General features: G+C 63.3%; 53 protein-coding genes and 1 tRNA gene. 19 read left to right on the forward strand and 35 right to left on the reverse strand.

Going from position 1 to position 51,989, the window contains the following annotated elements; all coding sequences use genetic code 11:
• Positions 1 to 90: 90 nt before the first annotated feature.
• The 6 genes from ACW5W4_RS15780 to ACW5W4_RS15805 all read right to left on the reverse strand — a co-directional run bounded on the left by ACW5W4_RS15780 (position 91) and on the right by ACW5W4_RS15805 (position 5,194).
• On the reverse strand, positions 91 to 1,380 hold the full coding sequence (locus ACW5W4_RS15780) for an MATE family efflux transporter (RefSeq protein ID WP_456690046.1): 1,290 nt from the start codon (positions 1,378 to 1,380) through the stop codon (positions 91 to 93).
• 73 nt (positions 1,381 to 1,453) lie between these two features.
• Entirely contained in the window at positions 1,454 to 2,080 is a 627-nt protein-coding gene (locus ACW5W4_RS15785; RefSeq protein ID WP_456690014.1) for an SCO family protein, read from the reverse strand.
• Positions 2,073 to 2,969, reverse strand: a complete 897-nt coding sequence (gene cyoE / locus ACW5W4_RS15790; protein ID WP_456690015.1) for a heme o synthase — start codon at positions 2,967 to 2,969, stop codon at positions 2,073 to 2,075. The genes ACW5W4_RS15785 and cyoE overlap by 8 nt, the downstream gene beginning before the upstream one ends.
• 1 nt (position 2,970) lies before the next feature.
• A complete protein-coding gene (locus ACW5W4_RS15795; protein ID WP_456690016.1) occupies positions 2,971 to 3,954 on the reverse strand; it encodes a COX15/CtaA family protein in 984 nt (327 codons plus the stop codon).
• A 41-nt stretch (positions 3,955 to 3,995) separates the two neighbouring features.
• Positions 3,996 to 4,466 carry a hypothetical protein gene (locus tag ACW5W4_RS15800; protein ID WP_456690017.1) on the reverse strand — a complete coding sequence of 157 codons (471 nt, stop codon included), beginning with the start codon at positions 4,464 to 4,466 and terminating at the stop codon, positions 3,996 to 3,998.
• The gene (locus ACW5W4_RS15805) at positions 4,463 to 5,194 is read right to left on the reverse strand and encodes an SURF1 family protein (protein WP_456690018.1); all 732 of its coding nucleotides are present in this window, start codon (positions 5,192 to 5,194) and stop codon (positions 4,463 to 4,465) included. Before ACW5W4_RS15805 ends, ACW5W4_RS15800 begins: the two co-directional genes overlap by 4 nt.
• 24 nt (positions 5,195 to 5,218) lie before the next feature.
• Here ACW5W4_RS15805 and ACW5W4_RS15810 point away from each other — a divergent pair, with 24 nt between their 5' ends.
• A complete protein-coding gene (locus ACW5W4_RS15810) occupies positions 5,219 to 5,425 on the forward strand; it encodes a DUF2909 family protein (protein ID WP_456690019.1) in 207 nt (68 codons plus the stop codon).
• A gap of 7 nt (positions 5,426 to 5,432) precedes the next feature.
• Here ACW5W4_RS15810 and ACW5W4_RS15815 read toward each other — a convergent pair whose 3' ends face one another.
• From ACW5W4_RS15815 to lexA, 5 genes are all read right to left on the reverse strand, one after another.
• Positions 5,433 to 6,350 carry a cytochrome c oxidase subunit 3 gene (locus tag ACW5W4_RS15815; RefSeq protein ID WP_456690020.1) on the reverse strand — a complete coding sequence of 306 codons (918 nt, stop codon included), beginning with the start codon at positions 6,348 to 6,350 and terminating at the stop codon, positions 5,433 to 5,435.
• On the reverse strand, positions 6,343 to 6,879 hold the full coding sequence (locus tag ACW5W4_RS15820) for a cytochrome c oxidase assembly protein (RefSeq protein WP_427262851.1): 537 nt from the start codon (positions 6,877 to 6,879) through the stop codon (positions 6,343 to 6,345). Before ACW5W4_RS15820 ends, ACW5W4_RS15815 begins: the two co-directional genes overlap by 8 nt.
• A gap of 1 nt (position 6,880) precedes the next feature.
• The gene (gene ctaD, locus ACW5W4_RS15825; protein WP_408798098.1) at positions 6,881 to 8,464 is read right to left on the reverse strand and encodes a cytochrome c oxidase subunit I; all 1,584 of its coding nucleotides are present in this window, start codon (positions 8,462 to 8,464) and stop codon (positions 6,881 to 6,883) included.
• Positions 8,465 to 8,475: 11 nt separating this feature from the next.
• A complete protein-coding gene (gene coxB / locus ACW5W4_RS15830) occupies positions 8,476 to 9,615 on the reverse strand; it encodes a cytochrome c oxidase subunit II (RefSeq protein ID WP_427262853.1) in 1,140 nt (379 codons plus the stop codon).
• Positions 9,616 to 9,784: 169 nt separating this feature from the next.
• Entirely contained in the window at positions 9,785 to 10,414 is a 630-nt protein-coding gene (lexA, locus tag ACW5W4_RS15835; protein ID WP_408797481.1) for a transcriptional repressor LexA, read from the reverse strand.
• A 203-nt stretch (positions 10,415 to 10,617) separates the two neighbouring features.
• Here lexA and plsB point away from each other — a divergent pair, with 203 nt between their 5' ends.
• The gene (gene plsB / locus ACW5W4_RS15840) at positions 10,618 to 13,047 is read left to right on the forward strand and encodes a glycerol-3-phosphate 1-O-acyltransferase PlsB (protein WP_456690021.1); all 2,430 of its coding nucleotides are present in this window, start codon (positions 10,618 to 10,620) and stop codon (positions 13,045 to 13,047) included.
• Between the two features lie 162 nt (positions 13,048 to 13,209).
• On the opposite strand, the gene ubiA is transcribed toward plsB, so the two are convergent.
• Together ubiA and ACW5W4_RS15850 are read right to left on the reverse strand one after the other, a co-directional pair.
• Positions 13,210 to 14,073 carry a 4-hydroxybenzoate octaprenyltransferase gene (gene ubiA, locus ACW5W4_RS15845; RefSeq protein ID WP_427262855.1) on the reverse strand — a complete coding sequence of 288 codons (864 nt, stop codon included), beginning with the start codon at positions 14,071 to 14,073 and terminating at the stop codon, positions 13,210 to 13,212.
• Positions 14,074 to 14,154: 81 nt separating this feature from the next.
• A complete protein-coding gene (locus ACW5W4_RS15850; RefSeq protein ID WP_456690022.1) occupies positions 14,155 to 14,697 on the reverse strand; it encodes a chorismate--pyruvate lyase family protein in 543 nt (180 codons plus the stop codon).
• 145 nt (positions 14,698 to 14,842) lie between these two features.
• On the opposite strand from ACW5W4_RS15850, the gene ACW5W4_RS15855 reads away from it, so the two are divergent.
• Both ACW5W4_RS15855 and ACW5W4_RS15860 read left to right on the forward strand, forming a co-directional pair.
• Positions 14,843 to 15,274: a flagellar basal body-associated FliL family protein gene (locus ACW5W4_RS15855; protein ID WP_427262857.1), complete on the forward strand. Its 432-nt coding sequence runs from the start codon at positions 14,843 to 14,845 to the stop codon at positions 15,272 to 15,274.
• A gap of 72 nt (positions 15,275 to 15,346) precedes the next feature.
• Complete coding sequence (locus ACW5W4_RS15860; RefSeq protein ID WP_408797490.1) at positions 15,347 to 15,511, forward strand: hypothetical protein; 165 nt, start codon at positions 15,347 to 15,349, stop codon at positions 15,509 to 15,511.
• Between the two features lie 48 nt (positions 15,512 to 15,559).
• On the opposite strand, the gene ACW5W4_RS15865 is transcribed toward ACW5W4_RS15860, so the two are convergent.
• From ACW5W4_RS15865 to ACW5W4_RS15900, 8 genes are all read right to left on the reverse strand, one after another.
• Positions 15,560 to 15,898 (reverse strand): DUF2799 domain-containing protein, encoded by a 339-nt coding sequence (locus tag ACW5W4_RS15865; protein ID WP_456690023.1) that lies wholly within the window; start codon positions 15,896 to 15,898, stop codon positions 15,560 to 15,562.
• Between the two features lie 128 nt (positions 15,899 to 16,026).
• Positions 16,027 to 16,149 carry a hypothetical protein gene (locus ACW5W4_RS15870; protein ID WP_408797494.1) on the reverse strand — a complete coding sequence of 41 codons (123 nt, stop codon included), beginning with the start codon at positions 16,147 to 16,149 and terminating at the stop codon, positions 16,027 to 16,029.
• A 94-nt stretch (positions 16,150 to 16,243) separates the two neighbouring features.
• Positions 16,244 to 17,503 carry a lipid IV(A) 3-deoxy-D-manno-octulosonic acid transferase gene (waaA, locus tag ACW5W4_RS15875; RefSeq protein WP_456690047.1) on the reverse strand — a complete coding sequence of 420 codons (1,260 nt, stop codon included), beginning with the start codon at positions 17,501 to 17,503 and terminating at the stop codon, positions 16,244 to 16,246.
• A complete protein-coding gene (gene waaF, locus ACW5W4_RS15880) occupies positions 17,503 to 18,537 on the reverse strand; it encodes a lipopolysaccharide heptosyltransferase II (RefSeq protein WP_427262859.1) in 1,035 nt (344 codons plus the stop codon). Before waaF ends, waaA begins: the two co-directional genes overlap by 1 nt.
• Entirely contained in the window at positions 18,534 to 19,820 is a 1,287-nt protein-coding gene (locus ACW5W4_RS15885; protein WP_456690024.1) for a PIG-L deacetylase family protein, read from the reverse strand. The genes waaF and ACW5W4_RS15885 overlap by 4 nt, the downstream gene beginning before the upstream one ends.
• A gap of 3 nt (positions 19,821 to 19,823) precedes the next feature.
• Positions 19,824 to 20,969, reverse strand: coding sequence for a glycosyltransferase (locus tag ACW5W4_RS15890; RefSeq protein ID WP_456690025.1), 1,146 nt, complete (start codon positions 20,967 to 20,969; stop codon positions 19,824 to 19,826).
• The gene (locus ACW5W4_RS15895; RefSeq protein ID WP_456690026.1) at positions 20,966 to 22,243 is read right to left on the reverse strand and encodes an O-antigen ligase family protein; all 1,278 of its coding nucleotides are present in this window, start codon (positions 22,241 to 22,243) and stop codon (positions 20,966 to 20,968) included. Before ACW5W4_RS15895 ends, ACW5W4_RS15890 begins: the two co-directional genes overlap by 4 nt.
• 56 nt (positions 22,244 to 22,299) lie before the next feature.
• Positions 22,300 to 23,391 carry a glycosyltransferase gene (locus tag ACW5W4_RS15900; protein ID WP_456690027.1) on the reverse strand — a complete coding sequence of 364 codons (1,092 nt, stop codon included), beginning with the start codon at positions 23,389 to 23,391 and terminating at the stop codon, positions 22,300 to 22,302.
• A gap of 307 nt (positions 23,392 to 23,698) precedes the next feature.
• Between ACW5W4_RS15900 and ACW5W4_RS15905 the strand changes: the two genes are divergently transcribed.
• Positions 23,699 to 24,496: a glycosyltransferase family 2 protein gene (locus tag ACW5W4_RS15905; protein WP_456690028.1), complete on the forward strand. Its 798-nt coding sequence runs from the start codon at positions 23,699 to 23,701 to the stop codon at positions 24,494 to 24,496.
• A gap of 56 nt (positions 24,497 to 24,552) precedes the next feature.
• Here ACW5W4_RS15905 and ACW5W4_RS15910 read toward each other — a convergent pair whose 3' ends face one another.
• Complete coding sequence (locus tag ACW5W4_RS15910; protein ID WP_456690029.1) at positions 24,553 to 25,593, reverse strand: glycosyltransferase family 9 protein; 1,041 nt, start codon at positions 25,591 to 25,593, stop codon at positions 24,553 to 24,555.
• Positions 25,594 to 25,727: 134 nt separating this feature from the next.
• Between ACW5W4_RS15910 and coaD the strand changes: the two genes are divergently transcribed.
• A complete protein-coding gene (gene coaD / locus ACW5W4_RS15915; RefSeq protein ID WP_041997535.1) occupies positions 25,728 to 26,213 on the forward strand; it encodes a pantetheine-phosphate adenylyltransferase in 486 nt (161 codons plus the stop codon).
• Between the two features lie 39 nt (positions 26,214 to 26,252).
• Here the strand turns inward: coaD and ACW5W4_RS15920 are convergent, their stop codons facing one another.
• The 6 genes from ACW5W4_RS15920 to radC form a co-directional block, all read right to left on the reverse strand.
• On the reverse strand, positions 26,253 to 27,128 hold the full coding sequence (locus ACW5W4_RS15920) for a VirK/YbjX family protein (protein WP_456690048.1): 876 nt from the start codon (positions 27,126 to 27,128) through the stop codon (positions 26,253 to 26,255).
• A 172-nt stretch (positions 27,129 to 27,300) separates the two neighbouring features.
• Positions 27,301 to 28,113: a bifunctional DNA-formamidopyrimidine glycosylase/DNA-(apurinic or apyrimidinic site) lyase gene (gene mutM / locus ACW5W4_RS15925; protein ID WP_456690030.1), complete on the reverse strand. Its 813-nt coding sequence runs from the start codon at positions 28,111 to 28,113 to the stop codon at positions 27,301 to 27,303.
• A 16-nt stretch (positions 28,114 to 28,129) separates the two neighbouring features.
• Positions 28,130 to 28,585, reverse strand: coding sequence for a hypothetical protein (locus ACW5W4_RS15930; protein ID WP_456690031.1), 456 nt, complete (start codon positions 28,583 to 28,585; stop codon positions 28,130 to 28,132).
• Positions 28,586 to 28,675: 90 nt separating this feature from the next.
• Positions 28,676 to 28,843: a 50S ribosomal protein L33 gene (gene rpmG, locus ACW5W4_RS15935; RefSeq protein WP_005323752.1), complete on the reverse strand. Its 168-nt coding sequence runs from the start codon at positions 28,841 to 28,843 to the stop codon at positions 28,676 to 28,678.
• Between the two features lie 11 nt (positions 28,844 to 28,854).
• The gene (gene rpmB / locus ACW5W4_RS15940) at positions 28,855 to 29,091 is read right to left on the reverse strand and encodes a 50S ribosomal protein L28 (protein ID WP_005307492.1); all 237 of its coding nucleotides are present in this window, start codon (positions 29,089 to 29,091) and stop codon (positions 28,855 to 28,857) included.
• A 136-nt stretch (positions 29,092 to 29,227) separates the two neighbouring features.
• Complete coding sequence (gene radC / locus ACW5W4_RS15945; protein ID WP_456690032.1) at positions 29,228 to 29,902, reverse strand: RadC family protein; 675 nt, start codon at positions 29,900 to 29,902, stop codon at positions 29,228 to 29,230.
• Positions 29,903 to 30,045: 143 nt separating this feature from the next.
• On the opposite strand from radC, the gene coaBC reads away from it, so the two are divergent.
• From coaBC to mscS, 4 genes are all read left to right on the forward strand, one after another.
• On the forward strand, positions 30,046 to 31,248 hold the full coding sequence (coaBC, locus tag ACW5W4_RS15950) for a bifunctional phosphopantothenoylcysteine decarboxylase/phosphopantothenate--cysteine ligase CoaBC (protein WP_456690033.1): 1,203 nt from the start codon (positions 30,046 to 30,048) through the stop codon (positions 31,246 to 31,248).
• A gap of 173 nt (positions 31,249 to 31,421) precedes the next feature.
• Entirely contained in the window at positions 31,422 to 31,880 is a 459-nt protein-coding gene (dut, locus tag ACW5W4_RS15955; protein WP_408797514.1) for a dUTP diphosphatase, read from the forward strand.
• A 70-nt stretch (positions 31,881 to 31,950) separates the two neighbouring features.
• Entirely contained in the window at positions 31,951 to 32,547 is a 597-nt protein-coding gene (gene slmA / locus ACW5W4_RS15960) for a nucleoid occlusion factor SlmA (RefSeq protein ID WP_041997555.1), read from the forward strand.
• A 142-nt stretch (positions 32,548 to 32,689) separates the two neighbouring features.
• Positions 32,690 to 33,526 (forward strand): small-conductance mechanosensitive channel MscS, encoded by an 837-nt coding sequence (mscS, locus tag ACW5W4_RS15965; protein WP_456690034.1) that lies wholly within the window; start codon positions 32,690 to 32,692, stop codon positions 33,524 to 33,526.
• Between the two features lie 61 nt (positions 33,527 to 33,587).
• On the opposite strand, the gene pyrE is transcribed toward mscS, so the two are convergent.
• Positions 33,588 to 34,253 (reverse strand): orotate phosphoribosyltransferase, encoded by a 666-nt coding sequence (gene pyrE, locus ACW5W4_RS15970; RefSeq protein ID WP_456690035.1) that lies wholly within the window; start codon positions 34,251 to 34,253, stop codon positions 33,588 to 33,590.
• Between the two features lie 83 nt (positions 34,254 to 34,336).
• Positions 34,337 to 35,053 carry a ribonuclease PH gene (gene rph, locus ACW5W4_RS15975; RefSeq protein ID WP_025328763.1) on the reverse strand — a complete coding sequence of 239 codons (717 nt, stop codon included), beginning with the start codon at positions 35,051 to 35,053 and terminating at the stop codon, positions 34,337 to 34,339.
• 147 nt (positions 35,054 to 35,200) lie between these two features.
• Here rph and ACW5W4_RS15980 point away from each other — a divergent pair, with 147 nt between their 5' ends.
• Positions 35,201 to 36,064, forward strand: coding sequence for a YicC/YloC family endoribonuclease (locus tag ACW5W4_RS15980; protein ID WP_111874938.1), 864 nt, complete (start codon positions 35,201 to 35,203; stop codon positions 36,062 to 36,064).
• A gap of 391 nt (positions 36,065 to 36,455) precedes the next feature.
• A complete protein-coding gene (locus ACW5W4_RS15985; protein WP_456690036.1) occupies positions 36,456 to 38,459 on the forward strand; it encodes an LTA synthase family protein in 2,004 nt (667 codons plus the stop codon).
• 65 nt (positions 38,460 to 38,524) lie between these two features.
• Here the strand turns inward: ACW5W4_RS15985 and ACW5W4_RS15990 are convergent, their stop codons facing one another.
• Together ACW5W4_RS15990 and rfaD are read right to left on the reverse strand one after the other, a co-directional pair.
• The gene (locus ACW5W4_RS15990) at positions 38,525 to 39,643 is read right to left on the reverse strand and encodes a glycosyltransferase family 4 protein (RefSeq protein WP_456690037.1); all 1,119 of its coding nucleotides are present in this window, start codon (positions 39,641 to 39,643) and stop codon (positions 38,525 to 38,527) included.
• Between the two features lie 57 nt (positions 39,644 to 39,700).
• A complete protein-coding gene (gene rfaD / locus ACW5W4_RS15995; protein WP_408791907.1) occupies positions 39,701 to 40,657 on the reverse strand; it encodes an ADP-glyceromanno-heptose 6-epimerase in 957 nt (318 codons plus the stop codon).
• A 148-nt stretch (positions 40,658 to 40,805) separates the two neighbouring features.
• On the opposite strand from rfaD, the gene ACW5W4_RS16000 reads away from it, so the two are divergent.
• The 5 genes from ACW5W4_RS16000 (at position 40,806) to ACW5W4_RS16020 (ending at position 47,012) form a co-directional block, all read left to right on the forward strand.
• Entirely contained in the window at positions 40,806 to 41,450 is a 645-nt protein-coding gene (locus ACW5W4_RS16000) for a TetR/AcrR family transcriptional regulator (RefSeq protein WP_456690038.1), read from the forward strand.
• Between the two features lie 256 nt (positions 41,451 to 41,706).
• Positions 41,707 to 42,900: a glycine C-acetyltransferase gene (locus ACW5W4_RS16005; protein WP_456690039.1), complete on the forward strand. Its 1,194-nt coding sequence runs from the start codon at positions 41,707 to 41,709 to the stop codon at positions 42,898 to 42,900.
• A gap of 81 nt (positions 42,901 to 42,981) precedes the next feature.
• Positions 42,982 to 44,007, forward strand: coding sequence for an L-threonine 3-dehydrogenase (gene tdh, locus ACW5W4_RS16010; RefSeq protein ID WP_456690040.1), 1,026 nt, complete (start codon positions 42,982 to 42,984; stop codon positions 44,005 to 44,007).
• Between the two features lie 181 nt (positions 44,008 to 44,188).
• Positions 44,189 to 44,641 (forward strand): c-type cytochrome, encoded by a 453-nt coding sequence (locus tag ACW5W4_RS16015; protein WP_408797541.1) that lies wholly within the window; start codon positions 44,189 to 44,191, stop codon positions 44,639 to 44,641.
• 85 nt (positions 44,642 to 44,726) lie between these two features.
• Positions 44,727 to 47,012 (forward strand): putative bifunctional diguanylate cyclase/phosphodiesterase, encoded by a 2,286-nt coding sequence (locus tag ACW5W4_RS16020; RefSeq protein WP_456690041.1) that lies wholly within the window; start codon positions 44,727 to 44,729, stop codon positions 47,010 to 47,012.
• Between the two features lie 41 nt (positions 47,013 to 47,053).
• Here the strand turns inward: ACW5W4_RS16020 and rep are convergent, their stop codons facing one another.
• On the reverse strand, positions 47,054 to 49,066 hold the full coding sequence (gene rep, locus ACW5W4_RS16025) for a DNA helicase Rep (protein WP_456690042.1): 2,013 nt from the start codon (positions 49,064 to 49,066) through the stop codon (positions 47,054 to 47,056).
• Between the two features lie 152 nt (positions 49,067 to 49,218).
• Here rep and ACW5W4_RS16030 point away from each other — a divergent pair, with 152 nt between their 5' ends.
• On the forward strand, positions 49,219 to 50,439 hold the full coding sequence (locus ACW5W4_RS16030; protein ID WP_456690043.1) for a cysteine desulfurase: 1,221 nt from the start codon (positions 49,219 to 49,221) through the stop codon (positions 50,437 to 50,439).
• A gap of 13 nt (positions 50,440 to 50,452) precedes the next feature.
• Positions 50,453 to 50,887 carry a SufE family protein gene (locus ACW5W4_RS16035; protein ID WP_456690044.1) on the forward strand — a complete coding sequence of 145 codons (435 nt, stop codon included), beginning with the start codon at positions 50,453 to 50,455 and terminating at the stop codon, positions 50,885 to 50,887.
• A 21-nt stretch (positions 50,888 to 50,908) separates the two neighbouring features.
• Here ACW5W4_RS16035 and tcdA read toward each other — a convergent pair whose 3' ends face one another.
• Together tcdA and ACW5W4_RS16045 are read right to left on the reverse strand one after the other, a co-directional pair.
• Positions 50,909 to 51,745: a tRNA cyclic N6-threonylcarbamoyladenosine(37) synthase TcdA gene (tcdA, locus tag ACW5W4_RS16040; RefSeq protein ID WP_456690045.1), complete on the reverse strand. Its 837-nt coding sequence runs from the start codon at positions 51,743 to 51,745 to the stop codon at positions 50,909 to 50,911.
• Positions 51,746 to 51,901: 156 nt separating this feature from the next.
• Positions 51,902 to 51,978: transfer RNA gene (locus ACW5W4_RS16045), tRNA-Asp, on the reverse strand.
• Positions 51,979 to 51,989 lie beyond the last annotated feature (11 nt).

The following is a 51,989-nucleotide window of genomic DNA, read 5'->3' on the forward strand; positions in this document are numbered from 1 at the left end:
GGCTTGCGCGCCCCCCAGACCCCCCCCCCCCCCCCGGGGCCCGGCTGGCTCCCCCGGGGCCCCTCTCGATATCGGCGTGGTGAAGCAGGATCAGGAGCGGGATGCGAGCAGCCGACCATCCCGCTCCATGCGCCAGCAGAGCAGACCCAGGCTCAGGCCCCGGCCGACCATGAGCGCCGCCATCGCCGCCCAGAGCGCACCACTGCCCAGGGATTGCGCCAGCCACCAGACCGGGAAGAAGCCGCCAAATACCGCCACCAGCATGCTGTTGCGCATCTCACGGGCCCGGGTCGCCCCGATGAAGACCCCATCGAACAGGAAACACCAAACCGCCAGCAGCGGCATGGCCACCAGCCAGGGCAGGTTGTGTTGTGCCTCCCGGATCACCTCGGGCAGATCCGTCATGCTGGCGACAAGGCCTGGTCCCCCCAGGGCGAACGCCAGGGTAAAACCGGCGGCAATCAGCAGGGCCCAGCCCAGGTTGAGCACTATCACCTCCCGCAGCCCCTGACGGTCACGGCGCCCTATGGCGCGCCCGACCATGGCCTCGGCCCCATAGGCAAACCCATCCAGCCCGTACGAGATCAGCATCAGCAGATTGAGCAGGACCGCATTGGCGGCCACCGTCACGTCACCGAGCCGGGCTCCCTGCAGCGTCATGAAGGCGAAGCAGAGCTGCAGGCACAGGGAGCGGATGAAGATGTCACGGTTGAGCCCCAGCAGACGCAAGAAGACAGGCCACTGCCGAAAGCGGTGCAGGGCGCCCTGCCAGACCGCCGGATCCAGCGCTCGCAGGCGGCGGCTCACCAGCCAGATGCCGACCCCGAGCGCACAGTGATCGGCGATGAGGGAGGCCGCCGCCACCCCTTTGACCTCCCAACCCCATTCCAGCACGAAGAGAGCATCGAGGGCCATGTTGACGAGATTGGTCAGGATCAGCAGCGCCATGGGCGTACGGGCATCCTGCAAGCCCAGCAGCCAGCCCATGATCACCAGGTTGCACAGGGCCGCCGGGGCACTCCAGATCCGCACCGCCACATACTGGCCCGCATAGTGCTGCACCTCGGCCGAGCCTCCGCTCAACCCAATGATCTGGGGCAGGAGGGGGAACACCAGCAGCATGATGCCCACCCCCAGCAACAGTGCCAGCGCCATGGCCCGCATCAGGGTATCGAGCATCTCCCGCCCGCAGGCCGCGCCATGGGCCTGGGCGGTCAACCCTGTGGTCGACATGCGCAGGAAGCCAAGCAGCCAGAAGATGAGATTGATCAGGGTCGCCCCGACCGAGACTCCACCGAGAAACCAGGCCTGACTCAGGTGGCCGATGACCCAGGTATCGACCAGCCCGAGCAGGGGGGTGGTGATGTTGGAAAACACCATGGGCAATGCCAGGGCGAACACGGCGCCGTGGCGGGCAGGGTCCCGCAGCCAGTCGGGGAAACGCGCCACGGGCTCAGCTGCCGGACAGGGTCAGGATACGGTCAAAATCCGAGACCAGTGCCTTCATCGCCACATGAGGCACCTGACCCGGGGCGGACTCGGGTCGAAAGATGGCTTGCAGCTGACCTTCTGGATTGACCAGCACGATGGAGGCCGAGTGATCGATGAGGTAATCCTTCTCCCCCTGCTCGGCGATTGAGTAGATGAGTCCCAGGTTGCGGACGAAGGGGAACAGGGCGCCATGGGGCGCGGTCGCCGCCTTGAAGTCGGGCTGGAAGAAGGCGACGTAACTCTTCAGGCGCGCCGGCGTGTCCCGCTGGGGATCCGCCGAGATGAAGACCACCTGGCTGCGCGCATCCAGCTTCTGCAACTCGGGATAGACGGACCTCAGATCGGCCAGGGTGGTAGGACAGACGTCGGGACAGAAAGTGTAGCCGACGAACAGGAAACTCCAGTGCCCTTTCAGGTTTGCCGGCGTGAAGGGCTGGCCATCGGCATCGGTCAGCGAGAAGGGGCCAAGGTCTCGCCCAGCGGCATAATAGGTGGCCTGTTCAGGCTCTTCGGGTTTGTGGATAAACCAGGCGCTGGAAACACCCGCGATAAATACCAGCAATAACAGGGGGAAACGCCACTTAGCCATAGTCAATCCAGTGATCCGCCAACAAGACGATGAAGAGTACCATCAGATGGGTGATGGAAAATTTGAAGCATTGTATCGCAGTCTGCTCGTCCGGGGAGAACTTGAGACGCCAGGCCCACTGTACAAACCTCAGATTGAGGCAGAGGCTGCCGATCAGATAACCCGGGCCTGCCATGCCAACCAGCCAGGGCAGCAGGCACACCAGGGTGAGCAACAGGGTGTAGAGCAGCACGCAGGTTTTGGTGAACTCGATGCCATGGGTCACCGGCAACATGGGAATATTGACCCTGGCATAGTCATCTCGTCTGTGGATGGCCAGCGCCCAGAAGTGGGGCGGGGTCCAGGTGAAGATGATGGCCACCAGCAGCAGGGCGTGGGGATCCAGCGTCCCGGTGACCGCGGTCCAACCAAGCAGGGGAGGCATGGCCCCCGCCAACCCGCCAATCACTATGTTCTGCGGGGTCGCCCGCTTGAGCCAGACAGTGTAGACGACGGCATAACCTATCAGGGAGCCTGCGGTCAGCCAGGCGGTCAGGCCGTTGACGCCCAGCCAGAGGATGGCGATGCCGCCGGCACAGAGCGCCAAGGCAAACGTCATCGCCTGACGAGTCTCGATACGCCCCCTGGCGACCGGCCTGTGGTGGGTACGCGCCATGCGCAGGTCTATGTGCCTGTCGAGCACATGATTGATGGCGGCCGCCCCTCCCGCGGCCAGGCCAATTCCCGTCAGGGACAGGAGCACCAATCCCGTGCCCGGCAGCTGACCGGTGAGGTACATGCCGACCAGGGCGGTGAGCAACAGGAGCGCGACCACCTTGGGCTTGGTCAGCATCAGATAGTCTTGCCAACGCCATCTCGCCGTGGCGTGCAGTGCATGCGTTCGCGCCATCTCAACGCTCCTCTGTTTGGGCCGACCGGCGGCCGAGTGCAAACCAGACGGTCACCATGGTGAGCAGCAGCAAGGCGGCCACCCCATGGTGAGCCAGGGCCACGGGCAAGGGCAGCATGAGCCCAATGTTGCTCACCCCCAGCACCACTTGCAGCAACACCAGGGTGGCCAGCACGCCTCCCAGAACCGCCCATCCCTCTCGACCCAGCTGCCAGGCCAGCCACAGCAGCGTCAGTACCGTCACCAGGGCCCAGCTTCTGTGGGTCAGTTGTATGGTCATGCGAGCCCCGTAGGGCAGCACGCCGAACTGATAACTGTCGCTCGGCGGCGGCACGGGATCGAACGCGCGAATGAAGTCGAGCCAATGCCACCAGGGTCCCTCGCACCAGGGCAGCTGATGACAGGTGAGCGCCGCATAGTTGGCCGACGTCCAGCCGCCAAGGGCTATCTGGATCACCAGCACCACCAGGCCTACCCGCAGCAGCTGCAGCGTCCGCCCGGGCGCCTGCACCGATGGCGAGGCGTGTGTCGCTGACCAGTGTCTGAGCGCGGCGAGCCAGAGCAAGGCCAATATGGTCATACCGCCCAGCAGATGGCTCAGCACCACCAATGGAAACAGGTTCATGGTCACCGTCAGCATGCCGAGCAACCCCTGACCCACCACCAGTGCCAGCGTCAGCCAGGCGAGCCGTCGGCCCTGCCGTCGGTAGAGAGAGAATAGGGCCTGAGCGAGGATGACAAGCCCGAGCAGGCCAGCGCAATAGCGGTGGATCATCTCGTTCCAGGCGAGGTGGGGTTGCAGCGGGGTATCCGGGAAGCGGCGCTCTGCCAGCATCAATTCATGGCTCTGGCTCGGCACCAGGTGAAAGCCGTAGCACCCGGGCCAGTCCGGACAGCCGAGTCCGGCCTCCGTCAACCGGGTGTAGGCGCCGAGCACCACCACCACCCCCGCGAGCAACAGGGCACACAGACTGATCCAGCGCATATTCCCCCCATGGGCCCAGTGGGCCAGATGGTCTCTTGTTATTATCCGATCCTTGATAACTTCAATAGCTTGCGAAGGTCTGCCAGCAATGCCTCCCCGGCCGCGAGGCCCCCTCCCGCCTCCAGCACTATGGGGTAGCGCAGTATCAGCCGTCCCTGGGGATCGGCGATATAGATGAACCCCTGGGCCAGGCCGCTCTGATTCTCCGCCACCTGGATCAACGGATCGCCGCTCTCGCCGCCCAGGCGCATGGGCACCACCCGCTCCCGCTCCTGGCCAAGCGCCAACCAGCTCTGATGCAGCAGGAAGAGCCCGGCCTCACAACGGGCATCACACACCGCCTGCGTGGGCATGAGCATATGCCAGCGACCCTGTTGGGGAACCTGCCCCTCTACCCACTCCCCTTTCGCCGTCACCCCACCTTCGAACCAGTGCTGGTTCAGCACCAGCCAGGCGATCGCGGGAGAGGCCAGAAAGACCAGCACCAGACCGAGCAACGGCATCATCTTCATTCAACCTCCTTGTCATCGTCATAGGAGGACGCCTTGCGCCACCACCAGAGCGTGAGACCCGCCAGGGTCAGGGTCATGGCAAACCACTGCACGGCATAACCGATGTGGCGCTCGGGGGTCATGGGGCTATCCGGCTTGTGACGCACCAGGTCGGGCCAAGGGCCGCCTTCCTCCAATATCAGGACAAAGGGGAGTACCGGCCGCTGCCACCGTTCGGTCAGCCAGGCGGTGTCTATCGCCTGGACTCGCGTTGGCCACTCTTCCTCTGGGCCGCCGAGACGCAGAGGGGGATGATAGGGGCGCGCCACCCGTCCTCGAATTCGGTACTCTCCTGCCGGTTGCGAAACAGCTGGTATAACCTGACGATCTTCTCCTTGGGGCACCCAACCCAGATCGACCAGCAATAACCCCTGTGCCGTAACCAGAGGGCGTAAAACCTGGTAACCCGGCTGCCCTTGATAAACCTGGTTATCGAGGAAGAGGGTGAGCCCTGGGGCGAATCCCCCTTCCAGTGAGAGCTGATAGCCATACCTGTCCTCCTTGACCAACAGGTCCTGCAGACTCAGTTCAAGCTGGCCACGCTGCTGACCTTGGTCAAGCAGCTGGCGCTTTTGCGCTGCACGAGTCAACTGCCAGCTGCCCAGCCAGACCATGAGCAACCCCATGGTCAAGGCCAGCACCAGCAGGCCAACCCTGCCTTTTGCCCCTGCAAAACCGCCTATAATCATGGCATTACCCTTAGAGTGACGCCCATGATCATCAAATTCCTTATCGTATTGCTGCTCGCCATGGTACTGATTTCCCTGTTCAGGGCCCTGTATCAACTCGTCAGGGGCCAGACTCACCTGCCGGCGAGCCACTACCTGGGGCGCAGAGTGATCTTCTCCGTGCTGCTGGTCATATTGCTCTTGCTGGCCATGATGAGCGGCCTGCTGACCCTCAATCCCTCACCTTTCTGATCACTCTCTAAAGGATATAGACGAAAACAAACAGGCAGAGCCAAACCACGTCAACAAAATGCCAGTACCAGGCGCTCGCTAGGAAGGCAAAGTGGTGATGCGCATTGAAGTGTCCCTTCATGACCCTGAGCCACATGATGGCCAGCATCAGGGTACCCAGGAAGACATGCATGCCGTGGAAGCCGGTCAGCATGAAGAAGGTGTTGCCATAAATGCCGGATTTGAGGGTCAACCCCATCTCGGTATAAGCGTGGTAATACTCAAGCACCTGCAATGACAGAAAGAGGAGGCCGAGCAGTACGGTGCTGCCAAGCAACAGCTTGACCCTGTTGCGATGGCCCCGTTCCAGGGCCTGGTGAGCGAGCTGCAAGGTCACCGACGAGCTGAGCAGCAGCAGGGTATTGATAAGGGGCAGGCCTTGCCAGGGCATGGCCTCGGTCTGGGTCCCCCCCGGAGTGGTCACCAGTGGCCAGATGGCCTTGAAGTCGGGCCAGAGCACTTGGTGAGTGCTCAGATGGTGCAGATGTTCTCCCCCCAGCCAGGGTACTGACAGCACGCGTGCATAGAAGAGTGCCCCGAAGAAGGCACCGAAGAACATGACCTCGGAGAAGATGAACCAGCTCATCCCCTGGCGAAAGGATCTGTCCATCTGTGGGCTGTACAGCCCGCTCATCGACTCGTGGATGACATGGCCGAACCAGCCAAACAGCATGCCCGTGAGAGTCAGGGCTCCCGCCAGCAGGAGCCAGCCCCCGGGGTTGCCATGGCTGATCAGCATGCCGGCTCCCGATGCCATCAGGAACAAGCCAACCGCCCCCATGATGGGCCAGGGACTCTGCGCTGGCACATAGTATCTCGAATCGTTCGCCATTCTCGCCTCCGATACCGGACTCTCGATCCCCTTGCCCGGGGTAAGTTCAACCATTTTGGCCGCCCTGGCCCGCCGCCTTGGTCACGTCATACAGGGTGTAGGATAGGGTCAGGGTATGCAGCTCGGCCGGCAGCGCCTGATCGACATAGAAGTACAAGGGCAACTGGGCCTGCTCCCCGATCGCCAGATGTTGCTGCTGGAAGCAGAAACACTCCGTCTTGTGCAGATAGCGGGCGCCGATCCCCGGCGTGACGGAGGGCACCGCCTGCAACACACGTGCACTGTCGGCCGCGTTTTCAACGTTGAAGTGCGTGCGGCTCAGCTCGCCCGGGTGCACCTTGATGCGCTGCACCACGGGGGCAAACTTGCCCTCGAACCCAGGGAAGGGATAGGCCACCAGCTCCAGCGTCACGGTGCGGCTGCTGTCTATCTCGCCCGTCGCGGCCGTGGCGGCCACGGACGCCGTCTTGCCATTGATCCCCGTGATCCGGCACAGGACGTCATACAGGGGCACCAGGGCATACCCGAAACCGAACATCAGCAGGGTGGCCAGTACCAGTTTGAGAGTGAGCCGGGCGTGCATGTCACTTCACCTCTGGCGGGGTGGTGAAGGTGTGATAGGGGGCTGGCGAGGGAACCTCCCACTCCAGGCCATGGGCCCCATCCCAGGGTTTGGCCGCGGCCGCCTTGCCACCGCGGATGCACTTGATGACCAGGTAAAGAAAGATGAGCTGGGACAGACCAAACGCGAAACCGCCCAGGCTGACGATGCCGTTCACATCGGCGAACTGGATGGAATAGTCGGGGATCCGCCGCGGCATGCCCGCCAAGCCGAGAAAATGCATCGGGAAGAACAAGACGTTGACCGAGATGACGGAGCACCAGAAGTGCCACTGGCCGAGTCGTTCGTCATACATATGGCCAGTCCACTTCGGCAGCCAGTAGTAGGCCGCTGCCATGATGGAGAAGACGGCTCCCGTCACCAGGACGTAATGAAAGTGGGCCACCACGAAGTAGGTGTCGTGATACTGGAAATCCGCCGGTGTGATGGCCAGCATGAGGCCGGAGAAGCCACCCATGGTGAACAACACGATGAAGGCGATGGCAAACAGCATGGGCAGCTCGAAGCTGAGGGAGCCTCGCCACATGGTGGCTACCCAGTTGAACACCTTCACGCCGGTGGGCACCGAGATCAGCATGGTGCAATACATGACAAACAGCTCGGCAAACACCGGCATCCCCGTGGTGAACATGTGGTGGGCCCATACCAGAAAGCTCAAGCCGGCGATCGAGGCGGTGGCGTAGACCATGGAGCTGTAACCGAACAGCGGCTTGCGGGAGAAGGTGGGGACAATGGCCGAGATGATGCCAAAGCTCGGCAGGATCATGATGTAGACCTCGGGGTGACCAAAGAACCAGAAAATATGCTGGAACATGACGGGATCCCCACCCCCTGCGGCATCAAAGAAGCTGGTGCCAAAATACTTGTCGGTCAGCACCATGGTCACCACCCCCGCCAGCACCGGCATGACGGCGATCAACAGGAAGGCGGTCACCAGCCAGGTCCAGACAAACAGGGGCAGCTTCATCCAGGTCATGCCGGGTGCCCTCAGGTTGCAGATGGTGACGATGACGTTGATGGCCCCCATGATGGAGCTGATCCCCATGATATGGATGGAGAAGACAAACAGCGCCGTGCTGTCCGGGGAGTAGTGGGTGGAGAGAGGGGCGTAGAAGGTCCAGCCAAAATTGGGGCCGCCCCCTTCGGTGAACAGGGTGCCGAGCAGGATCAGGAAGGCGAACGGCAAGATCCAGAAACTCCAGTTGTTCATGCGCGGCAATGCCATGTCTGGCGCCCCTATCATCATGGGGATCATCCAGTTCGCCAGCCCGGTAAAGGCGGGCATGACGGCGCCAAACACCATGATCAGGCCGTGCACCGTGGTCATTTGGTTGAAGAAGCCGGGGTCGACCAGCTGCAAGCCGGGTTGAAACAGCTCGGCACGGATCACCATGGCCATGGCGCCGCCGGTCAGAAACATGATGAAGCTGAACCAGAGATAGAGGGTGCCGATGTCCTTGTGGTTGGTGGTCAGCAACCAGCGCAACAAGCCTCTGGGCTGATGGCCATGCTCTGCCTGATGATCGAGATCCGTGACGACACTCATCTTGCTCTCTCCTACATGGATTTGCCCTTGAGGAAGGCGTCGACATCCTTGGCCTGAACCTCGTCACCCTTGTCATTGCCCCAGGCGTTGCGTTCATAGGTGATGACCGCCGCCAGCTCCTGCAAACTGAGCTGCTTGGCGAAGGCCTGCATGGCCGTGCCCGCCTTGCCGTTGAGCACAATATCCAGGTGTCCCGCCTTGGGACCCAGCGCGATCTGGCTGCCCTTGAGGGCGGGGAAAGCGCCCGGAACCCCTTGCCCGTTGGCCATGTGACAGGCGGAGCAGTGGCCAAGATAGACCTTCTCGCCGAGCGCCATCAGCTCATCCCGGCTCATGGTCATCGAGAGCAGCTTCTGCTCTTGCTCCTTGGCCGCCAGCTGCTCGGCCCGCGTCTTGCTCAGCCACTGGTTGAATTCGGCCTCCGGCTTGGCGATCACGACGATGGGCATGAAGCCGTGCCCCTTGCCGCACAGCTCGGCACACTGACCCCGGTAGAGGCCGGGGTGATCGATGCGGGTCCAGGCCTCATTGATGAACCCAGGGTTGGCATCCTTCTTCACCGCAAAGGCCGGCACCCACCAGGAGTGGATCACATCCTGGGAGGTGATGAGAAAGCGCACCTTCTTGCCGGTGGGCAGCACCAGAGGGCGATCCACCTCGAGCAGATAGTTCTCCCCCTTGCGGCGCTTGTTGTCTATCTGCGCCTGAGGCGTGGCCATCAGGCTGTAATACTCGACACCGTCGTCGAAATAGCGGTAATGCCATTTCCATTGGGAGCCCGTTATCTGCACCGTCAGGTCGGCATCGCTGGTATCTTCCATGGCGATCAGGGTGCGGGTAGCGGGTACGGCCATGCCGATGAGGATGAGGAAAGGGATCAGGGTCCAGAGGATCTCGACCCGGGTGCTCTCGTGGAAGTGGGCAGCCTGCGCGCCCTTGTCCTGCCGATGATGCCAGATGGCCCAGAACATGACCCCAAACACCAGCAAGCCTATCAGGGCACAGATGATGAGTATGGTCATGTGCAGGTCGTACACGTTGCGACTGACGGCGCTGACCCCCTCCGTCATGTTGAAGCGCATGCTGTTGCCGAGCGATGACTCGCTCCAGACACACAGAAAGATTGAGAGAGTAATCAGGACTCTTTTCACTCTGCCCCCCATTGTTAGCGCTGCCCTGCCGGGCGTCTCTTCCCCGAGATTGGTCTTGCGTGCCAATCAACAGGCTAAGTAAAGCAGCAAATGAGAATGTGTGAAAAAAGTGTTAAGAAATAAATTGAAAAAACAGCAGGGAATAAAAAGGCCCCGCGAGGGGCCTCAATCACATCCAGTCGGCGTTGCGGATCACGCCGACGGCCAGTCCTTCTATGGTGAGATGCTGGCTCGCCAGGTCGACGGCGATAGGCTGCAACTCTTCGTTTTCCGGCAACAGCCAGACCTGGCTGCCCTTGCGCTGGAAACGCTTGACGGTGACATCCTCATCGAGCCGTGCCACCACCACCTGACCGTTGCGCACCTCCTGGGTCTTGTGCACCGCCAGCAGATCCCCGTCCATGATGCCGATGTTCTTCATGCTCATGCCCTGCACCCGCAGCAGGAAATCCGCTCGCGGATGAAACAACGCAGGATCCACCTGATAGTGGCTCTCGATATGTTCCTGGGCCAGGATGGGCTCGCCGGCCGCCACCTTGCCGATGAGGGGCAGCCCCTGATCTTCGTTGGCCGCCTCCTCTACCTCGTCGAGCAACAGACGGATGCCCCGCGAGGTGCCCGGCAGGATCTCGATGGCCCCCTTCTTGGCCAGCGCCTTCAAGTGCTCTTCGGCCGCATTCGCGGATTTGAACCCAAGCTTCTGGGCGATCTCGGCACGGGTCGGCGGCATACCGGTCTCGCTCATGTTGACCTTGATGAGATCAAGAACCTGAGCCTGGCGGGGAGTGAGGGGTTTCATAAGATTGGCACCTGTCTTTTTATACAGCACACTGGCAGTATATACAGTGTGCTGACCAAGGCAAGGCTCGACTGACAATTGTCGCAGGCAAGGCCAAAATAACCCTGCTCCGGCCCTCATCGGCGGACTCATCGTACCTCTCGGCGACAAGCCCTGCGTGATTTGCTATGCTCACGCCGCATTTTTTTGGAGAGCAGACGCACATGTCCCTCGGGCAGAGTATTTCCAGAGCCATACTGCAGTGGCCGGTCAGCGGCTTGGTCAATCACAAGAGCCTGCCGGAAAATCCCATCACGGAACTCAAGCTGGATCCGGCCAGACCCATCGTCTATGCCCTGAAGACCAGCTCGATCACCGACCTGATGACACTGCAGCAGTGCTGCGAGGATCTCGGTCTGCCGGGTCCCTTCACCCCGCTCGAACTGGGGGGCAGAACCGTGCCACGCTACGTCTGCCTCGATCGGCCGCCCCCCCTGTTCGGCTCACGCAGCAAGCCGCTCCCCTTCCTGCAGGAGTTTCAGCAGCTGCTGGACTTGCACAAGCTGGATGCCGATCTGGATGTGCAGATGGTCCCCGTCACCCTGTTCTGGGGCCGCGCCCCGGGCCGGGAAGGGGAGGAAGCCTCCGGCTGGAACATCATCAGCAGCCTGGCGCCGAACCGTCTCAAGAAGGCGCTCATCGTCATCCTCAAGGGGCGCGAGAACCTGGTGCGCTTCTCCCCGTCGCTCTCCCTACGCCACATGGCGGACAAGCACGGCACGGATCAGGCTATCGCCCACAAGCTGGCGCGGGTGGCCCGCATTCACTTCAGCCGCCAGCAGCTGGCTGCCACCGGCCCCAAGCTGCCCAATCGCACCCTGCTGTTCAGGCAGTTGCTCGATTCCGGCGTGATCCAGCAAGCCATAGAGGAAGAGGCCGGGCGCGAGGGCATCAGCCTGGAGAAGGCCAAGAAGCGTGCCCATGACTACATGGACGAGATCGCCTCCGACTTCTCCTACCGGCTGATCCGCCTCGGTGAGAGCTTCCTCGGCTGGCTGTGGAACAAGCTCTATCGCGGCCTTTCGGTCAACGGCGCCGAACAGGTGCGCCAGCTGGCGCAGGAGGGACACGAGATAGTCTACGTCCCCTGCCATCGCAGCCACATGGACTACCTGCTGCTCTCCTATGTCATCTATCACCAGGGCATGGTGCCGCCCCACATAGCGGCAGGCATCAACCTCAACTTCTGGCCGGCGGGCCCCATCTTCCGCCGCGGCGGCGCCTTCTTCATTCGCCGCACCTTCAAGGGCAATCCGCTCTACAGCACCGTCTTTCGCGAATACCTCAACCTGCTGTTTGCCAAGGGCTATTCGGTGGAGTTCTTCACCGAAGGGGGCCGCTCGCGCACCGGCCGCCTGCTGCCCCCCAAGACCGGCATGCTGGCGATGACCCTGCAGGCCATGATGCGCGGACTGGACAGGCCGGTGACCCTGGTCCCCGTCTATCTGGGCTACGAGCACGTGATGGAGGTGAACACCTACCACAACGAGCTCAAGGGCAGCCGCAAGGAGAAAGAGAGCTTCCTGCAGGTGCTCGGCATACTGCGCAAGCTGCGCAACTATGGCCGCGGCTTCGTCAACTTCGGCGAGCCGCTGACTCTCAACGGCTATCTCAACGAACACGTGCCGACCTGGAAGGAGCATATCGGCGAGGAGGAACGCCCCGAGTGGATGGCGGGCACCGTCAACCAGCTGGCCGAACTGCTGATGACCCGGATCAACGATGCCGCCGCCGTCAACGGCCTGACCCTGAGCGCCCTGGCACTGCTGGCCGCCGAGCGCCATGCCCTGACCCGGGACGAGCTGCAGACCCAGATCAACACCTATCTGGATTTGCTCAAGCAGGTGCCCTACAGCGAGCGGAGCACGCTGCCCCAGGACAACGCCAAGGATCTGCTGGATCAGGCGATGGAGCTCAACAAGTTCGAGGTGAGCGAGGACAAGCTGGGCCAGATCGTCAGCCTGGACCGCTATCAGGCGATCCTGTTGACCTATTACCGCAACAACATACTGCACCTGTTCGCCCTGCCCTCCCTGGTGGCGGCATTGATTGAGCGCTGCGAGGGGATCTCCCGCGGCGAGATCGTCGCCCGCTGCGTCGACATCTACCCGCTACTCAAGACAGAGCTGTTCCTTCGCTACCAAGAGGAGGAACTGCCGGAGCTGGTCGATGCCCTGCTGGCCGAGCTGCAACGCCAGCAGCTGATCGAGGCGCGCGATGGCGGCTACTGGGTCAATCCGGGCAACCAGATGCGCCTGCTGCTGCTGGCCGAGAGCATCCAGGAGACACTGCAACGCTACGCCATCGTGCTGACCCGCATGCTGGCCCAGCCCCACATAGAGGCGGAGCAGCTGGAGGCGGACGGCCTGATGATGGCGGAGCGCCTCGGCACCCTGCACGGCATCAATGCTCCCGAGTTCTTCGACCCCAAGCTGTTCAGCACCCTGATCCACACCCTGCGCAGCGAAGGTTACCTGGATCCGGGCTGCAAGCCGGATCTTGGCCGCTTCCAGGCCCTGGCCGACAACATAGTGCCGCTGCTGAGCAACAAGATCCGCCGCACCATACAGGCGGGCAACCGGCAGCCAGGCTGATCATGCCAGCCAATGAAACAGGGCCCCAGCACGGGGCCCTGTTTCATTGATGCTCCTATCACCCGCCTGTCCGCCTCTTGCAACCCATCCACGTGAGCATCCGTCAGAAACGACCAGGGCCGCATCCTGCGGCCCTGGCATCGAGATGGCGCAACCGGCCGGTTACCAGTAATGCAGTACCAGCCCGGCAAACACCAGGGCCCCGACATAGTTGTTGTTCAGGAAGGCCTGGAAGCAGGCCTCCCGCTGCCGCTCCCGGATGAGCCGCTGCTGGTAAACGAACAGGACGGCGGCACCCAGCAGACCCCAGTAATAACTGGCCCCCAGCGTCATCAGCTGGCCTGTTCCCAACAGGATCAGCAGGGTTGCCAGCTGCAGCAGGCCGATGATCAGCTTGTCGAAACGGCCAAACAGGATGGCACTCGACTTGATGCCGAGCGTGAGATCATCATCCCTGTCCACCATGGCGTACTGGGTGTCATAGGCGATGGTCCACAGCACATTGGCCAGGAAGATGAGCCAGGCCGCCGGGGGCAAGGCATTGGCCGCCGCCGCATAGGCCATGGGGATCGACCAGGAGAAGGCCAGACCCAGCACCAATTGGGGGATGGGGATGAAGCGCTTCATGAAGGGGTAGCAGACCGCCAGCACCAGGGCGGCGAACGACAGGGCTATGGTCAGCGCATTCTGGGTCAGCACCAGGGCAAAGGAGAGCAGTGCCAGCACGGCAAACAGTGCCAGCGCCTCCCTCGGGCTCACCTTGCCCATGGGCAGGGGCCGCCCCGCGGTGCGCTTCACATGACCATCGAAATGACGATCCGCGTAGTCGTTGATGACGCACCCCGCCGAACGCATGGAGAAGACCCCTACCACGAACACCAGCAGGGTGCCGAGCGCCGGCACGCCCCCGGCCGCCAGCCAGAGCGCCCACAGGGTGGGCCAGAGCAGCAACAAGGTGCCGATCGGCTTGTCTATCCGTGCCAGCTGGACATAGGCCAGCCCACGCTCCTTGGTCAATACAGTCACAGCAACTCCTTGTTTTAAACTGGAATATCAAGAGAAACGGCGATAGGCGCGCCAGGATCCCACGCTATTGTGGTTCCTGGCTCAATCCAGCCACGACGGTGAGGGGAGATCGGTCAGCACGAGGCCGGGCAAGAGCACCTCGTGCACCAGCAGGGGCCAGCCATTGAGATAGAGGCGCGAGCGCCGCCCCCAGAGCGACAGTGGTTGGTCCTGTGCATCCGTCAACGTGAAACGGGCCAGTTGCAGGCCATCCCGCCGGGCGGGAGCCGCGCCGAAGAGGCGCTCTCCCAGGGGCTGATCCCCCAGCCGATCCAGCCCAGCCCCCGTCAGCGCCGCCTCGGCAAACAGGGTCCATCCCAGTACCGCGGGCCCGTTATCGCCATGCAGCAACACCTCCCGTCGCAGGCCGGCATCGACCCCCAGCAGGCCCTGTTCGTCCGGGGCCAGCCCTTGCAGGTGGTGACCAAGCAGCTCGAGAGAGAAGTGGTGGTTGTGGCGGCGCAGGCGCGCCGTCATGGAGCCCGCGTCGAGCAGCCAGGGCGCGAGTCGCGCCGGTGGCTCGGCCAGCACAGGCAGCAACCAGTCACTGGTCCGCGTGAGGGGAACAGTCAGCTCGGATTTCACCGCATCACCATCCAGAGAGTTCCGTCATCAGGTTAAAATCGGGCTTATTATCGGTAAATCGATCGAAAAATGTAAGGAAATCCGTGCTTGACGCCCCAGCGGCCAACATCAAAAATGGGGCATCTCACCAGTCTGAGTCCCTACCATGCCCAATGTATCGCAACGCGTTCGCCAGCTCGTCCCCTTGCTGCTCGCCCTCCTGGCCAGCCCGGTCTGGGCGGCAGACCCCGCCGCCGATGCCACGACCCAGCAGGATGGGGTCGCCTACCACCCGATGGAGCCCGACATCATCACCAACTATCTGAGCGAGGGTAAGACCCTGGGCTATGTGAGGGTCACGGTCGAGCTGATGGCCGACAATCACGGGGACCTCAAGCTGCTGGAAGTGCACGATCCCCTGATCCGCGACGCCATCATCCGCCTGATGGGCAGCAAGACAGCGGAGCAGATCAAATCCCTCGCCAGTCGTGAAGAGCTGCGCAAGGAGTGCGAGGCCAGAGTCAATGAACTGCTGGTGCGCGAAACCGGCAAGAAGGCGGTCAAGGAACTGATCTTCACCAAGTACCTCTATCAGTGAGGTCGGCGCCTGTATTCGCAATGCAAATTGATTAGAATACGGCGAAGTCATAAGCCAAGGTGATCGACGCGGATGGGCAACAAGACCCTGTGTGAATGGCGCCGCCATGAGATCCCGTTCGATCTCAAGACGCTGCGCAAGATAGTACGCAAGCCCAAGTTCGTCTGTGGCAAATGCGCCCGCAGCGCCAACGACAAGGCTTACCTCTGCCAGCCCTTGCGGCTCAAGGAGAAGTGACTCGCCGCCAGCGAATGCGGATTGCCCTGACCAGCTGACCAGGCCGGGCTACTGATCCGTCCACCCCTGCCTACCCTGGGCAAACAGCTTGCGCGCCTGGGCATCGTTGGGACAGACACCGCGATACTCCTCCCCGGAGCGACCGGCCAGATAGAGGTGCTCGGGACGACAGTACCAGGCGAGCCCCTTCTGGTGGCCCTGTGACCACAAGGCATCATCGACCCTGTCGCCACAGCGGGTCTGGTGAAATGCGACCCGCTGGGCGGTGAATCCCAGCTTGCCATCGGCTTCCCCCACCCCGTCCCAGGGTTGCTCGCACGGGTCGTCCGAGTTGGAGACGCAGCCGCCGAGCAGAGCGGCGACGCAGAGCATGAGTAATGGGCGCATCTTGATCCTTGAGCGTCATTCGGGCTTTCATTCTAGCGAGCCAGTCTCCCGCCACCAAGCCCGGTTTTCACCCACCACCAACAAATCAGGCGGGCCAAGGGCCCGCCTGATTTGTTTACCGTCTGGCCTCACTGGTCGTCGAAGTCGTCGTCAAACTGCCAACTGTCGTCGTCCAGCTCCTCCAGCTGCTCCTCCCAGGATTCCGGCTCCCAGTCATCGTCGAGCTCGTAATCCGGCTTGTGTCCACCCATGCTCATTCTCCTTGGACAGTGCACCCGCTCTCAAAGTCTATCCAGAAAAATGGGGCTCGCCAGTGCGCGATGGGCGGACTCCCGGCCGGGCAATTCAGTCGAGCCCGTCCAGGCAACGGGACAGGGTGCGAGCCAGCGCCCCCTGATTGCGCAGCACCACGGCGCGGGCCTGCTCCCCCCGCTCGCGACGCTCCTGCTCATCGGCCAGCAGGGTGCTCACCTTCTCCCCCAGCTCGTCGCTGCGTGCCACCACGATGGCGCCGCCCTGGGCCACCAGCTGGCGAGTGATGTCGCTGAAATTGAAATAGTGGGGCCCCGTCAGGCAAGGTTTGCCCAGCGCCGCGGGTTCCAGCAGGTTGTGGCCACCCACACCGACCAGGCTGCCTCCCATGAAGGCCACATCGGCCGCCGCCAGCATCGACGGCAACTCGCCCATGGTGTCCCCCAGATAGACGCCGTCCTCCTCGCGGATCGGGTCGCCGCCGCTGCGCCGCACGCAGCCGTAAGGGGCGCACAGCTCGGCCACCCGATCGAAGCGCTCCGGATGGCGGGGCACCAGGATCAGCAAGGCCGAGGGATGGCTAAGCCGCACCCGATCGAAGGCGGCCAGTACCTGCTCATCCTCTCCCTGATGGGTGCTGGCGGCGATCCAGACCGGCCGATCTCGGCCCAGCGCCTGGCGCAGGGCTAGCCCCTTGCTCAGCACCTCGTCGCCGAACTGGATGTCGAACTTGATGGAGCCGGCCACCGCCAGCCGTTCACGGCCGATGCCGAGTCGATGGAAGCGATCCGCGTCATCCTGATGCTGGCAGAGCAGCAGGCCAAGGGGGCGACTCAGGGCATCGAAGGCCCCCTGGAAGCGGCGGTAACGCCCGCAGGAGCGCTCCGAGAGCCGGGCATTGATGATGGTCACCGGCAGGTGGCATGCCTCGCAGGCCGCCAGCCAGTTCGGCCACAGCTCGGTCTCCATCACCCAGAGCGCGCGAGGCTTGAAGGTGGTCAGAAACCTTGAGACGGCCCAGGGATAGTCGAGGGGGGCGTAGCGATGCATCACCAGATCGCCGAGCCTGGCCGCCTGTTCGGCGCCGGTGCGGGTGGTGGTGGTGAGCAGGATCGGCAGATCCGGGCGCTCGGCCTTGAGGGCCCGGATCAGCGGGCTGATGGCGAGGGTCTCCCCCACACTGACCGCGTGGATCCAGAGCGGCGCCTCCTGCCCGGTGGCAGGTGCCCGCCCCAGGTGCTCGCGCCAGCGCGCCCCGAACCCGGGCTTGCCACGCCTGGGCCGGTAGAGCGCCAGCAGCGCCAGGGGCAAGCCCAAATGGATCAAGAAGTTATAGAGCAGTCGATAGCCCATCAATCGCCCAGCTCCAGTCGCTTGCCGGCCTCGATCACCTGCTCGGGCGGCAGATCGTTGAGGCATTTCAGATGGCCGAACTTGCAGGTGCGCTTGAAGCAGGGGCGGCACTCTATGTCGGTGTGCACTATCTCGACCCTGTCCGCCAGAGGCGGCGTATAGAGCGGCGAGGTGGAGCCATAGACGCCGATCAGCGGCCGGTTCAGGGCCGCGGCGATGTGCATCAGGCCCGAGTCGTTGGAGATGACCTGGCGGGCCAGGGCCATCAGGTCGATCGCCTCATGCAGGCTGGTCTTGCCTGCCAGCACATGGCAGTGACTCTGGCTGCGGGGATTGAGGCTGGCCCGGATCTGGTTGGCCACCTCCACATCCTTGCCGGAGCCGAAGATCCACACCTGCCAGCCCTCGTCGAGCCGGATCTGGGCCACGGCCGCGTAGTGGCGCTCCGGCCAGCGCTTGGCGGGGCCGAATTCGGCCCCGGGACAGAGCACCAGCACGGGGCGGGCGTTATCCAGTCCGAGTCGCTCAAGCGCCTTGCTCTGGTTGATGAGATCCACATTCAGGGCCGGGTGGGGAATGGCCGGGATATCGGCCCGGCTCTTCATCTGCGCCTTGGGGTACGCCAGGGCCAGATAGGCCTCCACCATCAGCGGGAAGGCGGATTTGTTGCTGCGCAGGTCGTTGAGCAGGCCGAAACGATGCTCCCCCTTCCAGCCGGTTCGCACCGGTATCCTGGCAAACCAGGGGATGAGCGCCGACTTCAAGGAGTTGGGCTGGATGATGGCCTGATCGTACTGCTCGGCGGCCAGCTGCTTGCCGAGCCGGCGCCGCTCTCCCAGCTTGAAGTCACCGTGGCCGAGGGGCATGGGCACCGCCTTGTCCACCTCCGGCATGCGCGCGAGCAGGGCGCCGCACCAGGCCGGCGCCATCACGTGCAGCTCGCAGCCGGGGTGGTTGGCCTTGATCGCCTTGTAGAGGCTCTGGGACATCACCATGTCGCCGACCCAGGAGGGGCCGATCACCAATATCTTCATGCTTGTTCTGTTCCTGCGTCTTGCAACACGCCTCTCACGAAGTCTTCGCCGGCCACCCAGCTGAACACCTCATGGGCCTTGATATGGGTCTGAAAATAGCTGTGCAGACCATAGTGATGATACCCATCCCGTCTGACGGTGCGCCCCCACCAGCGCTTGAACCGTTTCTCCAGCCTGTCCTTGGCGTGCAGGTCGTGCATCGTCTCCATGGCCACCACCTTCTCCTTCTGGCGTGCCAGCGACAACGGGTGGCTGTAGCAGCGCCAGGGCCCCAGCGGCGAGGTCTCCTGCTGCCAGGGCGGCAGCGTGGTGCCCGCATGCTCGGGTCCATAGGGGAAATCATGGACCCGGCGCAGGTGATTGGCATAGAGCAGCACCCGGGCCGGCACCTGGCCGCTGCGCCGGATCGCCAGGGCCAGGGCACGGGCCGTGGCCACATGATCCCCATGGGGGTCCACTTCGGGATGGGTCACCAGCACGGTACTGGGTCTGATCTGGGTCAGCAGGGCCGCCAGATCGGCCAACAGCAGCGCCCCCTGGTTGTCCGGCTGCTCATCTCCCGGCAACGGCCGGGGATTCCAGCGCCGAAACGGCGCCGGGGTCAGCGCAGGCAGCTGACCATGGGCCACCCTGGCCTCCGGGTCGGCCACCAGCCTTGCCAGGCTGTCGTTGAAATAGCCCAGGCAGAACAAACGGGCGGCACTCACCCCGGCCAGCAGCGGGGTCGTCACGCTGTTCCAGGCCCGGATCACCCCCTTGCGTGCCGAGGCGCTCGGCAGATCCGCGTCCAGACCCGGGATGTATTGGCGATCCAGCCGACCGAGCTTCTCCCCCGCACTCAGGGTCACTATCCAGCTGCGTTCGGCATGGTCGCTGTAGAGCCCGAAGGCGGCCAGCTCCGCATCGTCCGGATGGGGGGAGAGGATGAGCACAGGGCCATCCGCCAGCGCCGGATTGGCGAAGGCCAGCAGCCGGGCCTGCTCCTGCCAGCGGCAGTCGATGCCCCGCAGTCGCACCCGATCCAGCTCGCCCAGACCCGTCAGGTTGAGAAAGCGCCTGCCCCGCTGGTTCGCTTCGAAATATTGCTCACTGCCGACGCTGTCGGCGTCGATGCGCAGGCACCCCTGGCGCCGCTTGTGGGTCGCCTCATAACCAAATTCCAGCAACAGGGTGTGCTGGGTCAGCTCACCGGGAGCGGCCACATCCAGCCTGCCATCCGGCGACAGCTTGACGGGGGAAACCCAGCTCGGGGCCAGGGGATAGCGATGATCCTGTGTCGTCATGATTTAATCCTGAATGAGGGCGAGGAAACGCCTGGCTATCTCGCCATCATCGAATCGCTCGACCCAGTGAGGCTGGAGCCGGACCGGGTCGGCCAGCGCCTCACCCATCTTGGCGGCCAGGGCGACCTCATCGGCTGGCGCCAGCAAGCGGGTCTGCTCCTCGATCAGCACCTCGCGGATGCCGCCGGGCACATCCGTGGCCACCACCTGGGTGCCGCAGGCAAGCGCTTCAATCAGCACCAGTCCCAACCCCTCGGTGCGGGAGCTGAGCACGAAGGCTTCGGCACGGGCGACCCAGGGATAGGGGTTGTCTCTGTGGCCCAGCAGGATCACCCTGCCAGCCAGCCCCAGAGACTGCACCTGCCGCTCCAGGGCGGCACGCTCGCTACCCTCGCCGATGATCACCAGTTTGCACTCCAGCTGCGCCCGCTTGAATGCCCGCAGCAGCAGGCCCTGGTCCTTGACCGGCACCAGCCGCGCCACATGCACCAGGAAGGGGCCTTCGATCACGGGGTCGGGATCATACTGCGCCAGCTGGCGTACTCGTGCCAGGGGGACACCGTTGTGGATCACCGTCTGGCGGGCTGGCCGCACCGAAAAGTGGGACAGGGTCTGCTGCAACACCCTGGCGATGCCGTGGGAGACACAGATCACCTGCTTGTCCTGAAACAGCTTGGCGGTGAGCCAGCCACCGAGGCGATAGCCCCTGAGCTTGGAGGAGGGCCCCTCCACCAGCTGCCAGCAACGGGGGTCGCGCAGATCCCACAACAGTTCGAACGCCCCCTGGCCCCGGATCAGGATCTGGTCGAAGGAGCCGAATCGGGCCTCCATCTCGGCTATCCGCTCTCTGGCCAGGGCGCTGGTCCGCCAGCCAGTCCAGACGAATCCAGATCCCGGCAGCAGATGCCTGAGCAGGCCTCGCCCCAGCAGATCCCAGCCCAGCCCGGCCAGGCCACGCCTGGCGTCACGCTCAATGTCGCCCCCGGCGTGCAGTTGCACGGCGGGATCCGGGCTCAGTCTGGCATCCCCGCGCAACACCCAGATATGCACCTCATGGCCCTGTGCGACCATGGCATTGGCCAGGGTGATGCTGGCCTGCTCTATGCCTCCTTGTTGCAGGCGGCGCAATATGATGAGAATGCGCTTCATCTGGCCGCATCCGCCAGACCGCGGGGATAGCGGCGGCGCCAGCAGAGGGTCACCAGGCCCCCGACTATGATGTTGAACACGAAGGTGCCCGTGCCAAACGACATGTAAGACTCGAAGTTGTTGACGATGACCCAGAACACGAAGAAGCAAAAACCGAACACCAGCACATCGGTCGGCATCAGGCCCGCCCGCCAGGTCAGCCAGCAATCCCGGCCAATGGCCCCAGCCAGGCCCAGCAGCAGCAGGGTTCCGGCCAGGCCGTAACTGAGCTGCACCTCGAGGAAATAGTTGTGCAGATGGCCAAACTGCTGCTTGACCCAGTCAGGCAGGGCATCGGAGTGGGCCAGCACCCGGCTGCGGGCCTGGGAGCCCCAGCCGAACCAGGGCCGTTCCATGATCTTCTCGGCGGCCACCTTCCAGGTGTTGGCCCGGATCCCGACGCTGGTGTAGGGGATGTCGTCCCAGTCGCCACGCAGCAGTTGCTGGATGACCGGAGCCTCTTGCTCGTAGCGCTGCTCCACGTGGGCGATGCCACGCTCCCCCAGGGTCAGGCACAGCAGGGCCGTGGCCGCGAGTAGCAGGCCGAGCAGCCAGCAGCGGGGACGCTTGAGCCAGACCCAGAACACCAGGGCCAGCAGCAGGGCCAGGAAGATGGCGAGGAAGATGGCCCGGGTCTGGGTCACCATGATCCCCAGCGCCGCCACGACCAAGGCGCCCAGCCAGAGCGGCAGTCGCCACCAGAGCCGCGGGCCGGCCGCCAGCCAGCGCTGGCTGAAGCAGAGACAGCCGAGCATCAGGGTGCCGAAGTACATGGCCACATGCTGGGCGTTGCGGATGCCAAAATCGACCCTCACCCCCGCCATGCCCTTTTGCCACGCCTGCCAGTCAGCGGACGAGCTCAGCACGGCGAACAGGAGCCCCAGCGCGGCTATGCCCCACAGCCAGAAGACGTTGCGCAACCTGCCCGCCAGCAGCACGGCGGTGGCGAAGAAGAAGAAGATCTTGGTCAGTCGATCGAGGTGGGGATTCGGGCTGGAGATGACGGTCGGCGCCAGCATCCCCAGGCACCAGGGGATCAGCTGCACCAGCACCGCCAGCAGGACAAACTTGAAGTAGGTATCGAGGGCCATGCGCCTGTGGGAGGTCAGCATCAGCAGCAGGGTCATGGCCAGAAACCCCACCTCCATCGCCTTGCCGACCCCGCCAAACCAGATGCGGCAGAGGGCATAGATCAGCAGGCAGGCGACACCCAGGCCCCTCAGGTAAGGAGACAAGCCAGCCTCCTCTCCCCCGCCCCATTGTCCATCCAGGCGTTTGATGATGTTTGTATTCAAGGTGTGGCTCGCTGCGGCAATGACAAGGCCTCAAATTGAGGCAAAACGCTCTCGGCGAGGAAGGGCTGATAGTAATCCGCCGTGATGATGACGGGGGCGGCATCCATGCGGGCGATGGCATCGGCCAGGGCCGCCTCGTCTTGCAGCGGCACCAGGAAAGCGGCCAGCTCGCCACTCAGTATCTCCTTGGGGCCGGACGGACAATCGACACTCACGATCGGGGTGCCGAGGAAAAGCGACTCAATCAACACCCTTGGCAACCCCTCCCCATCCGAGGTGAGGATCAGCGCCTTGGCGTGCTTGATGTAGGGATAGGGATTGGTCTGGTAGCCGGGCAGCATCACCCTGGATGTCAGGCCGAGCTCGTCGATGAGCCCCCGCACCCTGGCCTCCTCCTCCGGCTTGCCCTTGCCCAGCAGCAGCAGGGGCGTCTGCACCCCGCTGGCCCGATAGGCCCGCAGCAGCCGGTCGTGGCGCTTGCGATGCTCGAAGGTGCCCACATTGATCAGATACTCCCCGGCGGGCAGGTCGGCCGGCTCGGCGGCCATGCGCACGAAGCCTTCCCGCTCGTAGGGGTTGTAGATGGCGAGGATCCGCTCCGGGGTGAGTTCGGCATCCTGCAGCAGGCCCTCGACCACCCCCTGGGAGCAGCCAATCACCTTGCGGCCGTTATAGAAGCGCTGCAGCTTCGCCTTGGCCTTGGCCTTGGCCTTGGGGGTATAGCGGGAGGCGAGCATGTTGCTCTTCACCCAGAACCAGAGGTTGGGGTGATCGAGGTGGCGGGTGATCTTGTCACAGGAGCAGGAGAGCACTACATCCGGCGCGAGGCGACGGATGGCCCTGGCGATACGCCAGGCTTGCCATTTTTCGACCAGAACATTGGAGAGGGCCTTGGTGACCCCATTGACCAGGGCCAGGTTGATCACCTCCAGCTCAGGCGGCAGACGATGTTCGATCAGGTCGCGCAGTATGAAGACCGTCACCCTGTGGCCGCGCTGACGCAGCCCTTCCGCCGTGTTGATGAGAGACTTTTGCGCGCCACCACCATACAAATCTTCAATCACAAATACGAAACGCTTGGAGTTCATGCATCATCTCATCAAGGAATAACGTCGGTCACTCGGTGAGTCACCGATCGGCCCGCCCGGCGCGGCAACCACCCGCCCCCTGGCAGACAGAGGGAGCACGACAGGGGCGAGTAACACCCGTATCGGGATGAAAAATCATCTTGGCTGCCAACAAATCGACTTGAACAGCCATAAAGCGGCACAACCCATGCCAAGCGAGCAAAGGATAGTCGGCGATTTTCCGTGACCCCCAGCGGCAAGTCAAACTTTGCCCACCAAACTTGAATCAGGATAGAATGTGGCTCACCTTCCTTCGCCGGTTATTTCCATGGAACAACAACAACCTGTCACCCTGGCGGTGGCCCTGACCACCTTCAACAGCATGCGCTGCCTGCCCATGGTGCTCGATAGCGTGCAGGGGCTGGCACAACGCATAGTGGTGGTCGACTCCGGCTCCACCGACGGTACCCGGGAATATGCGGCCGGGCGAGGCTGCATCGTCATCGAACGCCCCTGGCCAGGCCCGCTCAAGCAGAAAGTCTTCGCCATGGAACAGTGCGCCCCGGCCAGGTGGATCCTGCTGCTCGACTCCGACGAATCCCTTGAGCCCGAACTCAGGAGCGACATGGAGCGGGTGCTGCACGAGGACGATCCCGCCATCAGCGCCTGGGAATTCCAGCGCAAGATCTGGTTCCTCGGCGGCTGGCTCCACCACATGTATCAGCCGGAGTGGCGTCTGCGTCTGGTGCGCAGCGATCAGTGGCGGATGGAGGGCAAGATGGACCTCTATCACGACAAGCTGGTCACGGACGGCAAGGTAGGCAAACTCAAGGGCATCTGTCGGCACGACTCCTATGCCGACATCAAGGATGCGGTGCTGCGGGCCCAGCGCTACGCCGAGCGCGCCGTGGGTCGCGAGATGAAGGGGGGTCGCTGGTACGACTTCATCTGGTGCATCATCGACGTGCTCTGGCGCCACGGCATTCGTCAGCGCGCCTTCCTCGATGGCAAGCGCGGCCTCATCATGCTGGGCATCACCATGGCCTCCAAGCTGATCCGTCAGGCCTATTTCTGCCAGCAGCGGTTGCAGCCGCCGAAGAAGGACTGGGAAAACCCCGTGGTCTGAACGACCTCAAAAGCAGCATCATTCAGGGCCCGTCATGGGCCCTTCTGCTGCGCCCGTCAGGCAGGTTGCCAGAGCGCCCTGCCCCAGTGCGCGATGGCGCCGGCCATGGTCTTGGGATCGAGCTGACTCATGTCCTCGGGATGATCGCTGTCCTCGGGGGGGCTGAATGCCAGGTGGCGCCCCTCCTGGTTGAGCGGGCGCCAGCGCAGCGGCCGGGCCGAGCGGTGCGCCGGGAAGAAGCCCACGGTCGGGACATCCAGGGCGGCCGCGATGTGCAGCGGCCCCGTGCTGCCCGCCATGAACAGGGCGGCATTGGCCAGCACCTGACAGAACTTGGGCAACCCCTCGTCGGAACGATAAATCCAGCCGTTGCCGCCATGGGCCAACAGCTCGGCCGCCAGCTGCTCGGCCTTGGTCTCTTCCCCGGGCCCGGCGGTCAGCACGCACTGCAACTCGGGGCAGGCCTGGTTGAGCTTGATGATGAGCCGGGCATATTGCGCAATGGAGAGGTTGTTGGCCGAGCCACCGCTGCCCGCATGCACCATCAGCCAGGGGCGCGTCACCTCCAGACCCAGCTTGTCGGCGGTCTCGGCACGCACCCTGGCCAGCAGCTGGGGCTCGAACGCCAGATAGGGCGCCTGCGGCTCGACCACGCTCGCCTGCTGATCGGCCAGGAAATGACGGATCAGATCGAGGTTGTACTCATACTCCGGCTTCTGGGAGCGGGAGCGGCGCTGCACCAGGCGCTGGTTGTAGAGCACCTGGGCCAGCTTGGTGGCCGGGGCGAGCCGGTAGGGAATGTGGGCCTTCCACACCAGCTTGGCGTTGCGGGTGTTGGAGAACAGGCAGATGGAGGCATCGAAGGCGGCCGCCTTGATGCGGGCCAGCAGGGCGCGCTGCTGCTCCTTGTCGGCGTGGGCGCCCGGATCCAGGATCACCTCGTCAATCCAGGGGCAGAGCCGTGCCAGCGGCGCCGTATAGCCCGGAACCAGGGCCGTCACATGACAGTTCATGGAGCGCTTGAGCATGGCAAAGCTCGGCCAGGCCAGCATGAAGTCACCAATCTTGTCATTGCGAACAACCAGAATGCGTTTCATAAAAGATCCCTTTGCTCCCCACACCCAAGGCGGGAAGGCTGAATGCGCGATGGGGTATTCTTGCCTGATGCACTGCTATTCTCAAGCGACGACCTTATAATGCCAGCAATTTTCCGGTTGCAGGACGTCATCACATGAGCACCAGGGTTATCTATCCGGGGACCTTCGACCCCATCACCAATGGCCACACCGATCTGGTGGCGCGGGCCGCCAGTCTGTTCGATGAAGTCGTGGTCGGGGTGGCCAACAGCCCGAGCAAGCGGCCGCTGTTCGATCTGGCCGAGCGGGTCGCCCTGGCCAGCGAAGTCACGGCCCATCTCGGCAACGTCAAGGTGGTGGGCTTCTCCGGTCTGCTGGTCAACTTCGCCCGGGAGCAGAACGCCAACGTGCTGATCCGCGGCCTGCGCGCCGTCTCCGACTTCGAATACGAATTTCAGCTCGCCAACATGAACCGTCGCCTGATGCCGGAGCTCGAGAGCGTCTTCCTCACCCCGGCCGAGGAGAACTCCTTCATCTCGTCTAGCCTGGTGAAGGAGGTGGCCCTGCATGGCGGCGACATCCATCAGTTCGTCGACCCCAGGGTCGCCCGGGCCATCGCCGCCAAGCTGACCAAACCCTGAGTCCCCATAACAGCAGAGCGGGCCCAAGCCCGCTCTGCATCATGCCTCCCGCCGCCACGGCTCCCGACAGGCGAGCGCCAGGGTATCCAGCCACTCGTAGCGACGCCGGTACATGGCCCGCTTCTTGGAGGCGATCTCCGTCAGTGGCTTGCGCACCACGGGGGCCAGGGTCACGAAGTTGGCATCCAGCGCCTGGGCGCCGAACTCCTGCCACAGCTCATCATAATCGGCCTGCAAACTGGCCTTCTGCTTGCTGCTGTAACGTCTGGCCTGGAACACATGGGCCCGCTTGCGCACCGCATTGACCCTGACGGCCCCCATGGCCCCCGCCATCTCCAGCACCAGCATCACCACCAGCGACTTGGGCCGCAGACCATGGCCCTCCTTGGTCAGCTCGCGCACCCGTTCCTGGGCCTGCGGAACAGCGGGCTCCGGCCCCTGCACCGAGCCGATCACCAGGCTCAGGGCATCGGCCTGGCCCGCGAGGGAGAAGGCGCAGCTGTAGAGACGCCGTCCCTGCGGATCCACGATGGAGACGGCCAGCTCGGCCTCCCGCCTGAAAGTGCCATCATGGCGCAGCACGATGCGGCAACCGCTCTGGGGATAGTGCCCCAGGGTCACCCCCTCTCCCAGGTAGAGGGGGGCAATCAACCCCGGATAGCACAGCTGCAACAGCCGGTAGTGCTCGACCAGCATGCTCGCCCGCTGCCGCGCACTGGAGCTGGCGAAGCGATAGGGGCGCAGGGGCTTGTCGAGCAGTTCGGGGTACTGGGCCGGCAGCGCCTTGAGCGGCTCGCTGCGAAACAGCTCGAACACCTGGGCCATGGCGCGGCGATAGATCAGGCTGCGCAGCACGAACTTGCCGCGCTTGAAGCCCAGGCGGCGGCCACCGTCCGGGTAAAGATAACGGGCCATGGCCAGGGCGCCATAGCGGGGTTGGCGGGAGAGTTGCTCCCAGCCGAAGAGGGCCTTGCTCGTCATAACCGGATCTCCTGCCACCTGAATGGGGGGCGATCCTAGGATTGACGGCCGCTCACTGCAATCGGCTGGCAACACTTGCTTACAACTCCTCCAAATAAGTCCCTTGTCAATGCTGGCACTGGCTGCAGAACACAGTGGTGCGCTGACCGATGCGGATCTCGGTCAAGGGCTGCTGGCACTGGTAGCAGGGCTGCCCCCCCCGACCATAGACCTGCAACTGCTGCACGAAGTAACCGGGCTTGCCATCGGCGCTGGTGAAGTCCTTGAGGGTGGTGCCCCCCTGGACAATGGCCGCCGCCAGCACCCGCTTGATCTCGGCCACCAGGGTCGCCAATCGCTCGCCGCTCACCTCTCCCGCCGCCCGCCTGGGGTGAATGCCGGCGGCGAACAGCGCCTCGTTGGCGTAGATGTTGCCCACCCCGACCACCACATGATTGTCCATCAGGAAAGTCTTGATGGCGGTGCTGCGCCCCTTGGCCCGCTCCCGCAGATAGTCGGCGTTGAAGGCGTCGGTCAGTGGCTCGGGCCCCAGCTTGGCCAGCAGGGCGTGGGCCTCGGCCGGTTCACGGGTCCAGAGCAGGGCCCCGAAGCGGCGCGGGTCATTGAGCCGCAGCAACTTGCCGTTGGCGAGCTCTATGTCCACGTGGTCGTGCTTCTCGGCCGGGGTGCCAATGTCCAGCACCCGCAGGCTGCCGGACATGCCAAGGTGCAGGATGGCGGTGCCGAAGTCCGTCTCCAGCAGCAGGTACTTGGCGCGGCGACTGACCCTGTGGATGGTGAGGTTGACCAGCTCCTGGATTTCGCCTGGCACCGGCCAGCGCAAACGACCGTCGCGCACCACCACGCGGGTGACCTGGATGCCGGTGAGCCAGGGGGAGATGCCCTGGCGGCTGACTTCGACTTCGGGTAATTCGGGCATCTCGTCCTCTTTGGGGTCAAGGGGCGGGTTTGAGCAGGTCACGATACTGATCGGCGGAGAGGGCCAGCCAGCGATCAGGCAGCAAACGGACGGCATAGCGGCCATTGTCCTGGTAGAGCGCCAGAGTCACCGGCTCTCCCTGGCCCGCCAGCCAGACAGCCGCCTCGACCGGCGCACCGCGCAGCGGATCACTCGATGACAGCTGCCAGCCTTGCCACTGCGCGACCCGAGCGGCCAGGGCGTCGCTGTCCAGCCCCAGATCCGGCACGCTGCGCCAGCCCTGCCCAATCCGCTCAACGCGCCAGCTCGGTCCCTGCCAGCTGAGTACCACGGCACTGTCAGGCAGCAGGCCATGGCGCCGCTGGGCACTGTTCTCCTGCTGGGCCTGCTCGAGGCGATGCAGCAACACTATCACCGCCAATACCGCCACTATGATGACGTTGTTCCAGCCTTTACGGCTCAGTTTTACCATGACAAGCCTCCGTTCGAGTCGGCAGTGTACTGAATTTGGGCCATAAAAAAACCCGGCACTAGGCCGGGCTTTTGCAACAAAACCAAGTAATTACTTGATTTTGCCTTCTTTGTAGATCACATGCTGACGAATCACGGGATCAAATTTCTTGATCTCCATTTTTTCGGGCATGGTGCGCTTGTTCTTGGTAGTGGTATAGAAGTGACCAGTACCGGCGCTGGAGTTCAGGCGAATCTTATCGCGAATACCTTTAGCCATGATCTAATTCCTTATACCTTAACGCCGCTGGCACGCAGTTCAGCCAGAACCACTTCAACGCCGCGCTTGTCGATGATACGCATGCCTTTTGCGGATACGCGCAGGCTTACGAAGCGTTTTTCACTCTCAACCCAGAAACGGTGAGTGTGCAGGTTCGGCAGGAAACGACGCTTGGTAGCGTTGTTAGCGTGCGAACGGTTGTTACCAACTGCCGGGCGCTTGCCGGTTACTTGGCATACTCTAGACATGTCAGTCTCTCCAAATCTTACTTCATTGCTCGAGCAAATATCTGCCCCGCTGGCCTTCGATTGCGGGGCAAACAGAAGGCGGCATTTTATACAGCATCCGTGATCAAAGATCAACTAATACAGAGCCAGAGCCCGGTTATAACCAACCACGCTCTGCAAAAGAAACCGTGATGCCGTCACCGATCACCAAGTGATCCAGCACTCTGATATCGATCAGGGCCAGGGCGGCCAGGATACGATCTGTGATCTGACGGTCGGCCCGACTGGGCTCGGCCACGCCAGACGGGTGATTATGCGCCAGAATGACGGCCGCTGCATTATGTTTGAGTGCTATCTGCACGATTTCTCTGGGCCAGACACTCGCCGAATCCAGGGTGCCGTAGAAAAGTTCGACAAACTTTATCACCCTGTGCTGGTTGTCGAGCAGCAGCAGGGCAAACACCTCCCGCGGCCTGTCACGCAGCTGGGCCTGCAGATAGTCTCGGGTCAGCTGGGGCGAGGTGAGCGCATCCCCACGTTGCAGTTGCTCGGCCAGATGACGCCGGCCCATCTCGAGCACCGCCTGCAACTGGGCATATTTGGCAGGCCCCAGGCCATGGGCGGCGCAGAACAGCTGTTGATCGGCCCCCAGCAGGGCCCGCAACGAGCCAAATTCCCCCAACAGCTGGCGGGCCAGATCCACGGCACTCAGGCCACTGACCCCGGTGCGCAGGAAGATCGCCAGCAGCTCGGCGTCGGAGAGCCCAGCCGCCCCCCGCAGCAACAGCTTCTCCCGCGGACGCTCCCCTTCTGGCCACTCTTTGATGCTCATATGCCACCCTCCCTGTGCCGCCGAGCGAAGCCGGGCGACGTTTGACGAGAGTCTGACCACAAGTCGTCCATGTCAGCCTCTGTCGTCACCCTCAGGCTGTGTTATCTTAGCCGACCAGTCAGAACGAGCCGGAAGCAAAGCAGATGAGATTGGCCGATAAACGCATCCTGTTGGGGATCAGCGGCGGCATCGCCGCCTACAAGAGTGCCGAACTGGTGCGCCGCCTGAAAGATCAGGGCGCCGAGGTGCGGGTGGTGATGACCCGCTCCGCCAAGGAGTTCATCACCCCGCTGACCCTGCAGGCGGTCTCCGGCCACCCCGTCGCCGACAGCCTGCTCGACCCCGCCGCCGAGGCGGGCATGGGCCACATCGAGCTGGCCAAGTGGGCCGATCTGATCCTGATCGCCCCGGCCAGCGCCAACCTGATGGCCCGCATGGCGGCCGGCATGGCCGACGAGCTGCTGACCACCCTCTGCCTGGCGACGCCGGCCCAGGTGGCGTTGGCCCCCGCCATGAACCAGCAGATGTATCTCAACGCCGCCACCCAGGCCAACCTCAAGACCCTGGCCAGCCGCGGCATCCTGCTGTGGGGGCCGGATTCCGGCAGCCAGGCCTGCGGCGACATAGGGCCGGGCCGGATGCTGGATCCCCTGGAACTGGTGGAGCGCTGCTGCCAGCAACTGGCCGCCGAACCGCTGCTGGCGGGGGTCAGATTGCTGCTCACCGCGGGGCCGACCCGGGAGGCGCTGGATCCGGTGCGTTACATCAGCAACCACAGCTCGGGCAAGATGGGCTATGCCATCGCCCGCGCCGCCCGTGAGGCGGGCGCCGACGTCACCCTGGTGAGCGGCCCGGTCGCCCTGCCAACACCACCTGGGGTCGAGCGGGTCGACGTGGAGAGCGCCTTGCAGATGCACGAGGCGGTGATGAGCCGGGCCGGCGCATGCGATCTCTTCATCGGCTGCGCCGCCGTGGCGGATTATCGCCCGGCGCAGGTGGCCCCTCAGAAGATCAAGAAGACGGACGACAACGATCAGATGACCCTGGCCCTGGTCAAGAATCCCGACATCATCGCCGCCGTGGGTGCCCTGGCCGACAAGCCGTTTACCGTGGGATTTGCCGCCGAAACCGTGGATGTGGAACAATACGCCCTCGATAAATTGCGACGAAAGCGGCTGGACATGATAGCCGCCAACGATGTCTCCCAAGCCGGGCAGGGCTTCAACGCCGATGACAACGCCCTCGCCGTGTTCTGGCAAGGAGGTCAGGCCACCCTGCCCCTGGCCGACAAGCTGACGCTGGCCCGTCATCTTGTCGCCCTGATTGCGCGCCATTATCGGTCCTGAGCCCCGCCTCGGGGCCATGCCAGCTGCGACAGGTTCATGACATCGCCCCCGGGCGATCCCATTGAAAAAATGATTCATGACGACACGGATGACGTCGAAGATCCCGGGTGCTCACGCGGGCGCTCACTGAACCACCCGATCGCCTCCGGGCGATCCCATTGAAAAAATGATTCATGACGACACAAATTGAACTGAAGATCCTGGATGCCCGCATCGGCACCGAATTTCCCCTGCCCGCCTATGCCACACCGGGTTCCGCCGGCATGGATCTGCGTGCCCTGCTCGATCAGGCCATCACGTTGGCACCAGGTGAAACCACTCTCGTCCCCACCGGCCTCGCCATCCATATTCAGGATCCGGGTCTGTGCGCCACCATCTTGCCCCGCTCCGGCCTCGGCCATAAGCACGGCATAGTGCTGGGCAACCTGGTGGGCCTCATCGATTCAGACTATCAGGGACAGCTGATGATCTCGGTGTGGAACCGGGGCAACGACAGCTTCACCGTTCAGCCCGGCGAGCGTATCGCTCAGCTGGTGATCCTGCCCGTGGTTCAGGCCCGCTTCCAACTGGTCGATGAGTTCAATCAGAGCGAGCGGGGTGAAGGCGGTTTTGGTTCTTCTGGTCGCCAATAACAAGACCCGGCGCAGCCCCTGGCTGCGGCGCAAATAACAGAATCAAGCCATTGTTTTTTTAGGGGAATCCATGGCAAGCAGTAATCAGAAACAGAGTCGACGCGACCAGATCCTGCAGGCGCTCGCCCACATGCTGGAGACCAGCCCGGGTCAGCGCATCACCACGGCCCGGCTCGCGGCCGAGGTGGGTGTCTCGGAGGCGGCCCTCTATCGTCACTTTCCCAGCAAGGCACGGATGTTTGAGGGGCTGATCGACTTCATCGAGGATTCCCTGCTGTCGCGGGTCAACATGATCCTGGCCGACGAGAAGGACACCATGGCCCGCTGCCACCACATACTGCAACTGCTGCTGGTGTTTGCCGAGCGCAACCCAGGCATCACCCGCATCCTCAATGGCGATGCCCTGCTGGGGGAGCATGACAGGCTGCGGGATCGCATCAGCATCCTGTTCGACAAGCTGGAGACCCAGCTCAAGCAGGTGCTGCGGGAGAAGCGGCTGCGGGAGGGGCAGGGCTTTCAGCTGGACGAGACCATGCTGGCCAACCTGCTGCTGGCCTATACCGAGGGCCGGATCAGCCAGTTCGTGCGCTCCGAGTTCAAACTCAAGCCGACGGCGGATTTCGAGGATCAGTGGCAGTTCATCCGCAGCCAGCTGCTGCAGAGTTGATCCCGCCTATATGAGAGGAGGCCCCTTGGCCTCCTCCCTGTTTCATGGCAGAACTGAACGGGTCTCGACCACCTGCGACTCAGGTTGTCGCACCATGCTGCTATATTCCGACGTTTTGATGAATTAACCCACAGGAAGTTCTATGGAACCCGAAATCATCGCCGAAGCGCAAACCTGGCTGGTCAACAATCAGGGCCTGCTGATCGAGTACGGCGTCAACATCGCCGCCGCCCTGGTCACCCTGCTCATCGGCTATCTCGCCGCCAATCTGATCAGCAACGGCGTCGAGCGCGTCATGAAGGCTCGCAACCTCGACGCCACCGTGACCCACTTCGTCGGCAGCGTGCTCAAGTATGCCCTGCTGGTGTTCGTCGTCATCGCCGCCCTGGGCCGGGTCGGGGTGCAGACCGCCTCCTTCGTCGCCATCATAGGTGCCGCCGGTCTGGCCATCGGTCTGGCGCTGCAAGGTTCCCTCTCCAACTTTGCCGCCGGCTTCCTGCTGATCATCTTCCGCCCCATCAAGGCCGGTGAGTTCATCGAGGTGGCAGGCACCTCCGGCTCGGTGCAGTCGGTACAGCTGTTTACCACCACCCTTACCTCGCCGGACAACAAGATGGTGGTGGTGCCCAACTCCGCCATCCTCAACGGCAACATCATCAACTACTCGCGCATGGACACCCGTCGGGTCGACATGACGTTCGGCATCGGCTACGGCTCCGATCTGCGCAAGGCCAAGCAGCTGCTGGAGCGACTGGTCAGCGAGGAGCCCCGCATCCTGAAGGATCAGGCCGCCACCATCGCCGTCGCCGCCCTGGCCGACTCCTCGGTCAATATCGTGGTGCGCCCCTGGGTCAAGACCGCCGACTACTGGGGCGTCTGGTTCGATTTCCACGAGAAGGTGAAGCTGGCCTTCGACGCAGAAGGCATCGAAATCCCCTTCCCTCAGATGGCGCTGCACATGCAAAAGCAGGCCGCCTGACCACGAAAAAGCCGCTCACTTCAATGAGCGGCTTTTTTTATGCTGACGGCACCAAGCGGCGTCAGATGCCGTACTGGGCGCGATAGGCCTTCATGGCCGCCAGTTGCTCGGCCAGCGCGGACTGCTCGACCTGCTTCCCTTCCAGCTTTTCTTCCAAATAAGCGATCAGGTCGCTCATCTGGATGATGGCGATGATGTGGGCGCCGTAGTCACGCTCCACTTCCTGGATGGCGGAGAGCTCGCCCTTGCCCTTCTCCTGACGATCCAGGGCGATCAGCACCCCGGCCAGGGAAGCGCCGTTGGCCTGGATCAGATCCATGGATTCGCGGATGGCAGTCCCGGCGGTGATGACATCGTCCACCAGCATGATGCGCCCCTTGAGCGGGCTGCCCACCAGATTGCCGCCCTCGCCGTGATCCTTGGCCTCCTTGCGGTTGAAGCACCAGGGCACATCCACGTCGTGCTGCTCCACCAGCTGCACCGCGGTGGCGGAGGCGATGGGGATCCCCTTGTAGGCCGGGCCAAACAGCACGTCGAATTCGATACCGGCATCCATCAGCGCGGCGGCATAGAAGCAGCCTAGGCGGGCCAGATCGCGACCGCTGTTGAACAGGCCGGCGTTGAAGAAGTAGGGGCTCTTGCGGCCGGATTTCAGGGTGAACTCACCGAATTTGAGAACCTGTTTCTCCAGGGCGAACTCGATAAATTGACGCTGGTAGGCTTTCATTCTGGCTCCTTGCTTGGCTTGTCGTTGGCTGGTGTGGGGGTATAAAAAAACGCGGTCAATGCCGCGTTTTTCAAATCAGAAATTCAGGAGAGCGCCTGCTTCTGCAGCGCTATGATGTCGTCGATGCCGCCCTTGGCCAGCGCCAGCATGGCCAGCAGCTCCTCGTGGGTGAAGGGCTCGGCCTCGGCGGTGCCCTGCACCTCTATGATGCGACCGTCTTCGGTCATCACTACGTTCATGTCGGTCTCGGCGGCGGAATCTTCCACGTACTCCAGATCGCAGATGGCTTCCCCCTGATACATGCCGACGGAGACCGCCGCTATCATCTGCTTGAGCGGGCTCTGCTTGAGCATGCCCTTCTCGACCATCCAGTTCAGCGCATCCACCAGGGCCACGCAGGCACCTGTGATGGCGGCGGTGCGGGTGCCGCCGTCGGCCTGCAGCACGTCACAATCCACGGTGATGGAGTGCTCGCCGAGGGCAGTCAAATCCACGGCGGCACGCAGGGAGCGGGCGATCAGGCGGGAGATCTCCAGGGTGCGACCGCTCTGCTTGCCGGCGGCCGCCTCGCGGTTCATGCGCGAATGGGTGGAGCGCGGCAGCATGCCGTACTCGGCGGTGACCCAGCCCTGACCCTTGCCTTTCAGGAAGCGCGGCACGCTGGTGTCGACGCTGGCGGTGCACAGCACGCGGGTGTGGCCGAACTCCACCAGCACAGATCCTTCCGCATGCTTGGTGAAGTTGCGGGTGATGGTAACCGGGCGCACTTGCGCGGCACTGCGATCGCTGGGACGGGACATGGGACTGACCTCTGGGCTGGCTCAAATTGGCGGGGGATTATAAGTGATCCCGCCCCAAATATCAGCCGCTAAAACCACGCCGTCGGCTGACGGGGCAAGCCTGGCTGAGTATACTGGCCGCACACTTCATCAAGCCCGGAACAATCAATGATTCACAGCATGACCGCCTACGCCCGCAAGGAATTCAAGGGCGACTGGGGCACAGCCGTTTGGGAAATTCGTTCGGTCAACCAGCGCTATCTGGAAACCTACATCCGCCTGCCGGAGCAGCTGCGCAGCCTGGAGCCGGTCCTGCGTGAGCGTTTCCGTGCCAAGCTGCAGCGCGGCAAGGTGGAGTGCAACCTGAGGTTCGAGGCAGCGCAGGCCGCCGCCAGCCAGCTCCACATCAATGAAGAGCTGGCCAAGCTCATCATCGACAGCGCCAACTGGGTAATGAAAGAGGCGGGCCAGGGCCAGCTCAACCCGGTCGACGTGCTGCGCTGGCCCGGCGTCATGGCCGCCGCCGAGCAGGACATGGACGCGGTCGCCACCGAGCTGCTCGGCGGTTTCGATCTGACCATGGAAGATTTCCTCGCCTCCCGCGCCAGCGAAGGGGCCAACCTCAAGGCACTGATCCAGCAGCGTCTGGACGGCATCCAGGTGGAAGTGAAGAAGGTGCGCGAGCACCTGCCGCAGATCATCGAGTGGCAGCGCCAGAAGCTCACCGACCGTCTGGCCGAGGCCAAGGTGGAGCTGGATCCGGCCCGCATCGAGCAGGAGATCGTGCTGCTGGCCCAGAAGATCGACGTGGCCGAAGAGCTGGATCGCCTGGAGATGCACATCGGCGAAACCATCAAGATCATGAAGAAGGGGGGCGCCTGCGGCCGTCGTCTCGACTTCATGATGCAGGAGTTCAACCGCGAGTCGAACACGCTCGGCTCCAAATCCATCAACGCCGAAGTGACCCAGTCCGCCGTCGAACTGAAGGTCCTCATCGAGCAGATGCGCGAGCAGATCCAGAACATTGAGTGACGCTTCGCTGAGCGTTATCTGATACAGAAAGACGAGCCCTTGATCCTCAAGGGCTTTGTCTTTCTCCCCGATGTAAAACCCATCCTGCTTTCAATGCTCAGGCTGGCAAACATGGCCCCATCAGGCGGGCCAGAAGCTGGCACAACACTGGTACGTCAAGCTGGGGGGGCAGGCCCATCCCTTCCCCGGTTGAGCCCCTCGCCCCCACGCAAGCAAGAAACCCTTCACGGCTCGCCGCGAGTTTCCTTATCATAGGGGCCGATGCCGTCCGCCGTTGAGACGCGCCCGCAGCAAGCCGCGGGTCGCATCCCGACTGTGCCACGAGCCATGGCATCACGATCTCCGATCGGCCCCCAGGGGCCGGTTTTATTGGTAGTGAATGGACACTTGCATGTATCAAACAAGACTGCGCACCCTGCTGGGTACCCTGGGCTATCAGCTGCTCTGGCTGGTGCTGATCCTGATGGCGGCCCGCTATCTGATGCTGGACCACTTCGTCGAGCCCGAACAACTGCAGAACCGGACCGACGATCTGCAGCGCATGTGGCTGACCGGGTTGCGCTACGACCTGCGCATCGCCGGCATGGCGCTCTCTCCCTTCGCCCTGGCCGGGCTCATGCTGGCGGCGGGCGAACGCGGCTGGCAGGGCATGCAGCGCTGGGCCCCGCGCCTGCTGGGGCTGGCGGCCTTTCTCATCGGCGCCGTCGCCATCGGCAACTACTACTACTACCAGACCTATCACACCCACATAGACGTGTTCGCCTTCGGCCTGGTCGAAGACGACACCCGGGCCGTGCTGGCCAACATGTGGCAGGATTATCCCATCATCAAGGGGCTGGCCCTGGCGCTGCTGCTGGGCTGGCTGCCGGCCCGCTGGGCCAGGCGTACGCTGACGCGTGCCGGCCACAAGCCCTGGCCCCTGCCCGTCTTCATCGTCTACCTGCTCATCGCCCTGACCCTGCTGTTTGTCATCAGCCGTGGCAGCGTGGGCACCTTCCCCCTGCGCCGCGGCAACGCCCAGGTCTCGGATCTGCTCGCCCTCAACAAGCTGACCCCGAACGGCCTGATGGCCATCGACTGGGCCGTCAAGGACAGGGCGGAGGACATCGTCTTCACCCCGGTCAGCCAGGCCGAGGGAGAGACCCTGCTTGAGCAGAGCGGGCTCGACTCCCTGATGGCGCGCACCCCGGTCAATCCCTGGCTCGCCGCCCACAAGCCCCATGTGGTGATGACACTGATGGAGAGCTTTGGCAGCAACATGCTGGCCTTCGATGAGCCGGGCAAGAACGACCTGCTCGGCAGCCTTCGCCCCCACTTCCAGGAGGACTTCGTCTTCAAGCGCTTCCTGTCGGAAGACAACGGCACGGCCCCCTCCCTGGCCGCCCTCTTCTTCCACAGCCCGGTGCAAAACATCAGCCACAGCTCGGCCCAGCACCAGACCCTGAGCGGCACCCCGTTCGCCCTCTACAAGCAGGCGGGCTACAAGCTGGTCTTCATCTCCCCGGGCAACATGATGTGGCGCAACCTGGTCAATTACCTGCCGGTGCAGGGGGTCGACGAGGTCTATGACCAGAATGCCCTGATCAAGCGCTACCCCGAGGCCGCCAAGGAGGTCACCGCCTGGGGCGTGCCCGATGACTACGCCTATCGTCTGGCCCGGACCCTGCTGGAGCAATCCCGCGAGCCGCTCTTCATCAGCATTCTCACCATCACCAATCACCCTCCCTACGAGACGCCGGCCCGCTACCAGCCGCAGCCGACCACCCCCACTCCCAGGGTCATGGCCCATGCCGAGGATGGCGACATAGAGCAGGCCAACATCCTCAGGACCTATCAGTTCGCCGCCGATGCCCTAGGCCGATTCGTCAGCGCCATCAAGGGCTCCCCCCTGGGGGACAAGACGCTGATCGCCGCCAGCGGCGATCACCAGATGCGCCGCCTCAAGGCCTTCTACCCCCGCGAACAGGTGCTGGATCGGGCCGTGCCTTTCTACCTCTATGTGCCCAAGACCATACTGGCCCACAGCCGGTGGCGCTTCGATCCCCAGCGGGTCGGCTCCCACAAGGACATCTTCCCCACCCTGTATGGCTTCAGCCTGTCGGACACCCCCTATCAGACCCTGGCCGGTCGCAACATGCTGGCCCCGGACGACGACAAGCGGCGCGCCTTCGGCTACAACGTCACCCTCTGGATCGATGACAAGGGCGCCTATCCCATGAGCGGCAAGCCCAGCTTCTACCCCTGGCAGGATGACAGCCAGCTGGAGGTGAAGGAGCAGGCACAGCCCGTCAGCGAGGCGCAGCAGGCCCGCCAGCAGGCACTGCCCGAGCTGCTGCGCTGGCAGCTCAACAGCCGGATCAAGGGCTTCATCGAGTCGCAGACCGCGGCCCGCTGAGGGGCTACCCAGCAAAAAGGCTTCCCGCGGGAAGCCTTTTTCATGGTGCCTGATGGGGCCGCGTCTCAGCCCTGGTAACGCCGGGCCAACTCATCCAGGTGATGGCTCATGGAGAACTCCCGCTGCGCCCGCTCCCGGGCCGCCGCACCCAAGCGCTGGCGCAGCGAGTCATCCACCAGCAAGCTGGCTATCTGGCCGGCGAGAGCGGCCGGGTCGGTGGGGGTCGCCAGCAGGCCCGCCTCCCCCAGTACTTCGGGCACGGCCCCCGTGCTGGCACCGACGATGGCCTTGCCCGCCGCCATCGCCTCGATCACCGTCAGGCCGAACGCCTCGTTATGGGAGGGGATGGCCACCAGATCCATGGCTTGCAGCATGCGCTGGGTATCGCGGCGAAAGCCGGTCAGCAACACCCTCTCCTGCACGCCCGCCTCGGCGATGCGCTGGCGCAGCGCCGCCACCACCTTCTCGTCCGACCCTTCGCTGGCCTGGGTGCCGCCCACGATCAGCAGGTGCAGCCTGGGGTGCGCCTGCGCCAGCAGCAGGAAGGCCTCCAGCAGCTCGGGCTGGCCCTTGCCCCGGCCGATCCGGCCAAGCACCCCGAGCAACTGGGCATCCTCTGCTATCCCCAGTTCGGCGCGTATCTCCGCGGCGGGCTCATCGCACCGGGTCAGATCGGTGCCAAGCCAGAGCCGTTCGATGCGCGAGGCCGGCAGCGGCAGCGCCTTGAGGTTGCGGCGGCGGGTCTCGTCGCTGATGGAGAGCACCAGGTCCACCCTGCCGTAGATCCAGCGATGGAGCGGATCCCGCTTGGGCCGGGTCGCCCCCATGTGCTCGGTGAACAGCAACCGCAGCGGCCACAGGCGCTTGAGCAGGGCCGCCAGCAGCAGATCCCCCGACTTGTGGCAGTGCACCAGCCGGATGTCCCGCGCCTTGAGCCAGCGGCGCAGGGTCAGCAGCTGGCGCAGCCCCTGGCCACGAGAGTCCAGCTCGAACACCTCGAAGCCTTGCGCCTTCATGCCCTCGGCCACCTTGCTGCCGCGCAGCGCCAGACCATGGACCCGCCAGCCGCGCGCCATCATGCCGCTGCCGACCCGCAGCGGGTACATCTCCAGGCCGCCCCAGCCCTGGGAGAGGCAAATATGCAGCAACCCCGTCATCTCGCTCGCCTTCATCTTCTTGCTCACCTTCGCCCAAACAGAGAGGGCGCCTAAGAGGGCGCCCTGACATGACATAACCCTGACTCAGCGGTTCAGCCAGGCCATGTAATCGGCCACGCCTTCGGCCACCGTCTTGAACTCGCCGGGGTAGCCGGCGGCGCGCAAGCGGGTCAGATCCGCTTGGGTGAAGCTCTGGTAACGGCCCTTGAGGTGATCCGGGAAGGGGATGTACTCGATGGCCCCTTGCTGATGATGCTTGATCACCGCCTCGGCCACGTGCTGGAACGGCTCGGCCCGGCCGGTGCCGCAGTTGAAGATGCCGGACTGCTGCGGGTTCTGCCAGAACCAGAGGTTGACCTTGCAGACGTCATCCACATAGATGAAGTCGCGCATCTGGCCGCCGTCCGGGAAGCCGTCGCAGCCCTCGAACAGCTTGGGATTCTCCCCCTTCTTCACCTGGGTGTTGAGGTGGAAGGCGACGGACGCCATGGCGCCCTTGTGCTGCTCGCGCGGGCCGTAGACGTTGAAGTACTTCAGGCCCACCACCTGGGAGTTGATCTCCGGCAGCCAGCGGCGCACGTACTGGTCGAACAGCTGCTTGGAGTAGCCGTAGACGTTGAGGGGCTGCTCGAACTGGGGATCTTCGATGAAGTTGTCGTTGCGCCCGCCATAGGTCGCGGCGGAAGAGGCATAGATGAAGGGGATTTCCCGCTCGATGCAGTAGTGGAACAGATCCTTGGAGTACTCGTAGTTGACCTCCATGATGAACTTGCCGTTCCACTCTGTGGTGGCGGAGCAGGCCCCTTCGTGGAAGATCACCTCGATACCGCCGTCCCACTCCTCGAACTCGTCACCGGAGACGATCCGCGCCTGGAATTCATCCTTGTCCATGTAGTCGGCAATGGTCAGATCCACCAGGTTGACGAACTTGGTGCCATCGGTCAGATCATCGATGACCACCACATCGGTTCGTCCCATGGCATTGAGTTGCTTGACCAGATTGCTGCCGATAAAGCCTGCACCGCCCGTTACTACGATCATGGAGTTTGCCTCGTCTGCGTTGATGCCCACCGTGTGACGGCCGATTAAAGCTGTGTATAGTGAGCCAATTTGAAATTGCCGAAAAGTCTATCACGGGCCGCCAGGGGATACGACCTCGACGCAAGGCGGCCCGGCAGAGGGAACCGCGATGAAAACCAGAGACAGGATCATTCACAGCGCCATCGAACTGTTCAACGATCAGGGCGAGCGCAACATCACCACCAACCACATCGCCGCCCACCTCGGCATCAGCCCGGGCAACCTCTACTACCACTTTCGCAATAAAGAAGACATCATCCACTCCATCTTCGACCAGTATGCCCGCCATCTGAGCGAGAGCTTCACCCCAGCCCGCAGCACCGAGATCCGGCTCGACGATCTGATGGGCTACCTGGATGCCATCTTCTACCTGATGTGGCAGTTCCGCTTCTTCTACGCCAACCTGCCGGACATCCTCAGTCGCGACGAGCTGCTGCAACAGAAGTACCTCAAGGCCCAGGAGCAGCTGCGCGCCGCCGTGGAGGCCCTGCTCAGGAGCCTGCGCGAGGGGGGCATCATAGCCGTCAGCGACGCCGATCTGCCGGATCTGGGCCAGACCATCAAGATGGTGGTCACCTGCTGGATCCCGTTCCAGATAGCCCAGGCTCCCCACACCCGCATCACCAAGCCCCTGCTCTATCAGGGGGTCATGCGGGTGCTCTTCCTGCTGCGCCCCTATGTGCAGCCCCGGGTCGCTCCCCGGATCCAGCAACTGGAACAGCACTACCGCCAGCTGGCCCAGCTGGGCGGCTGAGGGCAGAACCCGTCTGACGCTGCGGGCCGACCCGCCGGGGTGGCGCCGGCCCGCTCATCCGGGGAAGAAGAGACTGGCCAGACGGCTCCCTTTATCAGGAGCGACTATGCGGGCAGCGCCATTTGGCATAGGGCGTCGGGTGATCTGTTTCACACATGTTGAATATCAGCATAATAATTTGAATTGATGGGACGCAGTTGCAGTAAAATGTTGCCCAATGTTGATAAACCGCTGTAATAGCCAATGAGGTTCGAGGATGTCTAACGGATTCTATCGCCACCTGACCGAGCAGCTTGACCAAGTGCAGGCAGAAGGACTCTACAAGCAGGAGCGCATCATCAGCTCGGCGCAGCAGGCCAGCATAGAGGTGGGCCAACAGCAGGTGCTGAACTTCTGTGCCAACAACTATCTCGGCCTGGCCAACCACCCCGAGCTGATTGCCGCCGCCAAGGCGGGCCTCGACAGCCACGGCTTCGGCATGGCCTCGGTGCGCTTCATCTGCGGCACCCAGGACAGCCACAAGGTGCTGGAACAGAAGCTCTCCGCCTTCCTCGGCACCGAGGACACCATCCTCTACTCCTCCTGTTTCGATGCCAACGGCGGTCTGTTCGAGACCCTGTTCGGCGCCGAGGACGCCATCATCTCCGATGCCCTCAACCACGCCTCCATCATCGACGGCGTGCGGCTGTGCAAGGCCAGGCGCTACCGCTATGCCAACAACGACATGGCCGAACTGGAAGCCCAGCTCAAGCAGGCCCAAGCCGATGGTGCCCGCTTCAAGCTGATCGCCACCGACGGCGTCTTCTCCATGGACGGTGTCATCGCCGACCTCAAGTCCATCTGCGACCTGGCGGACAAATACGACGCCCTGGTGATGGTGGATGATTCCCATGCCGTCGGCTTCATCGGCGAGAACGGCCGCGGCACCCACGAATACTGCGACGTGCTGGAGCGGGTCGACATCATCACCGGCACCCTGGGCAAGGCCCTCGGCGGCGCCTCCGGCGGTTACACCTCCGGCAAGAAAGAGGTGATCGACTGGCTGCGTCAGCGCTCGCGCCCCTACCTGTTCTCCAACTCCCTGGCCCCTTCCATCGTCTCGGCCACCATCAAGGTGCTCGAGCTGCTGGAACAGGGTCACGCCCTGCGCGCCAGCCTGAAAGAAAACAGCGACTACTTCCGCGCCCGCATGAGCGCCGCCGGCTTCACCCTGGCCGGGGCCGATCACGCCATCATCCCTGTCATGCTGGGGGACGCCAAGCTGGCCAGCGAGATGGCGAGCCGCATGCTGGCCGAAGGCATCTATGTGGTGGGCTTCTCCTTCCCCGTGGTGCCCAAGGGCCAGGCCCGCATCCGCACCCAGATGTCCGCCGCCCACACCCGCGAGCAGCTGGATCGGGCCATCGATGCCTTCATCCGCATCGGCCGCGACCTGAACATCATTCAATAGACAGCGAGGGGCCGACAGGCCCCTTCTTGAACCGACCCATAGCTCAACCTCTGCACCGGGCCCGGCCCGTGAGGAACCGTCATGAAAGCACTCTCCAAACTCAAATCCGAACCCGGCATCTGGATGACGGATGTGCCCGCCCCCGAGCTCGGCCACAATGACCTGCTGATCAAGATCCGCAAGACCGCCATCTGCGGCACCGACATGCACATCTACAACTGGGACGAGTGGTCCCAGAAGACCATCCCCGTGCCCATGGTGGTCGGCCACGAGTACGTGGGTGAGGTGGTCGCCATCGGTCAGGAGGTGCGCGGCTTCGCCGTGGGAGATCGCGTCTCCGGCGAGGGCCACATCACCTGCGGTCACTGCCGCAACTGCCGCGCCGGTCGCACCCACCTGTGCCGCAACACGGTCGGGGTCGGGGTCAACCGCCCCGGCTCCTTTGCCGAGTACCTGGTGATCCCCGCCTTCAACGCCTTCAAGCTGCCGGACAACATCCCGGATGAGCTGGCCGCCATCTTCGATCCGTTCGGCAACGCCGTGCACACCGCCCTCTCCTTCGACCTGGTGGGCGAAGACGTGCTCATCACCGGGGCCGGCCCCATCGGCATCATGGCCGCCGCCGTCTGCCGCCATGTGGGCGCCCGTCACGTGGTGATCACCGACGTCAACGAATACCGCCTCGAACTGGCCCGCAAGATGGGCGCCACCCGCGCCGTCAATGTCAGCAAGGAGAAGCTCTCCGACGTGATGGACGATCTCGGCATGACCGAAGGCTTCGACGTGGGGTTGGAGATGTCCGGCGTGCCCTCCGCCTTCCAGGACATGCTGGCCAAGATGAACCATGGCGGCAAGATCGCCATGCTCGGCATTCCCCCCTCCACCATGGCGATCGACTGGAACCAGGTCATCTTCAAGGGGCTGTTCATCAAGGGGATCTATGGCCGCGAGATGTTCGAGACCTGGTACAAGATGGCGAGCCTGATCCAGTCAGGTCTGGATCTCTCCCCCATCATCACCCACCACTTCCACATCGACGACTTCCAGCAAGGCTTCGATGCCATGGGCTCGGGCCAATCCGGCAAGGTGATCCTGAGCTGGGATTGAGCGGCGAACCGAAGGACATGACCCAGCAACCCGGCCCAGGCCGGGTTGCTGCCATCGAAGGCCAGGAGCCGGATCCGACGCACAGACTGCTTAACACTTCACACACAAGCGTTTAAATGCCTGTAACTATTCGGTTATAATCCCGTCGTTTCTAGGGATAATAAGAGCCTGCTGGGAGTACATGAGCGTGTTGAGAAAACTGAGCTGTTTACTGGTCGCCGGTATCGCGGTTGCCAGCCTGTCCGGCGCCGCGTTCGCCGCCGACGAGATGTCGCCGGAAGCCATCGCCGAACGGATCAAGCCCGTGGGTGATGTCTATACCGCCAAGGATCTGGAAGGGATAGCCCCGGCGGCCACGGCCAGCACCACGGCCGCCTCCGGCCCCCGTGATGGTGAAACCGTCTACAAGGGTGCCTGCTTCGCCTGCCACGATACCGGCGCCGCCGGTGCGCCCAAGCGCGGTGACAAGGCCGCCTGGGAACCCCGCCTCGCCCAGGGCTTCGACACCCTGCGCAAGCATGCCATCGAAGGCTTCACCGGCCAGGCTGGCATGATGCCGCCACGGGGTACCTGCGCGGCCTGTAGTGATGAAGAGATCGAGAATGCCATTCACTACATGACGGACAATCTCTAAGTCATTGAAAGGGCCGCGATTGCGGCCCTTTTATTCTCTTGGCTTGCGACTACCCTTGTAGGGTAGCGTCAATCGGGAGTCCATGATGTCTGTCTACCCTCTGGATCAGGATGCCTCCCCCCTGCTGGCGCTGGTCGCCTCCATCCTCGCCTTTCCCCCTGCCTCCCAGGCCAGCCCGGCGCACTACCGGCGCCTGTTTGCCGACCTGCAACAATTGGCGCCCCTGCATCAGATTGGCCTGCTCGGCCTCAGCCCCCATGGCCCTGTCTGGCACTATGAACAGGATCTGGCCCCAGGTATCAAGGCCCAGCTCGGCCGGGAAGAGCCGGGGCTGAGCGAGAGTCTGGCCGCCCTGGATGGCCAGCAGGGCTGGTGCGTGCTGCCGGTGCAGGACGACAGGATCCAGTGGCTGCTGGTGCAGAGTGAGCCCTATGAGCGGGCCGACCTGCGGCTGCTGCTCGAATGCCTGGCCAAGCGCCTGGCGGAGGCCAACACCCACGCCAGACTGACCGAACCGGCGTCGCCCTTGATCGGTCGGGATCCGGACTGGCAGCACAAAATTGAGCAGATCAATCGCATCCTGCGCCTGGCCAACAGCCTGCCGACCCAGGCGCTGCTGGCCCAGCTCGATGAGGTGCTGCAAAACAGCCTGGGACTGCACCAGCTGCACCTGATGCGACTCGGGCCAAAGGAGGTCAGCCACCTCTATCCCCACCCCTTCCAGGGGGAGGAGGGTTTCCTGCGCGGGCTCTGCCATGAGACCAATCCGACCGAGCGCGAGCGGGATGGACTCTACTGGTACAGCACACCGCTGCGGCTGCAGCAGCACTACTTCGCCCACTTGCTGCTGGCCACCACCCGGCCCCTGGGCGCCGATGACCGCCTCTTTCTCGATTTCCTGCGCAACCAGCTCACCCTGCTGCTCGAGCTGGGCCAGATCCGCCAGCAACTGAACGACTTCAATTCACCGGATCGGCTCAACCACAGGTTGCAGTTGCTGCGTCAGGCCAATCTGCGCCTGCAAAAACAGCTGCGCCAGCATCAGGAGCTGGAGCGCAAGTTGCAGTTCGACGCCCTGCACGACCCCCTCACCGGCCTGCCGAACCGCAGCCTGCTGATGGATCACCTGCAACACGCCATGAGCCATTACCAGCGCCATGGCGGCGTCGGTTTCACCCTGATCTTCCTGGACATAGATCACTTCAAACAGATCAATGACGAGCTGGGACATGGCAATGGCGACCTGCTGCTCAAGGAGCTGGGGCGTCGCCTGCAGGGCTGCCTGCGCCAGAATGATCTGGTGGCACGGCTCGGTGGGGACGAGTTCGTCATCTATCTGGACAACAGCATGGGGGAGGAGGGGGCCGGACCCGTGCTCAACCGCATCCTGGCTCGCCTCGCCTACCCCTTCCGGCTGACGGGCACGGAGCAGACGATCACGGTCAGCATGGGAGTGGCCAGCGTGTCGGCGCAGACCCAGGAGGTGAGCGAGCTGCTCCATCAGGCGGATCTCGCCATGTACCGGGCCAAGCGCAATGGCCGCGCCCGGGTGGTGCACTACTCGGCCGAGTGCACGGAGCAGGCCTGGGCATCGCCGGAGGAGCAGCTGACCAACGCCCTGGCCGAAGGGCGCATCCTGCCCTACTTCCAGCCGGTGATCCGGCTCGAGGACAACTGCCTGGTGGGGCTGGAAGTCATGGCCCGCTGGATCACCCGGGAAGGGGAGCTCAAGGATGCCTTCGACTTCATCCCGCTGGCGGAGCAGTGCGGCCTGATCGAGGCACTGGATCACAAGATACTGCGCCAGGCCTGCCAGCAGCTGCGGCGCTGGCTGCCCGGGGCGGATCTGCGCAAGTTCAAGCTGGCCATCAACCTGTGCGGCCAGCACCTGGCAAGCGAGCATGCCGTGCAGGCCCTGCTCGACATCATCGCGGCCGAGGGTGTCTACGCCGGCTACCTCATCTTCGAATTCAACGAGCGGGAGCTGTCGCGCCAGGATGCCGACATCATCGCCAGCCTCCATGAGCTGAGGGCCAGAGGGATACAGATCAGCCTGGACGACTTCGGCTCGGGCTTCTCCTCCCTCAACTCCCTGTTTCACTACCCGGTGGACTACGTCAAGGTGGACGATGGCTTCACCCACCGCATGCTGCACTCCCCCAAGGATTTGGCACTGATCCGCGCCATGCGCGACATCTGCCGCGATCTGGGCCTCGCCCTGGTGGTCGAAGGGATAGAGAGTCAGGCCCAGCTGCAGCAGCTGATCGCGCTGAGCTGCCCCTTCGGCCAGGGGCGGTACATATCCCCTCCGCTACCCGGCAGCGACATCACCCCCTTGCTGGGGGCTGAGACGGGGCCAGATCCGGACTAGCGTCTCTGCCGAGGCGGCCCGCCATAGGGGCAGCCCCCGCCTCAATCCTTCTTGAACAGGGCCCTCAGGTTGGCGACCCCGACCTGCCCCTTCTGCTGGCGCTCCTCGGCCGTCACCTTCTTCTGGTTTTCCCACTCCAGGTCGTCCTGGGGCAGCTCCAGCAGGAAGCGGCTCGGCTCGGGTCGCACCGACTCGCCATACTGGCGCCGCTCCCGGCAGAGGGTGAAGGTGAGCTCGGTCTGGGCCCTTGTGATCCCCACGTAGGCGAGGCGGCGCTCCTCCTCCACGTTGTCCTCGTCGATGCTGGTCTGGTGGGGCAGCAGGCCCTCCTCCATGCCCACCATGTAGACATAGGGAAACTCCAGCCCCTTGGAGGCGTGCAGTGTCATCAGCTGCACCTGATCCGCGTCGTCCTCTCCCTCGTTGCGCTCCATCATGTCCCGCAGGGTGAGGCGAGTGACCACTTGGGCAAGCGTCATCGACTCCTCCAGCTCGTCCCCTTCCAGCATTTCGGTGATCCAGCGATAGAGGGTGGAGACGTTCTGCATCCGCATCTCGGCCGCCTTCGGGCTGGGGGAGGTCTCGTAGAGCCACTCCTCGTAGTGGATCTCCTTGATCATGTCCCGCACCGCCTCGACCGGGTTGCCCCGCTGCGCCTGATCGCCAAGTCGTGTCAACCATTTAGTAAACGCTTGCAAGTTACCAAGACCTCGACCTGATAGGTGCTGCTCCAGCCCCAGCTCGAAACTGGCGGCAAACAGGCTCTTGCCACGCTGGTTGGCGTATTGGCCGAGCTTCTCCAGCGTGGTGGGGCCGATTTCCCGGCGCGGCAGGTTCACCACCCGCAGGAAGGCGGTGTCCTCATCCGGATTCACCAGGAGCTTCAAGTAGGCCATGATGTCTTTAATCTCGGTGCGGGAGAAAAACGAGGTGCCGCCAGAGATGCGATAGGGGATGCGGTTGGTCATCAGCGCCTTCTCGAAGATGCGCGACTGATGGTTGCCCCGGTAGAGGATGGCGTAATCCTTGAACCGGGTGCGATTCATGAACTTGTGGCCCATCATCTCGGCGGCGATCCGCTCCGCCTCGTGCTCCTCGTTCTTGGCGAACAGCACCTTGAGCTTGACCCCCTCGTCCAGCTCGGAGAAGAGCGCCTTGTCATAGACGTGGGGATTGTTGGCGATCAGGATGTTGGCGCATTTCAGGATGCGCCGCTTGGAGCGGTAGTTCTGCTCCAGCTTGATCAGCTTGAGGCTGGGAAAGTCCTCGTTCAGCAACACCAGGTTCTGCGGCTTGGCGCCACGCCAGGAGTAGATGGACTGGTCGTCATCCCCCACCACGGTGAAGCGGGCCCGCTCGCCGACGATCTGCTTCACCAGCTCGTACTGGCTGGTGTTGGTGTCCTGGTATTCGTCGACCAGCAGGTAGCGGATCTTGTTCTGCCAGCGGGCACGCACCTCTTCGTTGCTTTTCAGCAGCAGGGTCGGCATCACGATGAGATCGTCGAAATCCAGCGCGTTGTAGGCCACCATCTGGCGGTGATAGCGCTCGTAGAGCTGGGCCATCAGCACCTCTTCCGGTCCGCGGGCGATGCGCATGGCGCGCGCCGGCAGTATGAGGTCGTTCTTCCAGTTGGAGATCTGGCTGATGAGGGCCGAGAGCTTGTCCTTGTCGTTGTCGAGCTCCGCCTCGGTCAGCTCTTTGAGCAGCGCCAGCTGATCGGTGTCGTCGAACAGGGAGAAGTTCGCCTTGAGATTCAGGCTCTTGTGCTCGCGACGGATGATCTCCAGGCCCAGGGTATGGAAGGTGGAGACCATGAGCCCCCGCGCCTCCTTGCGGCCCAGAGTCTGGCCGACCCGCTCCTTCATCTCCCGCGCCGCCTTGTTGGTGAAGGTGACGGCGGCGATGTTGCGTGCACTGTAGCCGCACTGCTGCACCAGATAGGCGATCTTGTTGGTGATGACGCGGGTCTTGCCCGATCCGGCACCCGCCAGCACCAGGCAAGGGCCGGAGACAAACTTGACCGCTTCGTTCTGATTGGGGTTGAGCTTCATGGGCCGGATCTCTTGGCTTATGATGAGGGGCGGCATTGTAGCAGAGATCCCGTTGGCAGCCGAAACCGGGCACGGGATCTCGCCACTGCGCCTTGTGTTTGCCCGCCATTTTCCGGATCATGACCGCCTTTTCCAGAGGAGATGAGGGGAGCATGAATCAGCAACAGCACGCCCAATTGCGCAGCCAGTTTCCGGCCCTGGCGCAGGAGGTCAACGGCCACCCGCTGATCTATCTGGACAACGCCGCTACCACCCAGAAGCCGCAAGCCGTGCTGGATGCCATCGCTCACTACTATCGAGCCGACAACGCCAACGTGCACCGCGCCGCCCATGCCCTGAGCGGCCGCGCCACCCGCGCCTTCGAAGATGCCCGCGAGACGGTGGCCCGCTTTATCAATGCCCCTCGCAGTCACGAGGTGTTATGGACCCGTGGCACCACGGAGGCGATCAATCTGGTGGCCAACAGCTGGGGGACGAGCGAGCTCAGGGCGGGGGACGAGATCGTCCTCAGCACCCTGGAACACCACGCCAATATCGTCCCCTGGCAGCTGGTCGCAGAGCGTACCGGTGCCATCCTTCGGGTCATCCCCCTCGATGAGCGGGGCGATCTCGACATGGCCGCCTATCGGGCCCTGCTGGGACCCCGTACCCGGCTGGTGAGCGTGGCCCATGTCTCCAATGCCCTCGGTACCGTGAATCCGGTCGAGCAGATAGTGGCGGCCGCCAAGGCGGTTGGTGCCATGACCCTGATCGACGGCGCCCAGGCGGTGGCCCACCTCGAGGTAGACGTGCAGGCCATCGGCTGTGACTTCTACGCCTTCTCCGGCCACAAGCTCTATGGCCCGACCGGCATAGGCGTGCTCTGGGGCCGCACCGACCTGCTGGAGCGCATGCCGCCTTGGCAAGCGGGCGGCGAGATGATCGACAGAGTCAGCTTCAGCGGCACCACCTTCAATACCCTGCCCTTCAAGTTCGAGGCGGGCACCCCGCACATCGCCGGCGCCATCGGTCTGGCTGCCGCCATCGACTTTGTCACGGCGCAAGACAGGGCTGCCCTGGTGCGCCACGAGCAGGCTCTCACCGACCATCTGGTGGCAGGGCTGCGGCAGGTGCCGGGCCTACGCCTCATCGGTGAACCAAAGCAACGTGCCGGCGCCGTCTCCTTCCTGCTGGAGGACATCCACCCGCAAGATGCCGCCACCCTGCTCGACATGCAGGGGATAGCGCTGCGGGTCGGCCATCACTGCGCCATGCCGTTAATGGAATCGCTCGGTATCGGCGGCACTATGCGCGCCTCGCTGGCCTGCTACAACGATCGGGATGATGTGGATGCCCTGCTGGCAGCCCTGCACAAACTCAGTGACTTCTTCTAAGGCAGACAAACCCATGAGCAGCCTAGCAACCTATACCCAGATCGGCCTGGAGCCCAACGCAGAAGGCATCCGCCAGCAGTTTGCCGCCGCCCACGGCTGGGAGAACCAATACCGACTCATCATCCAGCTCGGCAAGCAGCTGCCCGCCCTGCCTTCCGAGTGGCAAACCGAAGATAACCGTCTGAAGGGGTGTGAGAGCCAGGCCTGGCTAAAGAGCGAAAAGGGGGAGGATGGCTGCTGGCACTTTGCCTGCGACTCCGACGCCCGCATCGTGCGGGGCCTTATCGTCATAGTGCTGGCGGCGCTCAACCACCAACCGGCAGCGACGATCCAGGCGTTTGATATGGATGCCTATTTCAGCGAGCTGGGGCTGGAGAAACACCTGAGCCCGTCGCGGGGCAACGGGCTCAGGGCAATCGTGTTGGCGATCCGGGAACAAGCAGTCTAACCCGCCTTGTTCAGTGGTCGATCAGGCTTCGCCAATCGACCCTGCGTCTTCATTCCCGGCCTCTTTCTCGGCACGGGCCCCACGCTCGGCAATCTTCTTCAATACCCGGGACGCGGCAACCAGACCGAAGGTTGCCGTCACCGGTGTCACGGCGCCAAAGCCGGAGGCACAATCCATCTTCATATTGCCGTCGCTGGCCGCCTTGGCCTGACAGGTGCCGCCCTGGCCATCGGGATAGCTCAACTGCTCGGTCGAGAAGACACACTCCACCCCGAATTTACGCGCCGGATTCTTGCTGAAGTTATGCAACCGGCGAAGATCCGAGCGTACCTTGGCCGCCAGCGGATCCTGAATGGTCTTGGCCAGATCGGCCACTGTGATCTGGGTAGGGTCCATCTGCCCGCCGGCACCGCCAGCTACTATCACCGGGATCTTGTTGCGCTTGCAGAAGGCAATCAGCGCCACCTTGGCCTTGACCGAATCGATGGCATCCACCACATAGTCAAACTCCCGCTTGATATGCTCGGCCAGGTTATCTGCGGTGACGAAGTCATCCACCTCGATCACGTCGCAATCGGGGTTGATGGTACGAATACGCTCGGCCATGACTTCTGTCTTGAGGCGGCCGACCGTGCCCTGCATGGCGTGGATCTGACGATTGGTGTTGGTGATGCAGATGTCATCCATGTCGATCAGAGTGATCTGGTTGATGCCGGCACGGGCCAGCGCCTCGGCTGCCCAGGAGCCGACCCCGCCTATCCCCACCACGCAGACCTTGGCCTGGCTGAAGGAACCAAGAGCGCTCTGACCATAAAGACGGGCAATGCCCCCGAATCGCTGTAGATATTCTGCTTTCATACCACCACCTTGCTTGAGGGCGGCCATTATAGCGGCAACCGCAGCCAGCGGCGATGATCGGGTGATGATGGTGTTGATCCGAAGGGGAAGTGAGTTGTATGCCGGGATGCTTGAAACGAAAAAAAGCCCAGTCTTTCGACTGGGCTTTCTAAATAGTGGCGGAGCGGACGGGACTCGAACCCGCGACCCCCGGCGTGACAGGCCGGTATTCTAACCGACTGAACTACCGCTCCGCATTCGGTTA

Source organism: Aeromonas crassostreae, assembly GCF_054052445.1.

Excerpts from the sequence above, each read along its gene's own strand:
- ACW5W4_RS15780 (WP_456690046.1), bottom strand. The coding sequence starts at position 1,380 with ATGGTGTTTTCCAACATCACCACCCCCCTGCTCGGGCTGGTCGATACC.
- ACW5W4_RS15785 (WP_456690014.1), bottom strand. The coding sequence starts at position 2,080 with ATGGCTAAGTGGCGTTTCCCCCTGTTATTGCTGGTATTTATCGCGGGT.
- cyoE (WP_456690015.1), bottom strand. The coding sequence starts at position 2,969 with ATGGCGCGAACGCATGCACTGCACGCCACGGCGAGATGGCGTTGGCAA.
- ACW5W4_RS15795 (WP_456690016.1), bottom strand. The coding sequence starts at position 3,954 with ATGCGCTGGATCAGTCTGTGTGCCCTGTTGCTCGCGGGGGTGGTGGTG.
- ACW5W4_RS15800 (WP_456690017.1), bottom strand. The coding sequence starts at position 4,466 with ATGAAGATGATGCCGTTGCTCGGTCTGGTGCTGGTCTTTCTGGCCTCT.
- ACW5W4_RS15805 (WP_456690018.1), bottom strand. The coding sequence starts at position 5,194 with ATGATTATAGGCGGTTTTGCAGGGGCAAAAGGCAGGGTTGGCCTGCTG.
- ACW5W4_RS15810 (WP_456690019.1), top strand. The coding sequence starts at position 5,219 with ATGATCATCAAATTCCTTATCGTATTGCTGCTCGCCATGGTACTGATT.
- ACW5W4_RS15815 (WP_456690020.1), bottom strand. The coding sequence starts at position 6,350 with ATGGTTGAACTTACCCCGGGCAAGGGGATCGAGAGTCCGGTATCGGAG.
- ACW5W4_RS15820 (WP_427262851.1), bottom strand. The coding sequence starts at position 6,879 with ATGCACGCCCGGCTCACTCTCAAACTGGTACTGGCCACCCTGCTGATG.
- ctaD (WP_408798098.1), bottom strand. The coding sequence starts at position 8,464 with ATGAGTGTCGTCACGGATCTCGATCATCAGGCAGAGCATGGCCATCAG.
- lexA (WP_408797481.1), bottom strand. The coding sequence starts at position 10,414 with ATGAAACCCCTCACTCCCCGCCAGGCTCAGGTTCTTGATCTCATCAAG.
- plsB (WP_456690021.1), top strand. The coding sequence starts at position 10,618 with ATGTCCCTCGGGCAGAGTATTTCCAGAGCCATACTGCAGTGGCCGGTC.
- ACW5W4_RS15855 (WP_427262857.1), top strand. The coding sequence starts at position 14,843 with ATGCCCAATGTATCGCAACGCGTTCGCCAGCTCGTCCCCTTGCTGCTC.
- ACW5W4_RS15860 (WP_408797490.1), top strand. The coding sequence starts at position 15,347 with ATGGGCAACAAGACCCTGTGTGAATGGCGCCGCCATGAGATCCCGTTC.
- ACW5W4_RS15865 (WP_456690023.1), bottom strand. The coding sequence starts at position 15,898 with ATGCGCCCATTACTCATGCTCTGCGTCGCCGCTCTGCTCGGCGGCTGC.
- ACW5W4_RS15870 (WP_408797494.1), bottom strand. The coding sequence starts at position 16,149 with ATGGGTGGACACAAGCCGGATTACGAGCTCGACGATGACTGGGAGCCG.
- waaA (WP_456690047.1), bottom strand. The coding sequence starts at position 17,503 with ATGGGCTATCGACTGCTCTATAACTTCTTGATCCATTTGGGCTTGCCC.
- waaF (WP_427262859.1), bottom strand. The coding sequence starts at position 18,537 with ATGAAGATATTGGTGATCGGCCCCTCCTGGGTCGGCGACATGGTGATG.
- ACW5W4_RS15885 (WP_456690024.1), bottom strand. The coding sequence starts at position 19,820 with ATGACGACACAGGATCATCGCTATCCCCTGGCCCCGAGCTGGGTTTCC.
- ACW5W4_RS15890 (WP_456690025.1), bottom strand. The coding sequence starts at position 20,969 with ATGAAGCGCATTCTCATCATATTGCGCCGCCTGCAACAAGGAGGCATA.
- ACW5W4_RS15900 (WP_456690027.1), bottom strand. The coding sequence starts at position 23,391 with ATGAACTCCAAGCGTTTCGTATTTGTGATTGAAGATTTGTATGGTGGT.
- ACW5W4_RS15905 (WP_456690028.1), top strand. The coding sequence starts at position 23,699 with ATGGAACAACAACAACCTGTCACCCTGGCGGTGGCCCTGACCACCTTC.
- ACW5W4_RS15910 (WP_456690029.1), bottom strand. The coding sequence starts at position 25,593 with ATGAAACGCATTCTGGTTGTTCGCAATGACAAGATTGGTGACTTCATG.
- coaD (WP_041997535.1), top strand. The coding sequence starts at position 25,728 with ATGAGCACCAGGGTTATCTATCCGGGGACCTTCGACCCCATCACCAAT.
- ACW5W4_RS15920 (WP_456690048.1), bottom strand. The coding sequence starts at position 27,128 with ATGGCCCGTTATCTTTACCCGGACGGTGGCCGCCGCCTGGGCTTCAAG.
- mutM (WP_456690030.1), bottom strand. The coding sequence starts at position 28,113 with ATGCCCGAATTACCCGAAGTCGAAGTCAGCCGCCAGGGCATCTCCCCC.
- ACW5W4_RS15930 (WP_456690031.1), bottom strand. The coding sequence starts at position 28,585 with ATGGTAAAACTGAGCCGTAAAGGCTGGAACAACGTCATCATAGTGGCG.
- rpmG (WP_005323752.1), bottom strand. The coding sequence starts at position 28,843 with ATGGCTAAAGGTATTCGCGATAAGATTCGCCTGAACTCCAGCGCCGGT.
- rpmB (WP_005307492.1), bottom strand. The coding sequence starts at position 29,091 with ATGTCTAGAGTATGCCAAGTAACCGGCAAGCGCCCGGCAGTTGGTAAC.
- radC (WP_456690032.1), bottom strand. The coding sequence starts at position 29,902 with ATGAGCATCAAAGAGTGGCCAGAAGGGGAGCGTCCGCGGGAGAAGCTG.
- coaBC (WP_456690033.1), top strand. The coding sequence starts at position 30,046 with ATGAGATTGGCCGATAAACGCATCCTGTTGGGGATCAGCGGCGGCATC.
- dut (WP_408797514.1), top strand. The coding sequence starts at position 31,422 with ATGACGACACAAATTGAACTGAAGATCCTGGATGCCCGCATCGGCACC.
- slmA (WP_041997555.1), top strand. The coding sequence starts at position 31,951 with ATGGCAAGCAGTAATCAGAAACAGAGTCGACGCGACCAGATCCTGCAG.
- mscS (WP_456690034.1), top strand. The coding sequence starts at position 32,690 with ATGGAACCCGAAATCATCGCCGAAGCGCAAACCTGGCTGGTCAACAAT.
- pyrE (WP_456690035.1), bottom strand. The coding sequence starts at position 34,253 with ATGAAAGCCTACCAGCGTCAATTTATCGAGTTCGCCCTGGAGAAACAG.
- rph (WP_025328763.1), bottom strand. The coding sequence starts at position 35,053 with ATGTCCCGTCCCAGCGATCGCAGTGCCGCGCAAGTGCGCCCGGTTACC.
- ACW5W4_RS15980 (WP_111874938.1), top strand. The coding sequence starts at position 35,201 with ATGATTCACAGCATGACCGCCTACGCCCGCAAGGAATTCAAGGGCGAC.
- ACW5W4_RS15985 (WP_456690036.1), top strand. The coding sequence starts at position 36,456 with ATGTATCAAACAAGACTGCGCACCCTGCTGGGTACCCTGGGCTATCAG.
- rfaD (WP_408791907.1), bottom strand. The coding sequence starts at position 40,657 with ATGATCGTAGTAACGGGCGGTGCAGGCTTTATCGGCAGCAATCTGGTC.
- ACW5W4_RS16000 (WP_456690038.1), top strand. The coding sequence starts at position 40,806 with ATGAAAACCAGAGACAGGATCATTCACAGCGCCATCGAACTGTTCAAC.
- ACW5W4_RS16005 (WP_456690039.1), top strand. The coding sequence starts at position 41,707 with ATGTCTAACGGATTCTATCGCCACCTGACCGAGCAGCTTGACCAAGTG.
- tdh (WP_456690040.1), top strand. The coding sequence starts at position 42,982 with ATGAAAGCACTCTCCAAACTCAAATCCGAACCCGGCATCTGGATGACG.
- ACW5W4_RS16015 (WP_408797541.1), top strand. The coding sequence starts at position 44,189 with ATGAGCGTGTTGAGAAAACTGAGCTGTTTACTGGTCGCCGGTATCGCG.
- ACW5W4_RS16020 (WP_456690041.1), top strand. The coding sequence starts at position 44,727 with ATGTCTGTCTACCCTCTGGATCAGGATGCCTCCCCCCTGCTGGCGCTG.
- rep (WP_456690042.1), bottom strand. The coding sequence starts at position 49,066 with ATGAAGCTCAACCCCAATCAGAACGAAGCGGTCAAGTTTGTCTCCGGC.
- ACW5W4_RS16030 (WP_456690043.1), top strand. The coding sequence starts at position 49,219 with ATGAATCAGCAACAGCACGCCCAATTGCGCAGCCAGTTTCCGGCCCTG.
- ACW5W4_RS16035 (WP_456690044.1), top strand. The coding sequence starts at position 50,453 with ATGAGCAGCCTAGCAACCTATACCCAGATCGGCCTGGAGCCCAACGCA.
- tcdA (WP_456690045.1), bottom strand. The coding sequence starts at position 51,745 with ATGAAAGCAGAATATCTACAGCGATTCGGGGGCATTGCCCGTCTTTAT.